General features: G+C 49.5%; 41 protein-coding genes and 1 pseudogene (2 of these 42 only partly in view). 8 read left to right on the top strand and 34 right to left on the bottom strand.

The features are described from left to right. The 9 genes from ABDB98_RS03800 to ABDB98_RS03760 form a co-directional block, all read right to left on the bottom strand. On the bottom strand, window positions 1-849 hold the 5' portion of the coding sequence (locus ABDB98_RS03800; RefSeq protein ID WP_060963343.1) for a tripartite tricarboxylate transporter substrate binding protein. 114 nt of this gene lie to the left of the window's left edge; the window shows 849 of its 963 coding nt (coding positions 1-849); the start codon lies at window positions 847-849; its stop codon lies off the left edge, out of view. A gap of 12 nt (window positions 850-861) precedes the next feature. Further along, on the bottom strand, window positions 862-1,542 hold the full coding sequence (locus tag ABDB98_RS03795; RefSeq protein ID WP_047476460.1) for a response regulator: 681 nt from the start codon (window positions 1,540-1,542) through the stop codon (window positions 862-864). After that, complete coding sequence (locus tag ABDB98_RS03790) at window positions 1,539-3,143, bottom strand: sensor histidine kinase (RefSeq protein ID WP_049628085.1); 1,605 nt, start codon at window positions 3,141-3,143, stop codon at window positions 1,539-1,541. Before ABDB98_RS03790 ends, ABDB98_RS03795 begins: the two co-directional genes overlap by 4 nt. 181 nt (window positions 3,144-3,324) lie before the next feature. Next, complete coding sequence (locus ABDB98_RS03785) at window positions 3,325-6,765, bottom strand: exosporium glycoprotein BclB-related protein (RefSeq protein WP_438421412.1); 3,441 nt, start codon at window positions 6,763-6,765, stop codon at window positions 3,325-3,327. Window positions 6,766-6,938: 173 nt separating this feature from the next. After that, window positions 6,939-15,788 (bottom strand): NTTRR-F1 domain, encoded by an 8,850-nt coding sequence (locus ABDB98_RS03780; protein WP_438421411.1) that lies wholly within the window; start codon window positions 15,786-15,788, stop codon window positions 6,939-6,941. A gap of 114 nt (window positions 15,789-15,902) precedes the next feature. Next, window positions 15,903-16,610, bottom strand: a complete 708-nt coding sequence (locus ABDB98_RS03775; RefSeq protein ID WP_438421410.1) for a hypothetical protein — start codon at window positions 16,608-16,610, stop codon at window positions 15,903-15,905. A gap of 105 nt (window positions 16,611-16,715) precedes the next feature. After that, window positions 16,716-18,152 carry an anion permease gene (locus ABDB98_RS03770; protein ID WP_438421409.1) on the bottom strand — a complete coding sequence of 479 codons (1,437 nt, stop codon included), beginning with the start codon at window positions 18,150-18,152 and terminating at the stop codon, window positions 16,716-16,718. 117 nt (window positions 18,153-18,269) lie between these two features. Then, window positions 18,270-19,535 (bottom strand): pectate lyase family protein, encoded by a 1,266-nt coding sequence (locus tag ABDB98_RS03765; RefSeq protein ID WP_438421408.1) that lies wholly within the window; start codon window positions 19,533-19,535, stop codon window positions 18,270-18,272. A gap of 162 nt (window positions 19,536-19,697) precedes the next feature. Beyond that, on the bottom strand, window positions 19,698-20,045 hold the full coding sequence (locus ABDB98_RS03760; RefSeq protein ID WP_016936978.1) for a general stress protein: 348 nt from the start codon (window positions 20,043-20,045) through the stop codon (window positions 19,698-19,700). A 191-nt stretch (window positions 20,046-20,236) separates the two neighbouring features. Here ABDB98_RS03760 and ABDB98_RS03755 point away from each other — a divergent pair, with 191 nt between their 5' ends. Both ABDB98_RS03755 and ABDB98_RS03750 read left to right on the top strand, forming a co-directional pair. Beyond that, on the top strand, window positions 20,237-20,587 hold the full coding sequence (locus ABDB98_RS03755) for a DUF3212 family protein (RefSeq protein WP_438421407.1): 351 nt from the start codon (window positions 20,237-20,239) through the stop codon (window positions 20,585-20,587). Window positions 20,588-20,700: 113 nt separating this feature from the next. Beyond that, the gene (locus tag ABDB98_RS03750; protein WP_438421406.1) at window positions 20,701-21,720 is read left to right on the top strand and encodes an NADP-dependent oxidoreductase; all 1,020 of its coding nucleotides are present in this window, start codon (window positions 20,701-20,703) and stop codon (window positions 21,718-21,720) included. 52 nt (window positions 21,721-21,772) lie between these two features. Here the strand turns inward: ABDB98_RS03750 and ABDB98_RS03745 are convergent, their stop codons facing one another. Both ABDB98_RS03745 and ABDB98_RS03740 read right to left on the bottom strand, forming a co-directional pair. After that, complete coding sequence (locus ABDB98_RS03745; protein WP_438421405.1) at window positions 21,773-22,219, bottom strand: GNAT family N-acetyltransferase; 447 nt, start codon at window positions 22,217-22,219, stop codon at window positions 21,773-21,775. A gap of 73 nt (window positions 22,220-22,292) precedes the next feature. Beyond that, window positions 22,293-23,423 (bottom strand): DEAD/DEAH box helicase, encoded by a 1,131-nt coding sequence (locus tag ABDB98_RS03740; RefSeq protein WP_438421404.1) that lies wholly within the window; start codon window positions 23,421-23,423, stop codon window positions 22,293-22,295. A gap of 170 nt (window positions 23,424-23,593) precedes the next feature. Here ABDB98_RS03740 and ABDB98_RS03735 point away from each other — a divergent pair, with 170 nt between their 5' ends. After that, complete coding sequence (locus tag ABDB98_RS03735; protein WP_012117051.1) at window positions 23,594-25,150, top strand: ABC-F family ATP-binding cassette domain-containing protein; 1,557 nt, start codon at window positions 23,594-23,596, stop codon at window positions 25,148-25,150. Window positions 25,151-25,193: 43 nt separating this feature from the next. On the opposite strand, the gene ABDB98_RS03730 is transcribed toward ABDB98_RS03735, so the two are convergent. From ABDB98_RS03730 to ABDB98_RS03720, 3 genes are all read right to left on the bottom strand, one after another. Then, entirely contained in the window at window positions 25,194-26,378 is a 1,185-nt protein-coding gene (locus ABDB98_RS03730) for an MFS transporter (RefSeq protein WP_438421403.1), read from the bottom strand. A 63-nt stretch (window positions 26,379-26,441) separates the two neighbouring features. Next, the gene (locus tag ABDB98_RS03725) at window positions 26,442-26,864 is read right to left on the bottom strand and encodes a MerR family transcriptional regulator (protein WP_016936971.1); all 423 of its coding nucleotides are present in this window, start codon (window positions 26,862-26,864) and stop codon (window positions 26,442-26,444) included. 180 nt (window positions 26,865-27,044) lie between these two features. After that, entirely contained in the window at window positions 27,045-28,934 is a 1,890-nt protein-coding gene (locus tag ABDB98_RS03720; protein WP_438421402.1) for an ABC-F family ATP-binding cassette domain-containing protein, read from the bottom strand. Window positions 28,935-29,092: 158 nt separating this feature from the next. Here ABDB98_RS03720 and ABDB98_RS03715 point away from each other — a divergent pair, with 158 nt between their 5' ends. Beyond that, window positions 29,093-30,160, top strand: coding sequence for a tetratricopeptide repeat-containing glycosyltransferase family 2 protein (locus tag ABDB98_RS03715; RefSeq protein WP_049628074.1), 1,068 nt, complete (start codon window positions 29,093-29,095; stop codon window positions 30,158-30,160). A gap of 46 nt (window positions 30,161-30,206) precedes the next feature. Here the strand turns inward: ABDB98_RS03715 and ABDB98_RS03710 are convergent, their stop codons facing one another. The 3 genes from ABDB98_RS03710 to ABDB98_RS03700 all read right to left on the bottom strand — a co-directional run bounded on the left by ABDB98_RS03710 (window position 30,207) and on the right by ABDB98_RS03700 (window position 33,563). After that, entirely contained in the window at window positions 30,207-31,106 is a 900-nt protein-coding gene (locus ABDB98_RS03710) for an SDR family oxidoreductase (protein WP_438421401.1), read from the bottom strand. Between the two features lie 129 nt (window positions 31,107-31,235). Further along, on the bottom strand, window positions 31,236-31,640 hold the full coding sequence (locus ABDB98_RS03705; RefSeq protein ID WP_411810546.1) for a methyl-accepting chemotaxis protein: 405 nt from the start codon (window positions 31,638-31,640) through the stop codon (window positions 31,236-31,238). Window positions 31,641-32,105: 465 nt separating this feature from the next. Continuing rightward, on the bottom strand, window positions 32,106-33,563 hold the full coding sequence (locus ABDB98_RS03700) for an aldehyde dehydrogenase family protein (RefSeq protein WP_438421400.1): 1,458 nt from the start codon (window positions 33,561-33,563) through the stop codon (window positions 32,106-32,108). A 244-nt stretch (window positions 33,564-33,807) separates the two neighbouring features. Between ABDB98_RS03700 and ABDB98_RS03695 the strand changes: the two genes are divergently transcribed. Next, the gene (locus ABDB98_RS03695; RefSeq protein ID WP_438421399.1) at window positions 33,808-35,193 is read left to right on the top strand and encodes an amino acid permease; all 1,386 of its coding nucleotides are present in this window, start codon (window positions 33,808-33,810) and stop codon (window positions 35,191-35,193) included. 116 nt (window positions 35,194-35,309) lie between these two features. Further along, the gene (locus ABDB98_RS03690; RefSeq protein WP_438421398.1) at window positions 35,310-36,539 is read left to right on the top strand and encodes an MFS transporter; all 1,230 of its coding nucleotides are present in this window, start codon (window positions 35,310-35,312) and stop codon (window positions 36,537-36,539) included. Window positions 36,540-36,567: 28 nt separating this feature from the next. Here ABDB98_RS03690 and ABDB98_RS03685 read toward each other — a convergent pair whose 3' ends face one another. The 7 genes and pseudogenes from ABDB98_RS03685 to ABDB98_RS03655 all read right to left on the bottom strand — a co-directional run bounded on the left by ABDB98_RS03685 (window position 36,568) and on the right by ABDB98_RS03655 (window position 47,145). After that, window positions 36,568-37,506, bottom strand: coding sequence for a putative nucleotide-diphospho-sugar transferase (locus tag ABDB98_RS03685; protein WP_438421396.1), 939 nt, complete (start codon window positions 37,504-37,506; stop codon window positions 36,568-36,570). Continuing rightward, a pseudogene (locus tag ABDB98_RS03680) lies at window positions 37,503-38,682 on the bottom strand (glycosyltransferase). Before ABDB98_RS03680 ends, ABDB98_RS03685 begins: the two are co-directional and overlap by 4 nt. A 27-nt stretch (window positions 38,683-38,709) precedes the next feature. Continuing rightward, window positions 38,710-39,621, bottom strand: coding sequence for a putative nucleotide-diphospho-sugar transferase (locus ABDB98_RS03675; protein WP_438421395.1), 912 nt, complete (start codon window positions 39,619-39,621; stop codon window positions 38,710-38,712). Window positions 39,622-39,643: 22 nt separating this feature from the next. After that, window positions 39,644-40,612 carry a GDP-mannose 4,6-dehydratase gene (locus ABDB98_RS03670; RefSeq protein WP_438421394.1) on the bottom strand — a complete coding sequence of 323 codons (969 nt, stop codon included), beginning with the start codon at window positions 40,610-40,612 and terminating at the stop codon, window positions 39,644-39,646. A gap of 6 nt (window positions 40,613-40,618) precedes the next feature. Then, window positions 40,619-41,383 (bottom strand): glucose-1-phosphate cytidylyltransferase, encoded by a 765-nt coding sequence (gene rfbF, locus ABDB98_RS03665; RefSeq protein WP_438421392.1) that lies wholly within the window; start codon window positions 41,381-41,383, stop codon window positions 40,619-40,621. Between the two features lie 219 nt (window positions 41,384-41,602). Further along, entirely contained in the window at window positions 41,603-43,531 is a 1,929-nt protein-coding gene (locus ABDB98_RS03660; protein WP_438421391.1) for an LTA synthase family protein, read from the bottom strand. 428 nt (window positions 43,532-43,959) lie between these two features. Further along, the gene (locus ABDB98_RS03655) at window positions 43,960-47,145 is read right to left on the bottom strand and encodes a bifunctional cytochrome P450/NADPH--P450 reductase (RefSeq protein ID WP_438421390.1); all 3,186 of its coding nucleotides are present in this window, start codon (window positions 47,143-47,145) and stop codon (window positions 43,960-43,962) included. A 160-nt stretch (window positions 47,146-47,305) separates the two neighbouring features. On the opposite strand from ABDB98_RS03655, the gene ABDB98_RS03650 reads away from it, so the two are divergent. Then, the gene (locus ABDB98_RS03650) at window positions 47,306-48,367 is read left to right on the top strand and encodes a DUF3900 domain-containing protein (protein ID WP_438421389.1); all 1,062 of its coding nucleotides are present in this window, start codon (window positions 47,306-47,308) and stop codon (window positions 48,365-48,367) included. Between the two features lie 67 nt (window positions 48,368-48,434). On the opposite strand, the gene ABDB98_RS03645 is transcribed toward ABDB98_RS03650, so the two are convergent. Next, complete coding sequence (locus ABDB98_RS03645; protein WP_438421388.1) at window positions 48,435-50,012, bottom strand: GmrSD restriction endonuclease domain-containing protein; 1,578 nt, start codon at window positions 50,010-50,012, stop codon at window positions 48,435-48,437. Window positions 50,013-50,233: 221 nt separating this feature from the next. Continuing rightward, window positions 50,234-51,355, bottom strand: coding sequence for an FAD-dependent oxidoreductase (locus tag ABDB98_RS03640; protein WP_438422109.1), 1,122 nt, complete (start codon window positions 51,353-51,355; stop codon window positions 50,234-50,236). Between the two features lie 148 nt (window positions 51,356-51,503). Here ABDB98_RS03640 and ABDB98_RS03635 point away from each other — a divergent pair, with 148 nt between their 5' ends. Further along, the gene (locus tag ABDB98_RS03635) at window positions 51,504-52,016 is read left to right on the top strand and encodes a MarR family transcriptional regulator (protein ID WP_438421387.1); all 513 of its coding nucleotides are present in this window, start codon (window positions 51,504-51,506) and stop codon (window positions 52,014-52,016) included. A gap of 36 nt (window positions 52,017-52,052) precedes the next feature. Here ABDB98_RS03635 and ABDB98_RS03630 read toward each other — a convergent pair whose 3' ends face one another. From ABDB98_RS03630 to ABDB98_RS03595, 8 genes are all read right to left on the bottom strand, one after another. After that, window positions 52,053-52,697, bottom strand: coding sequence for a Bax inhibitor-1/YccA family protein (locus ABDB98_RS03630; RefSeq protein WP_060963372.1), 645 nt, complete (start codon window positions 52,695-52,697; stop codon window positions 52,053-52,055). A gap of 90 nt (window positions 52,698-52,787) precedes the next feature. Then, entirely contained in the window at window positions 52,788-53,090 is a 303-nt protein-coding gene (locus ABDB98_RS03625; protein WP_045927129.1) for a hypothetical protein, read from the bottom strand. 29 nt (window positions 53,091-53,119) lie between these two features. After that, entirely contained in the window at window positions 53,120-53,293 is a 174-nt protein-coding gene (locus tag ABDB98_RS03620) for a YezD family protein (RefSeq protein ID WP_082761615.1), read from the bottom strand. Between the two features lie 117 nt (window positions 53,294-53,410). After that, window positions 53,411-54,481: a sulfate/molybdate ABC transporter ATP-binding protein gene (locus ABDB98_RS03615; protein ID WP_438421386.1), complete on the bottom strand. Its 1,071-nt coding sequence runs from the start codon at window positions 54,479-54,481 to the stop codon at window positions 53,411-53,413. A gap of 13 nt (window positions 54,482-54,494) precedes the next feature. Next, window positions 54,495-55,358 (bottom strand): sulfate ABC transporter permease subunit CysW, encoded by an 864-nt coding sequence (gene cysW / locus ABDB98_RS03610; protein WP_438421385.1) that lies wholly within the window; start codon window positions 55,356-55,358, stop codon window positions 54,495-54,497. 10 nt (window positions 55,359-55,368) lie between these two features. Beyond that, entirely contained in the window at window positions 55,369-56,205 is an 837-nt protein-coding gene (gene cysT / locus ABDB98_RS03605) for a sulfate ABC transporter permease subunit CysT (RefSeq protein WP_049628050.1), read from the bottom strand. A gap of 16 nt (window positions 56,206-56,221) precedes the next feature. Continuing rightward, complete coding sequence (locus ABDB98_RS03600; RefSeq protein ID WP_438421384.1) at window positions 56,222-57,250, bottom strand: sulfate ABC transporter substrate-binding protein; 1,029 nt, start codon at window positions 57,248-57,250, stop codon at window positions 56,222-56,224. Window positions 57,251-57,529: 279 nt separating this feature from the next. Beyond that, window positions 57,530-57,671, bottom strand: partial view of an STAS domain-containing protein gene (locus ABDB98_RS03595; RefSeq protein WP_438421383.1) — the 3' portion only. It continues 725 nt past the right edge of the window; 142 of the gene's 867 nt are visible here — the last part of the coding sequence; its start codon lies off the right edge, out of view — the gene reads right to left on this strand; the stop codon is at window positions 57,530-57,532.

Here is a 57,671-nt window from a genome sequence, read left to right as displayed (position 1 = left end):
TTTCCACTCCGCAGATGAGGTAATCTGTTTCAAAGCCTGATCCCAATAAGCGATTTCGCCTTCGGTCATGTCTTTCGGTCCCATGATGCCTCTCCAATGCGCAAAGACAAACGGCACCCCCTGTTCTTTCCATGTCGGAACATCGCTGAAGCCTGAAAGCCTTTTGTCAGAAGTAACGGCCGCTAATGTGATTTTTCCTTTCTCATAGGTGTCTCTCGCTTCTGAAATGGTCATCGAGGCGGCATCTATATCGTGGTTGATAAGAGCTTCAATGACTTCATTGCTGCTCCCGTATTGAAAAAAGCGGATATCAAACGGCGAAATTCCCGCCATTTCCGCGGCTCTCGCAAAGGAGAGCTGGTCATCATTTCCGAGACCGGGCGCAAATCCGATCTTTATGCCGCCCGGATGTGTTTTAATATCCCCGAGCAGCTGCTTTCCGCTTTTTATCTTTGAATCTTTCGGAAGAGCGACAGTCTGCCACTCTTTTGCGATAATCGCCAAAGGCGTAAAATCATCTGCCTTCAGCCGGCTTTGTCCTAAAATTTCATTGCTTAACAGCAGGCTTGAATTCATACTGATGACATCCGTTTTTCGTTCGTTTACATATTTCCAGCCGCTGTCTCCGCCTCCGCCGGGCTTATAGACAATCTTTACGGGCCGGTCTAATATATGCTTCCGCTCTATTACCGATTGCAAAGCTTTTGCCGTTACATCCCAGCCCCCTTGAGGCGCTGCGGGTACGACGATTTCAATCGGCCCTCCGGCTGAGCGGATGCCCGCCATCTGCCGTCCGTCAAATGAAACCAGCGCCGCCAGCAAAACAAGGAGCACTCCCAACCGCTTCATTTCTCCAATCCCTTATTCATGTGCTAAATAATATTTCCGTTCCGGTCTGCCGATAATGCCGTACTCTAATTCAGCGAGCGCTTCTTCCTGAGAAACGAGAAACTCGGCGTAGCGCCGCGCCGTTGTTCTGGAGGCCCCCATTTTTTCACCCAGTTCTTCAGCCGTCATCCCTTTTTCGGCAGTCCTGAGCGCGTTTTTTATCTTTTGGAGTGTAATAGAATTAATGCCTTTGGGCAGATCATTGAGCTGTTTTTGTTCTTTCTGGCCGCTTCCGAAAAACATATCGATGACGGACTGGCTCAGCTCCGGCTGTGAGTGCAGCCATTCTCTTTTTTCACGGTACTGCAAAAGCACTTCTGTAAATTTATGTGCCGAAACCGGCTTTATGACATAGTGGGAAACGCCTGATCTGAGCGCTTCCTGCAGCAGTCTTGTTTCGGCAGAAGCCGTAATAATGATGATATCAACAGAAGGAAAACGGCAGCGGATGAGCGGAAGCAAATCCGTTCCCAGCTCATCCGGCATATAAATATCCAAAAGCAGCAGATCAGGCTGCCGGTTCTCAAGCAGCGATATGGTGTCTTTGGCATTGATTGCTTTGCCGATGACATTGAATCCATCAAGATGTTCGATGAATTTTTCATGGATTTGCGCGATTCGAAAGTCGTCCTCTGCAATCGCGATGTTAATCACACGGATTCCCCCTTTGGCCTTTCTTTCGGTATAAACACCGTAAATACGGCACCGCCGCTCTTTTGCTGCGAAATCTCTATCCATCCCTGCAATTCACTGACGGCTTCCTTCAGATTGGCTAAGCCGTATCCTCTCCTTGTCCCCTTTGAAGAGTATCCCTTTTCAAATATCGTTTCTGTTTTTTCCTGAGGCACCCCGTCTCCTGAGTCCGCCACTTCTATGACAATATCCCTTCCGATATCGGTCATAAAAAAGGATACCTCTTTTTTCTCTTTTTCGGCGACGGCTTCGAAAGCGTTATCAATAAGATTTCCTATGATTGTAATGAGCTGGGATGAGCCCACATGCGCCGGCAGCGATTCTAAAAAGCTGTTTTCATCTATTGAAAGCTTCACTTTCTTCTCAGATGCCTTTCCCATTTTTCCTAATAGTATGGCCTGAACCCGCTGTGAATGAATGTTTTGAAAGAGGATTTCGTGCTGTTCATTCTGGATGGCGTACTCTTCTTTAATCAGTTCAATGGCTTCATCGTATTCTCCCAGTTCTAACAGACCGAGTATCGCGTAAAGCTTATTCGAGAATTCATGCGTTTGCGCACGGAGATCTTCCGAGTATTTTTTTATTTCAGTCAGCTCGTTAATCAGCTTCTTGAGCTCCGTTTTTTCGCGAAAGCTTATGACCGCTCCGTATACTTGCCCGGCCTGTCTCATCTCTTTCACGTTTAAAATAAACACTTTATCCCCGGCACGCACCTCCACATTCGGCGGTAATTCTCCGCCTGCAAAAACCGGCATGAGCCTTGCGCCCGGCATAATTTCTTTTATATGCCTTCCGATCATCGGTTCCGGAAGATGCAGCATATCAGCCGCAGACAAATTCATCATGGTTACCGCGCCTTCTTTGTTTACGGCGATAATCCCTTCTTTAATCGCAAGGAGCATCGCATTTCGCTCCCGGTACAGCGCCGCAATTTCATGCGGTTCAAGGCCGAGTGTATCTTTACGGATGCTTTTTGCGAGCGCCGCCGCTCCCCCGATGCCGATAAGGAACACCAAACATGCAAAATAGCTTAAGTGCCGCAAATGCGCTTTCATATCTTTTTCTATCTCATCTTGCAGAAACTCGACTGTCACCGTTCCGACGACTTCGTTATGATTTTTTTCCTCCAGAATAACCGGTGCGCTTCCCCGGACAGCCTTCATTCCGTCAGAAACCGGAGCCCCGCCGAACATGACGGCTTTGTTTTTCAGATTTTGATTGTCTTTCGGAATGCTGCTGCGGTCCGAATGAAACACGGCACGCCCTTTTTGATCGGTAATGTAGACGGCGTGCGCACCTGCCTGTTCTTTCATTTGTTCAATGACGTCTAACTTTTTAAAAGCATTTTGATCCGCAAGCCTGAATGCCTCTTTTACAGGCGGCATGTATGATATGGTTTTTGCCGTCTGCACCGCCAGCTGTTCCGCCTGCTTCTGGCCTTCCTTTAATTGCTGAAAGGCAAATATAACAGTAAGCGTTCCGATGACAAGTATTAATAAAGCCGTAATTAATCCGGCAATTTTCATTTGCAGAGAGACATAAAACCGTTTCTCTTCCAACACAGCACCAGCCGTCCTTTCCTCCTAAAATCATACCACTTTTTATATCCTTATTTTTTATTTTTAAGAATTTTCGTGATCTTTTTCTCTTGCCGATTTTCAAAAAGGATGATAGGCATATTTTCACTTTTGAGGATTTATGTAACAAAAAAAAGAACGCTGACCGAAGTCAGCCTTCTTTTTATCAGGAAATCGTAACTCCCGCGCTTGCGTATCCCGCCACTGTATTAATAAGAGAAAGACCCGACGCAGTGGCGGAGAATACCATTAACAGCCGGGTTTGAGGAGTTACCGCAATGTTCAGCCCTGTAGTGATTCCGTTGCTGATGCTGCCGATTGACAATACGCCGGTAAGGGCAGGAGCTAAAGTGACGGATGCTCCGGGAATCGGCGTGAACGTATTATTCGGCACAGCGGAACTGTATAATTGTGCAGTTATCGTAACAGTCGAGCCGACAAGCGACAATGCTGCGGTGGTACTGAAATAGGCGGCAATTGATGTAATGGTTCCGCTTCTCGGAGCAGAAAAAGCAAAGTTCAGCAGAGTCCCTCCGGCTCCGGTAAGATCAATTGCGCCTCCCCCTCCGACATTGACGCCCGTCACAGAACTGCCGAACCCGACAAGGCTCACCGTTCCGATTAATCCGCCGGCAATCGTGGTCACGGCAGTCGGAAGACCTGAAGCATAAGGAATGATCGCGCCTGCTCCGGTTACACCCGTTACTCCGGTGGCTCCGGTTAAACCTGTTGCTCCGGTTATTCCTGTCGCTCCGGTTACTCCGGTGGCTCCCGTTATTCCTGTCGCTCCCGTTACTCCGGTTGCCCCGGTTATCCCTGTTGCTCCCGTTACTCCGGTGGCTCCCGTTATCCCTGTTGCTCCTGTTATCCCAGTTGCTCCGGTTACTCCCGTTATCCCGGTTGCTCCTGTTATCCCAGTGGCTCCCGTTAACCCGATTGGCCCTGTTACTCCCGTTACTCCGGTGGCTCCCGTTAACCCGGTTGCTCCGGTTATCCCTGTTGCTCCCGTTACTCCGGTTGCTCCCGTTATCCCTGTTGCTCCTGTTAACCCGGTTGGCCCTGTTGCTCCTGTTAACCCGGTTGCTCCCGTTACTCCTGTTGCTCCGGTCGATCCTGTCACCCCGGTGGCTCCCGTTATTCCTGTCGCTCCGGTTACTCCGGTGGCTCCTGTTATCCCAGTGGCTCCTGTTAACCCGGTGGCTCCGGTTATCCCGGTTGCTCCTGTTACTCCGGTTGCTCCTGTTACTCCGGTTGACCCGGTTACTCCCGTTATTCCAGTTGCTCCCGTTACCCCGGTTGCTCCCGTTATCCCTGTTGCTCCTGTTATTCCAGTGGCTCCCGTTACCCCGGTTGCTCCCGTTATCCCTGTTGCTCCGGTTACTCCGGTGGCTCCTGTTACTCCAGTCGCGCCCGTTACTCCGGTGGCTCCCGTTACACCAGTTGCTCCGGTTAAACCTGTTGCTCCGGTTGCTCCCGTTACTCCGGTTACGCCTGTTACCCCGGTGGCTCCCGTTATTCCTGTCGCGCCCGTTACTCCGGTGGCTCCTGTTAACCCAGTTGCTCCGGTTATCCCGGTTGCTCCCGTTACTCCCGTTGAGCCGGTTACTCCCGTTATCCCTGTTGCTCCTGTTAACCCAGTTGCTCCCGTTTCTCCTGTCGCGCCCGTTACTCCGGTGGCTCCTGTTATCCCAGTGGCTCCCGTTTCTCCGGTGGCTCCTGTTATCCCAGTGGCTCCTGTTAACCCGGTGGCTCCTGTTATCCCGGTTGCTCCCGTTTCTCCGGTTACTCCTGTTATCCCGGTTGCTCCTGTTAACCCAGTTGCTCCCGTTATCCCGGTGGCTCCTGTTAACCCAGTTGCTCCTGTTATCCCGGTTGCTCCTGTTAACCCGGTTGGCCCTGTCACTCCGGTGGCTCCTGTTATCCCGGTTGCTCCTGTTATCCCGGTTGCTCCTGTTAACCCGGTTGGCCCTGTCACTCCGGTTGCTCCTGTTATCCCGGTTGCTCCGGTTATCCCTGTTGCTCCTGTTATCCCTGTTGCTCCCGTTTCTCCGGTGGCTCCCGTTACTCCTGTCGCTCCGGTTACTCCTGTTGCTCCGGTTGCTCCGGTTGCTCCTGTTACTCCCGTTACTCCGGTTGGCCCGATTGCTCCTGTCACTCCGGTTGCTCCCGTTATCCCGGTGGCTCCTGTTACTCCGGTGGCTCCTGTCACCCCAGTTGCCCCGGTTATCCCAGTTGCTCCTGTCACCCCAGTTGCTCCTGTTATCCCGGTTGCTCCCGTTACTCCGGGGTCGCCTGTTACTCCGGTCGCCCCGGTGAACCCCGTTGCTCCGGTTACCCCGGTTGCTCCCGTTACTCCAGTTAAACCTGTTACTCCGGTTGCTCCCGTTTCTCCAGTTAAACCTGTTACTCCGGTTGCTCCCGTTACCCCTGTTGCCCCCGTTAACCCTGTTGCTCCCGTTACTCCGGTTGAGCCAGTTACTCCCGTTATTCCAGTCGCTCCGGTTATCCCTGTTGCTCCCGTTTCTCCAGTTGCTCCTGTATCTCCAGTTGCTCCGGTTACCCCTGTTGCGCCCGTTACTCCGGTTGCTCCTGTTATCCCGGTTGCTCCTGTTAACCCAGTTGCTCCTGTTAACCCGGTTGGCCCTGTTACTCCCGTTACTCCTGTTATCCCGGTTGCTCCGGTTAACCCGGTTGGCCCTGTTACTCCCGTTACTCCGGTGGCTCCCGTTAACCCGGTTGCTCCGGTTATCCCTGTTGCTCCCGTTACTCCGGTGGCTCCCGTTATCCCTGTTGCTCCCGTTACTCCTGTTAACCCGGTTGCTCCTGTTATCCCGGTTGCTCCTGTTAACCCAGTTGCTCCTGTTAACCCAGTTGCTCCCGTTATCCCGGTGGCTCCTGTTACTCCGGTGGCTCCTGTCACCCCAGTTGCTCCTGTTATCCCGGTTGCTCCCGTTACTCCGGGGTCGCCTGTTACTCCGGTCGCCCCGGTGAACCCCGTTGCTCCAGTTACCCCGGTTGCTCCTGTTAACCCTGTTGCTCCCGTTACTCCGGTTGCTCCTGTTATCCCGGTTGCTCCCGTTACTCCGGGGTCGCCTGTTACTCCGGTCGCCCCGGTGAACCCCGTTGCTCCAGTTACCCCGGTTGCTCCCGTTACTCCGGGGTCGCCTGTTACTCCGGTCGCTCCTGTTAACCCCGTTGCTCCTGTTAACCCGGTTGGCCCTGTTATCCCAGTTGCTCCCGTTATCCCGGTGGCTCCTGTTACTCCGGTTGCTCCTGTCACCCCAGTTGCTCCTGTTATCCCTGTTGCTCCCGTTACTCCGGGGTCGCCTGTTACTCCGGTCGCTCCAGTGAACCCCGTTGCTCCAGTCAGCCCCGTTGCTCCGGTCGCGCCTCTCATATGATAATGATTTGGATGACAGCACGGACACCATCTTTCATGACAACAAGAGTTTTCACAGCAGCATCCTTCACAGCAATGTGCTCGATTATGGTAACTGCGCCTTTGATTTCTTCTTTTATGTTGGGAATGACAGCAACAATCATTACAATACCGGCAGTCATAATCTCCAGAGTCGTATCTGTTATACCAAGTATCTCCTTTTCTCATTACACCACCTCTTCTTGCATAATATTTTTTCAAAAACAAATGGTGTTTCAAAAACCCATTTAAATGATCAACTGGTCTCTAAGAGTGAATGTTGCACAGCGTTTACGGAAAAAAAGACCTAACCGCGTATCAGTCAGGCCTTTCATCTTTAAAATATCAGACTGCTATTTTCATCAGGTTGTCGGAAAACTTATGCTGTTAAAATCGATATTGAGAGCAATTGCTGTCGTTAAATCATTAGCAGTTGTGAAAATAACCCTGAGCTGGTAAGTGTTCGTTCCTGCGGTCGGCGCAGTATCCACTGTTGTATCAGCAATCGAAAAACTATCCGTAGCTGCGGTAGTACTAGTTCGCGCCAGAGTTCTTGTATGAATTTGCACTGCTCCCCTATATAATCTCACTTCATAAACAAAGTTTGAATTTGCTGTAGTTGTTAATGCGACACTGAGTGCATAATCAAGCTTTACATTCTCCAAAGCATTAACTGGAATTGCCAGCGTAGCGATGGGAACTTCTGTATTTAACGGCGGATAAACAGTGAGCGGCCCATTAGTTCTTGTGAAGAGCAAGGTTGGTGTACTGCCTGTGGCGCCGGTTGGACCTGTTGAGCCGGTTACTCCCGTTGGGCCGGTTGCTCCTGTTGCTCCTGTTGCTCCGGTTGCTCCTGTTGCTCCTGTTGCTCCGGTTGCTCCTGTCGAGCCGGTTGCTCCTGTTGCTCCTGTTACACCTGTTGAGCCGGTTCGGCCGGTTACTCCGGTGGCTCCTGTTACTCCGGTTGCTCCCGTTGCTCCTGTTACTCCGGTTGCCCCTGTTGCTCCTGTTACTCCTGTTACTCCTGTTACTCCGGTTAGGCCCGTTACACCCGTTGGGCCAGTCACCCCGGTTGATCCTGTTGATCCTGTTGGACCCGTTACACCCGTTGGGCCAGTCACCCCGGTTACTCCGGTTACTCCGGTTGGGCCGGTTGCTCCCGTTGCACCAGTCACTCCGCTTGCTCCAGTTACTCCTGTCGCACCGGTTGAGCCCGTTGCCCCGGTTACTCCTGTTGCTCCTGTCGCACCGGTTGGGCCCGTTACCCCAGTGGCTCCGGTTACTCCTGTTACTCCGGTTACTCCAGTTGGGCCAGTCACCCCGGTTACTCCGGTTGTTCCTGTTGGACCCGTTACCCCAGTTACACCTGTTGCTCCGGTTGGGCCCGTTACTCCGGTTGATCCTGTTACTCCGGTTGAGCCGGTTGATCCTGTTGCCCCAGTTACTCCTGTTGAGCCGGTTGATCCTGTCGAGCCAGTTGGACCGGTTGGGCCCGTTACACCAGTTGGGCCAGTCACCCCGGTTGGGCCTGTTACTCCGGTGGCTCCGGTTGAGCCGGTTACTCCTGTCGCGCCCGTTACTCCTGTTGCCCCGGTTACTCCTGTCGATCCGGTTGGGCCGGTTACTCCGGTTGACCCTGTTGTTCCTGTTGGACCCGTTGGGCCAGTTGCTCCGGTTAGACCGGTTTCCCCGGTTGCTCCCGTTGGGCCGGTTGAACCCGTTGGACCCGTTACACCAGTGGCTCCGGTTACTCCTGTCGCGCCCGTTACTCCAGTTACTCCGGTTGCTCCGGTTGCTCCCGTTACACCAGTTACTCCAGTTGCTCCACTTGCTCCGGTTAGACCGGTTTCCCCGGTTGGACCTGTTGAGCCCGTTACACCAGTTGGGCCAGTCACCCCGGTCGGGCCGGTTGCACCTGTCGCACCGGTTGGACCCGTTACACCAGTGGCTCCGGTTACTCCTGTCGCGCCCGTTACTCCTGTTGCTCCGGTTACTCCTGTCGCGCCCGTTACTCCAGTTGCCCCTGTTACTCCTGTCGATCCGGTTACTCCGGTTGATCCTGTTGTTCCTGTTGGACCCGTTGGGCCAGTTGCTCCGGTTAGACCGGTTTCCCCGGTTGCTCCCGTTGGGCCGGTTGAACCCGTTGGACCCGTTACTCCAGTTGCCCCTGTTACTCCTGTCGATCCGGTTACTCCGGTTGATCCTGTTGTTCCTGTTGGACCCGTTGGGCCAGTTTCTCCGGTTAGACCGGTTACCCCGGTTGCTCCCGTTACTCCAGTTACTCCTGTTGGGCCAGTTTCTCCTGTTACTCCCGTTACTCCAGTTGGGCCAGTTTCTCCTGTTACTCCCGTTACTCCAGTTGGGCCAGTCACCCCGGTTGGACCTGTTGAGCCGGTTACTCCTGTTACTCCAGTTGCACCGGTCGCTCCGGTTTCTCCTGTTGCTCCGGTTGCTCCCGTTACTCCGGTGGCTCCCGTTGGGCCGGTTGAACCCGTTGGACCAGTCACTCCGGTGGCTCCTGTCGATCCAGTTTCTCCGGTGGCTCCCGTTACACCAGTTACTCCAGTTGCTCCGGTTGAACCTGTTACTCCGGTTACTCCAGTTACTCCGGTTGCCCCTGTTGCTCCCGTTACTCCTGTCACTCCGGTTGCCCCAGTTTCACCTGTTGCCCCGGTCACTCCCGTTGCTCCGGTTGGACCTGTTGTTCCGGTTGAACCCGTTGGACCAGTTTCACCAGTCGATCCGGTTGAACCTGTTGCTCCGGCTGCTCCGGTTGGACCTGTTGCACCTGTTACTCCTGTCGATCCGGTTGAGCCGGTTGCTCCTGTTGCTCCGGTTGCACCAGTTGCTCCTGTTGCTCCGGTTGCTCCCGTTTCTCCAGTTACTCCGGTTGCTCCTGTTACTCCAGTTGAACCTGTTTCTCCGGTCGCTCCGGTTGGGCCTGTTGCTCCTGTTACACCAGTTACTCCGGTTATTCCGGTGGCTCCCGTTACTCCGGTTGGACCTGTTGCCCCTGTTACTCCTGTCGATCCTGTTGGGCCGGTTACTCCGGTTTCCCCGGTTGGGCCGGTTGCTCCTGTTGTTCCTGTTGTTCCTGTTACTCCAGTCGCACCCGTTGCTCCGGTTGAGCCTGTTTCTCCTGTTGGGCCTGTTACCCCAGTTGTTCCTGTTGGACCCGTTGGGCCAGTTTCTCCGGTTGGCCCGGTTGCTCCCGTTGCACCAGTCACTCCCGTTAGGCCAGTCACCCCGGTTGGGCCCGTTACACCAGTTGGGCCAGTCACTCCCGTTAGGCCAGTCACCCCGGTTGGGCCCGTTACACCAGTTGAGCCTGTCGCACCGGTTGGACCCGTTACACCAGTGGCTCCTGTTACTCCAGTCGCGCCCGTTACTCCTGTTGCTCCAGTTGGCCCTGTTACTCCTGTTTCCCCGGTTACTCCTGTGGCTCCGGCTGCTCCGGTTGGACCTGTTGGCCCTGTGGCTCCTGTTACCCCAGTTGCTCCTGTTACTCCTGTTGGGCCGGTTACACCAGTTGGGCCAGTCACCCCGGTTGGGCCCGTTGCTCCTGTCGCACCGGTTGGACCCGTTTCCCCAGTGGCTCCTGTTACCCCAGTTACTCCTGTCACTCCGGTTGAGCCGGTTGCTCCGGTTGCTCCAGTCACCCCGGTGGCTCCTATTGCTCCGGTTTCCCCGGTCGCTCCCGTTTCTCCAGTTACTCCGGTTGCTCCTGTTACTCCAGTTGAACCTGTTTCTCCGGTTACACCAGTCGCACCTGTTACTCCTGTCGCTCCGGTTGGGCCTGTTGCTCCGGTTGAGCCAGTTACACCGGTTGGACCGGTCGACCCTGTTGCTCCCGTTACTCCTGTTACTCCAGTTTCCCCCGTTGCTCCTGTTACTCCGGTTGGACCAGTCACTCCTGTTGACCCTGTTGTTCCTGTTGGACCCGTTGGGCCAGTTTCTCCGGTTGGCCCGGTTTCTCCCGTTGCACCAGTCACTCCTGTTGCACCGGTTGGGCCTGTTACTCCTGTTAAGCCGGTCGATCCGGTTGCTCCTGTTGGGCCGGTTGAACCCGTTGGACCAGTTCCACCAGTCACTCCGGTTGAGCCGGTTGCTCCTGTTATACCAATTACTCCGGTTACTCCTGTTGCACCGGTTGAACCTGTTACTCCAGTCACTCCGGTTGCTCCTGTTGGACCAGTTTCACCAGTCACTCCGGTTGACCCTGTTACACCAGTTACTCCTGTTGCTCCGGTTGCACCTGTTGCTCCAGTCGCTCCGGTTACTCCAGTTGGACCTGTTGACCCGGTGATTCCGGTTGATCCGGTTGCTCCCGTTTCTCCGGTTGGACCTGTGGCTCCTGTTACTCCTGTTACTCCTGTTGCCCCTGTGTTGCCTGTTAAGCCAGTTTCCCCGGTTGCTCCGGTTGCTCCTGTCGATCCAGTTTCTCCGGTTGGACCTGTTGCTCCTGTTATCCCAGTTTCTCCTGTTACTCCTGTTGCCCCGGTTACACCGGTTGCTCCCGTTGGGCCGGTTTCTCCTGTTACCCCTGTTGCTCCTGTTGTTCCGGTTGTTCCTGTTACTCCAGTCGCACCCGTTGCTCCGGTTGAGCCTGTTTCTCCTGTTGGGCCGGTTGCTCCTGTTGGGCCTGTTACCCCAGTTGTTCCTGTTGGACCCGTTGGGCCAGTTTCTCCGGTTGGCCCGGTTGCTCCTGTTGCCCCGGTTGAACCTGTTACTCCAGTCACTCCGGTTGGGCCAGTCACCCCGGTTGGACCCGTTCCCCCAGTTACACCTGTTACTCCTGTCGCTCCGGTTGACCCTGTTACCCCAGTTACCCCAGTTGCCCCGGTTGAACCTGTTGCTCCTGTTACCCCAGTTGCTCCTGTTACCCCAGTTGCTCCGGTTTCCCCAGTTGCTCCGGTTTCCCCTGTTACTCCTGTTACTCCCGTTACTCCTGTTGCCCCTGTTACCCCAGTTACCCCAGTTGCCCCGGTTGAACCTGTTGCTCCTGTTACCCCAGTTGCTCCGGTTTCCCCAGTTGCTCCGGTTTCCCCTGTTACTCCTGTTACTCCCGTTACTCCTGTTGCCCCTGTTACTCCTGTTGCCCCTGTTGAGCCGGTTACTCCGGTTGGCCCGGTTTCTCCCGTTGCACCAGTCACTCCGGTTGGCCCGGTTTCCCCGGTTGCCCCAGTTTCACCTGTAGCTCCCGTTACTCCAGTTACTCCGGTTGAGCCGGTTACTCCAGTTACTCCAGTCGAGCCGGTTGCTCCCGTTACACCAGTTACTCCAGTTGCCCCGGTTGATCCGGTTGCACCGGTTGCTCCTGTTGTTCCGGTTGCTCCTGTCGCTCCAGTTACTCCGGTTACTCCAGTTGCCCCTGTTACTCCGGTCGCTCCGGTTGGGCCTGTTGGACCGGTTGGGCCGGTCGACCCTGTTGCTCCCGTTACTCCAGTCACTCCGGTGGCCCCTGTTTCACCTGTTGCCCCGGTCACTCCCGTTGTTCCGGTTGAACCCGTTGGACCAGTTTCACCAGTCGATCCGGTTGAACCTGTTGCTCCGGTTGGACCTGTTGGCCCTGTGGCTCCTGTTTCCCCAGTTGCTCCGGTTTCCCCGGTGGCTCCCGTTACACCTGTTGCTCCGGTTGAGCCTGTTACTCCGGTTGAGCCTGTTACTCCGGTTGATCCTGTTACTCCGGTTACTCCAGTTGGACCCGTTTCCCCAGTGGCTCCGGTTACCCCGGTTGCTCCTGTTGTTCCTGTTACTCCTGTTGCACCTGTTGCTCCTGTTGTTCCTGTTGTTCCTGTTGTTCCTGTTACTCCAGTCGCACCCGTTGCTCCGGTTGAGCCTGTTTCTCCTGTTGGGCCGGTTGCTCCTGTTGGGCCTGTTACCCCAGTTGTTCCTGTTGGACCCGTTGGGCCAGTTTCTCCGGTTGGCCCGGTTGCTCCTGTTGCCCCGGTTGAACCTGTTACTCCAGTCACTCCGGTTGGGCCAGTCACCCCGGTTGGACCCGTTCCCCCAGTTACACCTGTTACTCCTGTCGCTCCGGTTGACCCTGTTACCCCAGTTACCCCAGTTGCCCCGGTTGAACCTGTTGCTCCTGTTACCCCAGTTGCTCCTGTTACCCCAGTTGCTCCGGTTTCCCCAGTTGCTCCGGTTTCCCCTGTTACTCCTGTTACTCCCGTTACTCCTGTTGCCCCTGTTACCCCAGTTACCCCAGTTGCCCCGGTTGAACCTGTTGCTCCTGTTACCCCAGTTGCTCCGGTTTCCCCAGTTGCTCCGGTTTCCCCTGTTACTCCTGTTACTCCCGTTACTCCTGTTGCCCCTGTTACTCCTGTTGCCCCTGTTGAGCCGGTTACTCCGGTTGGCCCGGTTTCTCCCGTTGCACCAGTCACTCCGGTTGGCCCGGTTTCCCCGGTTGCCCCAGTTTCACCTGTAGCTCCCGTTACTCCAGTTACTCCGGTTGAGCCGGTTACTCCAGTTACTCCAGTCGAGCCGGTTGCTCCCGTTACACCAGTTACTCCAGTTGCCCCGGTTGCTCCCGTTGCACCAGTCACTCCGGTTGGCCCGGTCGTTCCCATTGCTCCGGTTTCTCCTGTTGGGCCGGTTGGACCCGTTGGGCCTGTTGCTCCGGTTACTCCGGTTGCTCCTGTTGCACCAGTTGCTCCGGTTACTCCGGTGGCTCCCGTTATCCCAGTGGCTCCTGCTATTCCCGTTACTCCGGTTACTCCTGTTAAGCCTGTCGCTCCTGTTGGGCCTGTTACCCCAGCTGCTCCGGTTGCTCCGGTTACACCAGTTGAGCCGGTTGGACCCGTTGGACCTGTTTCACCAGTCACTCCTGTTGGGCCGGTTAAGCCTGTCACTCCTGTCACTCCGGTTGAGCCGGTTGGACCAGTCACTCCTGTTGGACCTGTGGCTCCTGTTACTCCAGTTTCCCCTGTTGCTCCCGTTACTCCTGTTGCTCCGGTTGCTCCCGTTATCCCGGTTACTCCTGTTGGGCCGGTTGGACCTGTGGCTCCTGTTACTCCCGTTATACCTGTTGCACCTGTTACTCCTGTCGCTCCGGTTGGGCCGGTTTCTCCGGTTGCTCCCGTTACTCCGGTTGAGCCTGTTGCTCCGGTCGCTCCCGTTTCTCCGGTTGGACCTGTGGCTCCTGTTACTCCCGTTACACCTGTTGCACCTGTTACTCCAGTCACTCCGGTTGGGCCAGCCACCCCGGTTGAGCCGGTTGGACCCGTTCCCCCAGTTACACCTGTTACTCCTGTTACTCCTGTCGCTCCGGTTACACCAGTTGCTCCCGTTTGGCCAGTTGGGCCTGTTGCTCCTGTTAAGCCAGTTGCACCTGTTGGGCCAGTTTCCCCGGTTGCTCCGGTTTCTCCAGTTGGACCAGTCACCCCGGTCGGGCCGGTTACGCCCGTTACTCCGGTTGAGCCTGTCGCTCCTGTCCCACCAGTCGATCCGGTTGGGCCAGTTTCCCCGGTTGCTCCTGTTCCACCAGTCGATCCGGTTACTCCTGTTACTCCTGTTATTCCGGTGGCTCCAGTTGCTCCGGTTACCCCAGTTTCTCCGGTTATCCCTGTTGCTCCTGTTACTCCTGTTAAGCCAGTTGCCCCGGTTGCTCCCGTTACACCAGTTACTCCAGTTGCCCCGGTTGATCCGGTTGCTCCCGTTACTCCTGTTGCCCCTGTTACACCAGTTTCCCCTGTTGCTCCTGTTACACCAGTTACTCCGGTTGATCCTGTTACTCCGGTTACTCCAGTTGGGCCAGTTGCTCCGGTTGATCCTGTTGCTCCTGTTGCTCCTGTTACTCCTGTTACTCCAGTTGGGCCGGTTACTCCTGTCGCTCCTGTTTCTCCAGTTGGGCCGGTTACTCCTGTCGCTCCTGTTTCTCCAGTCGCTCCGTTTACACCTGTTGCTCCGGTTGATCCGGTCGCTCCGGTTGCCCCTGTTGATCCAGTCGATCCGGTTGATCCCGTTGGACCGGTTGATCCGGTCGCTCCGGTTGCCCCTGTTGATCCGGTTGCTCCGGTTGATCCTGTTGTTCCGGTTACTCCAGTCGATCCGGTTGATCCGGTTGCACCCGTTGGACCGGTTGATCCTGTTGCTCCGGTTGATCCTGTTACTCCTGTTACTCCTGTCACTCCGGTTGAGCCGGTTGATCCTGTTACTCCAGTTGAACCGGTGGCTCCGGTTGAACCTGTTACACCTGTTACTCCAGTCGATCCGGTTGCTCCTCTTACTCCAGTTGCTCCTGTTGCTCCTCTTACTCCAGTTGCTCCTGTTGCTCCTCTTACTCCAGTTGCTCCTGTTGCTCCTCTTACTCCAGTTGCTCCTGTTGCTCCTCTTACTCCAGTTGCTCCTGTTGCTCCTGTCGCTCCAATTGGGCCGGTTGCACCTGTTGCTCCCGTTGCACCAGTCACTCCTGTTGACCCGGTTGTTCCCGTTGCTCCGGTTACTCCTGTTGCCCCTGTCGCTCCAGTTGCACCTGTTGCTCCTCTTGCACCAGTTGCCCCGGTTGCTCCTCTTACTCCAGTGGCTCCTGTTGCTCCCGTTACACCTGTTACCCCGGTTGCTCCTCTTACTCCAGTTGCTCCTCTTGCACCTGTTACTCCGGTTGCTCCTGTTGCCCCGATTGGGCCGGTTACACCGGTTGCACCAGTTGCTCCTGTCGCTCCAATTGGGCCGGTTGCACCAGTTGCTCCCGTTACCCCGGTTGCTCCCGTGGGACCCGTCACTCCTGTGGGGCCTGTAATACCCGTTACGCCAGGTTCACCCCCGGTTTGTGCCAATGAAACATCGTCTATTAAAACCGTGCCGGAAGAAACTTTACTTAATACAATGACAGCAGAGGCCGCGCCAGAAGGCACACTGCTTGTTTTATAGATTTCAGACCATGTATGAAAGAGCACATTCGGCAAATTTCCGGGTGTGATATTTTCTTGAACGGAACTGATTTGTTCACCTGCTGCGCTGACATATATGATCTGGAGGGTTACCTGGGGACTTGGCTCATTTCCGAGCGTTGCCAGTGATACGAATAGAGTCAGTGACTGAGCTGAAATGGGGATGATTTGACTGAGGTAAGCATATGGCTGAGTTCCAATAAATTGTGCAGAATATCTCCCTGAATGTGCAAACAAACTGTTAATCTGGGTATTTGCCGAACTCCAACCCTCTAATGTGCCGGTTTCAAAGCTCCCATTTATAATCGGATTATTCATTCAAGCTTTTTCCCTCTCCTTTCTGTTGCGAATAACCTTACTTTTTAAGACAGCATATTAATACGGGCTGTCTTTTGACAACCTAAATAAAAAAGGTGATTTCTATCCATCACCTTAGTCCGATCCTTGAATGGGGAATCCCGTTGCAATGAGGGAACGGTTTGCCGCTGTGACTTGCGTGACATGATTCGAAGACAGTACAGATAAAAAGAGCTGATACGCAGCTGTTTCTCCCGCCGTCATTTCCTCGATGTACGTAAAAGGAATCCCCAAGATTTGCCCGCCTGAAGAAAAGAGGTTCAGCTCTTGTCTTAGTGTTTGAATAGATACCCCATTTCTTTGGAGATCGACAGCTAAGTCTAATGAAAAATTAGAAGCGAGCAGATCTAATTCCACATTTACTTGTATGACGGCATCCGTTTTTACCAATTGATCTGTCGGCGCATCTACCACAGTGCTTAATACATTTATCGGTGTTCCTTCTAACGGAATCGTCATTTGTTCTGTTGTATTTTGAAAAGCTACAGCCGGAACCGCACCGGGCGGACCCTCAGGCCCCGGGGGACCGGGCGGACCGGGCGGACCTGCTTCCCCTTGCGGACCGCGGGAGCCGGCGGGGCCTCTTTTGCCTTCGGGACCCCGCATCTGGGGCACGCACAGGGCAGATCGATTTTCATCTAAAGACGGAAACTGTTTTTCCGTCACTATTTCCGTTTTTTCATTATCATATAGTAATTGTTCATACCAGCGTTTCATATGTCTGCTCATATATTTGTAAGGTTTCTGTTTCAATATCATGTATTGATTACGGCCGCTGCTCATATTATCACCCCGGCTATATTGTATTCACGCTGAAGCCATCATGTGCAGGGCCTTCCCGCCTCTTATCAAACAAAAAAAGGCAGACCTGAGTCTGCCTTTTTTCTTCTACCATAAACCTAATACTTTCCACCATAATCCGCCGATCACAAGCCATGTCACAATATGGACGATTGACAGGATAAAGCCGATGGACCACCATTTGCTTTGCGAAATATAGCCTGCTCCGAAAAAGACCGGAGCCGCTCCTGAGCCGTAATGCGTCGTCGAACCGAAAAGGTTGCTGAAAAACGCCAGGCTGAGCGCCGCCAATAACGGCGGAGCGCCTGCCGCCACGATGACGGCGAGAAATGCCGCATACATGGCGCTGATATGCGCAGTTGCGCTCGCAAAGAAGTAATGGGTGTAATAATACACAACGATCAGAATCATAAATGCCACAATCCATGAAAAACCGGAAACAGAGGATTTCATCATATTACTGAACCAAGACACCATGCCGAGTTCATTCAGGAAATTCGCCAGCATCACAAGCGCCGCGAACCAAGTCAGTGTATCCCACGCACCTTGTTCCTTTTTGATGTCTTCCCATGTTAATACCTGTGACAAAAGCAAAACGGATAATCCGATCAGGGCCGTCGTCGTTGCGTCTATATTTAAGCTTCCTCCGAAAATCCACAGCGCAAGCACCAATAAAAAGACGATGACCATGGAGAGCTCGGATTTTTTAAACGGACCCATTTCTTTCAATTTTTCCGTTGCGATTTTAGCCGCATCCGGTGTTTCTTTAATTTCCGGCGGATACAGCTTATAAATGACGAGCGGTGTAATGATTAAGCTCGCCAATCCCGGGACAATGGCTGCGATTGCCCAGCTTGTCCATGTGATGTCCACCCCTGCGACATCGTGGGCCAGCTTGGCGATCAGCGGGTTCGCCGCCATTGCCGTCAAAAACATCGCAGACGTAATCAAATTTCCTTGGAAACCGGTCTTTAATAAGTAAGCGCCGATTTTCCGCTCTGTTCCGTCTGCCGGCGTTGATCCGAAAGTTTCGGATAATGATCTGATAATAGGAAAAATAATGCCGCCCGCCCGTGCCGTGTTACTCGGAATGGCAGGTGATAAAATTAAATCACTGAACAGCAGTGAATAAGAAAGGCCGAGTGTTTTCTTCCCGAACCGTTGTACGAATACGTAAGAAATCCTGGCGCCGAGCCCGGTTTTGATAAATCCCCGGGAAATAAAAAAGGCGATGACAATCAGCCAGATTGTCTTGTTTCCAAATCCGCTTAACGTATTTTCAATAGAAAGCGTTCCCGTTAACGCGGTGACTGCCAATGCAAAAATTGCAATTGCGCCCATTGGCAAGGGCTTGGAGATAAAGCCGATAATTGTTGCGACAAAAATAGCGAACAAATGCCATGCTTTAGGTTCAAGTCCGGACGGCGCGGGAATAAACCAAATGATTAATCCCACAGCAACAGTAATAAGCAAAGGAATGATTTTTACCGCCTGCTGTTTTTTTGCGTCTTTTTCTGAAGCCATTACAGGTCTCCTCCTATTTTGTTGTCTTCCATCCCCCATCCCATTTTACTACTTAACTAAGTTAATAAACGTTTTTGTTAATTAAAAAACACAAAGGAAAATATTCCTTTGTGTCTCTTATTTTAACGTACCCGAGCCGGCTTTAGATATAACATCCGGTTTTACATTTGCGGATGAGCCGATAGAGCCGTGCAATGCCGGTGTCCAGCCGACAGACTGACTTAATCCGTTGGCGGCTGACGCGTTAATGGCAGCGCCGTTTAAAAGAGTGCCCTCTTCATGAAGCGCTTTTCCGCCGCTGAAGACACTGATGACCTTATCGGCAGCCAGGCCCGGCACTTCAAAAACATTATTCTGTGCATATATTTTTGACGCATGTCCTGCGCCCCATGCATAACTGAACGGGTACGCGGCGCTTTTCGAGCCTGCGTAAAAATTATTATAAATATGAACCTGCCCGTACCGGACCCGCGGTGCGCGCTGGACGATGTTCTGGTAATAGTTATGGTGAAGGGTCACCTTCAGTTTTCCTTCATCCGACGTCTTGCTGTCGCTGTTTCCGATGACGGAGCCTTTATCATGGTCATGATATTTATTATAGGATAATGTAATATAATTCGCCCCGTTGGCTATATCCGTCTGGCCGTCATGGTGCTGATATTTTCTCCCGTAATAGTAGGGAAAACCGCTGTCGGGATTCGATCCGTCATTAAAGGTACAATGGTCGATCCAGATGTGCGTCGCGCCGTTAACGGTGATATTGTCATATTCCGAGTTCCAGTTGCCGCTGCTGCCGTCAGTCGGGTCCCATTGCGGAAAATAGTCGTAAGCGTCTTGAAATTCGATGTTGCGGATGATGACGTTGTCGACGCCGTTCTTGATATTAAAATTTCCGCCTGTCACTTTGGCGTTTGAGCCTGACCCGATGATCGTCGTATTTGAAGGGATATCAATCACGACCCGCGCTTTCTGGTTTTTTTGAGATCGCTGTCTGGCGTCTTCCTGGGTTCCTGACGGTGCTTTTTTCCCCCATTTATCCGGGTCGTACGCCTTCAAATAGGCATTGAGATCATAAGCCGGATCTTTATAATCATGAAAGCCGAGCGTTTTATTGCGGTCGTCGGTATTCATATTGATTGTGCCTTGTATGTAAATAATCTTCGGCGTGCTGTTGGCGCTTCCCCCTAATGCAGAAACGAGCTGCTGTCTGTTTGATACGGTGTATACATTCGATGAAGAGGCTTTCGCGCCGCCGGTTGTCCCGCCGGAAGCGGCTCCCCATCCGTCATTTGCTCCTAACGTCTGCCGGCCAAGGTCAGCGGCATGGACACCCGCAGGAATCATCCATAAACAAACCGCCAGCATCAGTAACATTTTTTTCATAAATGGTGCTCCTCCCGATTTGATATTCCAATTTATTACAACCGAATTGTATCAAATCAATTAAAAAACAGCACCGAAAATGTACTGATTGTGTCTTTCGGTTTTATTGCGGAATCCGCAAAAAAATCCCAAGGGACCGAAACCCCTTGGGACCTGATCGGCTTACGCCCATGATTTTACTTTTTCGTTATCCGTGACAAACAGAAGAACTTTTCCTTCATCTAAGCGCTTTTCAAATTGTGATGCTTCCTCTTCTGAAAAGCCGATTTCATGAATTTTGTTGCGGAGCTCATCGCCCTTTTTATTAAACATATTGCCGACCGCGTGTTTAATGCCCGTTTCTTTTGCTCCGATGGTATTGACATCCGTATTGTCGGCCAGTCGTTCCGTTCTGTCGTCATCATGAGAAAGCACGTATACATCTTCTTTTGCGACACCCATTTGCTGAAGCTCTTTTACGTCCTGCATCAGTTTTTGATCGTTTGTATACTCTCTTACTACCGGTTTCATTGATAAGTCCTCCCTTTTGTTTTTGTATATTGTGTGTTTACCCGCTTCACCAAATGCCAAACAAAAGAAAGAGCGTTCAGTGAAAAATCGGGCAGATTGTCGGTGGATATTTTCTTCCGGGACATGTTACAGTAGGAGAAGCTACTTTTATCAGAAAAATAAAAATTTTCAAGAGCCGATCAAGCAGGGAGGTGGTTCCTATTCATTATTTTTCACCGGAACAGCGATTTAACGCTTGGGTTGTCAGTGATTTAGTGAAACAGGTATTCCGCCGGCATACCCGCTGCCCGGATGGAATAAAAGAGCTTACGGCCTTTGCTGAAGATACCTTTCATATTAATATCGATTTCGTGTTCTCTATTATTATCAATATCGGTGATATCGAATCCGTTCTGCCGAAAGAAATTGAGAATACGCTGGGTTCTTATCTGACCGCGCTTCAGCCCGTCATTACCGCCGACATGCTTCATTCTTCTAAAACAAATGCCTATGAATATTTGGAACATGAGAAAAACACTGAGATGTTCCGGTTGTTCTATTAAAAGAAGGGCCCGGGCCCTTCTTTTTTTGTTGCCGGCGGACGGTTTGATTTTGTATTCGGGAAATGGTTCGTGTTACATTTGGAACAAACACTCATGTTGAAGGAGGATGCATCATGCCGAAAAATCAACAGCAAATTCAATTAGCGAGACGCCCTAAAGGCGTTCCCGTCCATGACGATTTCCGTTTTGAAACGATTGCCGTTCCCGAGCCGCAAGACGGTGAAGTGCTTGTAAAAACGAGTTATGTGTCCGTTGATCCGTACATGCGCGGACGAATGCAGGATACAAAATCATATGTCGAGCCGTTCGCTTTAGAAGAAGCCATAACAGGCGGAGTGATTGCCGAGGTTCTCACAGACGGCAATAAGCTGAAAAAAGGCGATATCGTGATCGGGAATCTCGCATGGCAGGAATACTCAGCAGTGAATGAGTCCGCTCTCCGCAAACTGGACACGGATATCGCACCCGCCTCGGCGTATCTCGGCATTTTAGGGATGACCGGACTGACCGCTTACTTCGGGCTGCTTGATATCGGCCGTCCGAAAAAAGGCGAAACCGTCGTCGTTTCAGGGGCTGCGGGCGCCGTCGGCTCAACGGTCGGGCAGATTGCCAAAATCAAAGGCGCGCGGGTTGTCGGCATCGCCGGTTCTGACGAAAAAATCGCGTATCTGAAAGAGGAGCTTCAATTTGATGAAGCCATTAATTACAAAACGGCGGATGATATTCAAAAAGCGCTTGAACAGGCATGCCCTGACGGCGTCGATGTCTATTTTGACAATGTCGGCGGACCGATTTCAGATGCGGTGATCAACCTGCTGAATGAATTCGCCCGCATTCCGGTATGCGGAGCGATCTCTTCATACAATACCGAAAGTGAAGAGGAAGACATGGGCCCCCGCGTACAGCCGAAACTGATCAAAACAAAAGCGCTGATGCAGGGATTCATCGTCGGTGATTATGCTGACCGCTTTTCCGAAGGCGCGAAACAATTGGCTGAATGGCTCAAGGACGGAAAGCTTCATTATGAAGAAACGATTACGGAAGGATTCAGCCATATCCCTGACGCGTTCCTCGGTTTGTTTAAGGGAGAAAACAAAGGCAAACAGATCATCAAAGTCAGTGATCCAAGTTAACATGATGATGAAAAAAGGAGGGCTTTGTCCCCTCCTTTTCTGCTTTTTCGGATCAGCTGCGAAGAATCAAAGTCAGAAATCTGTCTTCATCCGGCTCCGTATCTTCCAAAGTGAATCCCGCTGCTTGAAAGCAGGCTAAACTCATTTGATTGTCTTTTTCGATGCTTGCCGCCCATTCCCGCACACTGGTAAACCCAGGGTCAGTCAGGAGTTTTTGCAATATCCGTTTTCCGAACCCTTGAAGCTGGCACAAAGGATTGACGATCAATCCGATATACACCCGTTCCTCCACAAACTCTATAGAGACTATGCCTGCCGGCAGCTGCCCGTCATATGCCATAAGGACAGTATCGTCTTCATCTTTATTCAATCGTGCATACCACGCATCTAATGGCAGTATCGCATCCATTCTCCGACTGATATTATCGTCCTTAAACCAGTGTTCAATTATTTTCAGCTCACGTTCCTTCAATATTTGAAATCTGTCTATTGAAACCATCTTCCCATCCCCCGTGCGAACCTTTTCTATTATTTCACAACAAAAAAAAGAAGGGCTTCCCGCCCTCCGTTTCTTATTTCTCAGATAATTTTCCGCCTGAATAAACGGCCTCTTTCAGCTCAATTCCGAGTGATTTGGCCATTTTTTTCAGTTTGGATTCTTCCATCGGCGTGACAAGGCTGAGTACCGTTCCTTCTTTACCGGCCCGCCCCGTCCGGCCTGATCTGTGAATGTACCCGTCTTCATTCGGGATGTCCGCATGAATGACGTACGGAAGATCGTCGATATCGAGTCCGCGCGCCGCTATGTCAGTCGCCAGAAGCAGCGGAAATTCTCCCCGCTCAAACGCTGATAATATCTTTGCCCGCTCCATTTTTTTCGCTTCTCCGTGCAGGATGCCGAGATCCACGTGATGATAGGCGAGTTTTTCCGCATAGACGCTTAAATTTCCGATATCTCTGACGAACACGAGCGCCTGCATGCCGTTCAGCCGTGACAGCTTTTGCAATAGCTTCACTTTATCCCGCTGATCGCAGACGAGATATTGATGCGTGACCCGTGCTTTTTCCGCCGTATTCCGCTCCACCTTCAAAACGGCCGGTTCGTGTGCAATGCCCTTCAGCACCTCTTCTGTCTCCGGCTGCAGCGTAGCGGAAAAGCTTAAAAGCTGACGGTCTTTCAGCGTCGTTTTAATGATTTTTTTCATTGTTTCGCGGTGTTCCTTTGTCACGAGCTGATCCGCTTCATCAAGAACGATCGTCTTGACTTCATGCATTTTCAGCTTTTTCGCCTGAATCAATTCGAGCACCCTGCCCGGTGTGCCTGCAATGATATGCGGTTTATTTTTGAGCTTTTCCACCTGCTTTTTCACGTTTGCTCCGCCGATCAAAGACAGGGCGCGAAGATCGGAGCCTTTTGTCCAATCCTGAATCACCTGAAAAATCTGCATCACAAGCTCGCGGGACGGCGCTAAAATAATCACTTGCGGATGTTTTTGCTCCGGATTGATCCGCTCCAGAACCGGAAGCGTGTACGCCAATGTTTTTCCCGTCCCCGTCGGGGATTCGGCGATGACGTCCTTCCCTTCCATGATCACCTGAGCGGCTTTTTCCTGAATGTCGGTCGGCTTCTGAAAGCCTGACGCCTTCCAGTTTTCGGCGATAAATGGTTGTGTATGCTGTAAAAATGGCCATGTTTGGGTCATGTCGTTCTCCTCAATTCTTAAAATCTACTCCATAGTATCTCAAATGCACGCGGCAAACGCAATTTTCTTTTTCCTTCCAAGCCTTTTAACAAACGGTCTCCTCCTTTATAATCATTAATGAGAAAGACACATAATGAAAAAGCGTGTCTGATAACGATAGAGGTGTAATGATGAGTATTTTATCCGTAAAAGATTTAAGCCACGGCTTCGGTGACCGTGCGCTTTTTAACAATGTATCGTTCCGTCTTTTAAAAGGGGAACACGTCGGCTTAATCGGAGCTAACGGCGAAGGTAAATCAACGTTTATGAATATTATTACCGGAAAGCTTGAGCCTGATGAGGGAAAGGTTGAATGGGCGAAAAACGTGCGCGTCGGCTATCTCGATCAGCATACCGTGCTTGAAAAAGGCAAAACGATCCGCGACGTGCTGAAAGATGCGTTCCATTACTTATTTGCGATGGAAGAAGAAATGAATGAGATTTACAATAAGATGGGCGAAGCGGACCCCGATGAACTTGAGCAGCTGCTTGAAGATGTCGGTGTCATTCAGGACGCCCTGACAAATAATGATTTCTACGTGATTGACAGCAAAGTTGAAGAAATCGCCCGCGGCCTCGGCCTGCAGGATGTCGGCCTTGACCGCGATGTCACTGACTTAAGCGGCGGACAGCGGACGAAAGTGCTGCTCGCCAAGCTGCTTTTGGAAAAACCGGAAATCCTCCTGTTGGACGAACCGACCAACTACCTTGATGAGCAGCATATTGAATGGCTGAAACGCTATTTGCAGGAATATGAAAATGCGTTCATCTTAATTTCTCACGACATTCCGTTTTTAAACAGCGTGATCAATTTGATTTATCATGTGGAAAATCAAGAGCTGACGCGTTATGTCGGCGACTACCATCAGTTTATGGAAGTATACGAAGTGAAAAAACAGCAGCTCGAAGCGGCCTACAAAAAGCAACAGCAGGAAGTCGCAGAGCTGAAAGATTTCGTCGCCCGCAACAAAGCGCGGGTCAGCACGAGAAATATGGCGATGTCCCGCCAAAAGAAACTCGATAAGATGGATATGATTGAACTGGCGGCTGAAAAACCGAAACCGGAATTTCATTTCAAGCCGGCGAGAACGTCAGGCAAGCTGATTTTTGAAACGAAGGACTTAGTCATCGGCTACGATACCCCGCTGTCACGTCCGCTCAACCTCAGAATGGAACGCGGACAGAAAGTCGCCCTGTACGGCGCGAACGGCATCGGGAAAACGACGCTGTTAAAAAGCCTGCTCGGTGAAATTCAGCCGCTGGAAGGCACGGTGGAACGCGGCGAGCATCAATACACAGGCTATTTCGAGCAGGAAGTAAAAGAAACCAATAACAATACGTGCATCGAAGAAGTGTGGAGCGAATTTCCTTCCTTTACCCAGTACGAAATCCGCGCCGCCCTCGCCAAATGCGGCCTGACCACTAAACACATTGAAAGCCGCGTCTCCGTATTAAGCGGAGGAGAAAAAGCGAAGGTCAGACTGTGCAAGCTGATCAATTCAGAAACAAATCTGCTCGTGCTTGACGAGCCGACAAACCACCTGGATGTCGATGCGAAAGAAGAGCTGAAACGCGCGCTGAAAGAATACAAAGGCTCCATTCTGCTCATTTCCCACGAACCGGAGTTCTATATGGATATCGCGACGGAAACATGGAACTGCGAGTCTTGGACGACGAAAGTGCTGTAAACACAAAAAGGAACTCCCGCCTGTGCGGTAGTTCCTTTTTTTCTTAATGTCCGGCTTTTATTCCGGAGAGATGTTTGCGTCCCATGAGAAGGACAAGCATGCCGACAAAAACGACGATCCCGCCTACTGTATATGGTGTGCTTGCGGTAAAGTGTTCTGACAGCATTCCCGCAATCCACGGAGCGAGCGCACCGCCGATAAAGCGGACTGAGCTGTAGGCTGAAGACGCGATTGAACGTTCAACCGGCGCAGAACCCATCACAGCGGTTGTCATGATCGTATTCACCATACCGAGCACGGCACCGGCGACAACGATACATGTAATGATCAACGTCTGATGGTCAGTCCAGATCCCCATGACGATGAGAATGACCGCAAAGGCGATAAAGAGAACGACGAGCGAACGCACTGTTCCCAGCGCTTTGTGCAAGAGCGGCGCCGTAAAGACTGACGTAATTGCCAGCAATAATCCCCAGCCGAAGAAGACGTATCCAAGACCGTGTTCATCTAAATCCAGAACGAACGGAGAATAAGCAAGCAAAATAAAAAATCCGAAGTTGTATAAGAATGCCGATACTGCCATTGTCAAAAGGCCTTTATATTTGAGCGCCTTCATCGCATCAAACACACCGACGCGCTTCGCCGGTTTCGGCAGCTTCGGCAGCATGAGTGAAATCGCGCAAAGCGCTATAAACATCAGGACAGACACCCCGAAGAACGGAGCGCGCCATGAAATGCTGCCAAGCTCTCCGCCAGCAAGCGGCCCGACGGAAATCCCCAAGCCGAGCGCGGCCTCATACAAAATAATCGCTTTGGCACTGCCGCCGACAGATACCCCGACAATGACGGCAAGCGCGGTTGAAATAAAGAGAGCATTCCCAAGCCCCCAGCCGCCGCGATAGCCGACAAGCTGAGCGATTGAACTTGAGCTTCCGCCAAGGGCGGCAAATACGATGATAAAAATAAGTCCGAGAAGCAGCGTCCATTTCGCGCCGATCCGGCTGGAAATCGCGCCGGAGAAAAACATCATAAAACCGGTAACGAGTAAATAACTTGTAAATAACAGAGATACTTCACTAGGTGAAGCATGTAATTGTGCGGCAATCGCCGGAAGTATCGGGTCGACGAGTCCGATTCCCATAAAGGAAATCACACAGGCAAACGCAACCGCCCAAACGGCTTTCGGCTGGCTGAATAAGCCTGTTTTCTGTTGTGATGATGTATCCATTTGATCAGACCTCCTATTTGATCCATTAAAAGAAACGCTATCTTCATAGCGTTTACAGCAAAATCATTCGATTGATTGAATGGCGCGGTCAGCTTTTTCTTTCATTCCGTTAAGGCGCTCTTTAAAATGCAGAAATGTGCTGATCTTCTCATCAATCATCTCAAGCTGGTGGTTCAATGCGTGCTGAATCTCTTCCAGCTTTGCTTTCCGTTCCTTCGGATCCAGTGACAACAAGTACCCCTCTTTGTTTAATTCCAGCTGACGGCTCATCTCCATAAACTGCTGAAGCTCCTGAAGGGAAAAACCGAGCACTTCTTTTGTGCTGGTGACTTTTTCGAGCTCCTCCATATCATCTTCAGAGTAAAGCCGGACGCCGCCTTCTGTCCGTTTAGGTGCAGGAATCAAACCAATCTCCTCGTAAAAACGAATGGTTCGTTTTGTCAATCCGCTTCGTTTGGCAACTTGATCAATCTTCATCCATTCCAAGGTGAATCCCCCTCTTGTCGTTTCTGTTTCTATTATACACCTTTTGAACCTTAACGTAAACGTAAAGTTTTGAAAAGGAATTTTTACTGGATAAACATCCATACCGCATAATGAACATATGCTCATGACAAAAAAAGCCGGTATGACCCGCCATTTTCTCGGGGGCCGTACCGGCTTTTCTTAATTCTCAAGTTCTTCAATCATCAGTGACAATTCGGTCCAGCGCTCCATCGCCGCTTCAAGCTCTTCAGCCGTTTTTGCCTGTTCGGCCATCAGTTCTTGAATCTTTCCGAAATCACTTCCCGCTTCAGCGATTTCCGCTTCCAAACGCTGATGCTTTTCTTCAAGGCCGGCAATTTTGTCTTCGATGCCGTCCCATTCGATCTGATCCTTGTATGAAAGCTTTTTGCGCTTTTTCTTCGGCTCTTCTTCCGCCTTTTTCTCTTCGGCCGGCTGTTTTACCGCAGTCTTCTTCGCTTTTGCGTATTCCATGTATTCACTGTACGAACCTTGGAAACGCGAAATGACGCCTTGTCCTTCAAATACGATCAGGCGGTCCACGACACGGTCAAGAAAATAGCGGTCATGGGATACGGTAATGACGACGCCCGGAAACTGTTCGATGTAATCTTCGAGCACGCTTAATGTTTCTGTGTCCAGATCATTGGTCGGCTCATCTAAAAACAGCACATTCGGCTCCTGCATCAGTACATTCAGCAAGTACAGACGGCGCTTTTCCCCGCCTGACAGCTTTCTGATATATGTCTGCTGCATCGGGCGCGGGAATAGAAAGCGCTCAAGCATTTGTTCCGCGGTGATGACATCACCTTCCGCCGTCTTGACGATTTCAGCCGTCTCTTTTATATATTCAATGACTTTCATATCGCCGTTCATTTCGCTGTGGTCCTGGGTGTAGTACCCGATCCTGACCGTCTGCCCGATGGTGATGCGGCCGCTGTCTGGCTGAATTCTGCCGGCGAGGCTGTTTAAAAGTGTCGTTTTCCCGATTCCGTTCGGCCCGATGATGCCGATTCTTTCACCCGGGATGACAAGCTCGTTAAATTGGCTGATCAGTGCTTGGCCGTCGTAGGTGAGGGTGACGTTTTCCGCTTCTATCACCTGTTTTCCGAGACGGTGGGAACCGATCGCGAAATCGAGCGATCCTGAGACTGCCGGCCCTTTTTGCTCTTTGAGCGCCTCCGCTCTGTCCACTCTCGCTTTTTGTTTCGTCGAGCGTGCTTTCGCTCCTCTTCTGAGCCACGCCAATTCGCGGCGCAGGAGGTTTTGACGTTTCGTTTCTTTCTGCTCTGCCAGCGCCTCCCGTTCGGCCCGTTTTTCCAGGAATACTTCATAGTTTCCCTTATACGTATAAAGGCTGCCTCTCTCAAGCTCGTAAATTCTGTTCGTCACCCTGTTCAGAAAATACCTGTCGTGCGTGACAAGCATGACGGCGCCCGGATATTGCGATAAGTAGCCTTCCAGCCATTCAATCGTTTCATTGTCCAAATGGTTTGTCGGTTCATCCAAAATAAGCAGGTCCGCCGGCTGGATGACGTTTTTCGCAATCGCGACGCGCTTTTTCTGGCCGCCGGACAGCTCGCTGACATCCTTCATCAAGTCGGTGACACCGAGTTTGGTTAAAACCGTTTTGGCTAATGTATTCGCCTCCCACGCGTCATTCGCGTCCATTCTCGCCTGCGCATCAAGCAGGTGCTTTTGGCGCTGTTCATTTTCCGGCTCTTCATTCAGCTCCTGAAGCGCTTTTTCGTACTCCCGCATCGTTCTCATGACGGCTGAGTCGCCGGAATAAATATGCTCAAGGACGGTTTGTCCGGCAGGAAGCTCAGGGTCCTGATGCAAAAACTCAATATGCACGTTTCCTGAAGCCGTTATCTCGCCTTCCTCCGTTGATTCAAGGCCGGCAATGGTTTTCAGAAGCGTAGACTTCCCCGTTCCGTTCGGGCCGATTAAACCGATTCTTTCATTCTCTTCAATATGAAAGGAGATATGGTCGAATAATGTCTTTTCTCCGTATGTTTTATAAAGGTTTTCCGCTTTTATGATGCTCATGGTTCCTATCAATCCTCACGTAAGTTCATGTGTTCATTTTAAATCAGGCGCTGGAATAAAACTAGTAAAAGGGCAGACAAATTTCTTGGAAGCGATCATTTTGTCCGAAGAATGTTTCCGCCTCTCCTTTTATACACTGGAGGTGAAGAGGTGATGACATGATCAGCATCAGTTTATGCGTTATCGTGAAAAATGAAGAGGAAGTGCTTGCAGGCTGTCTTGATTCCGTCAAAGACATTGCGGATGAAATTGTGATTGCTGATACGGGGTCGACCGACCGGACGAAAGAAATCGCGGCCCGTTATACGGATAAGATTTATGATTTTGAATGGGTCGATCATTTTGCGGCCGCCCGTAATTTTGCGTTTTCGAAAGCGGAAATGGAATATATTTTGTGGCTGGACGCCGACGATATGCTGACGGAAAAGGATCGTGAAAAGCTGATTGATCTGAAGGCGTCGCTTTCAAAAGAGGTGGACGCGGTATCCATGTATTATCACGTCGGCTTTGATGATCGGGGAGAGGTCAGCTTCAGATACCGCCGCAACCGTCTCGTCAAGCGGGAAAAAGGGTTCCGCTGGATCGGAGCCGTGCATGAATATCTGGAAGTATACGGAAACATTATAGAAACCGATATCGCCGTCACACACCGCAAATCCGAGAAAAAGCACTCGCCTCCCTCAGACCGCAACCTGAGGATTTACGAGAAAATGGCGGAAAACAGTGAAACGATGACACCGCGCGATTTATTTTATTTCGCGAATGAATTAAAGGATCACGGCCAGTATCAGCGCGCCATTACGTATTATCACCATTTTCTTTCTACTAAACAGTGCTGGATCGAAGACGAGATCAGAACGTGCCAATATCTATTCGATTGCTACAGGGCGGTCGGCCATGAAGAGGCCGCCATGACGTCGCTCTTAAAATCATTTTTGATTGATTGTCCGCGGCCGGAGTTCTGCTGCAGGCTCGGCGACTATTTTGCGGAGAAACGGCAATACCGGCAGGGCGTGTTTTGGTATGAGCTCGCCCTATCCGCCACATACAGCGATTCAGGCTTTACCCAGCTCGAATATTCCACCTGGTATCCTCATCTGCAGCTCTGCGTCTGCCACTGGCAGCTCGGTGACAGAGAAAAAGCGAAGATTCATAACGACAAAGCCGCCTCCTATCACCCGTCACATCCGAGCGTACTGTATAATCAAAACGTGCTCGGCACATAACATCGAAAAAAGAGCTGCCCCTTGTAAGAGGGCAGCTCCTTATTCATTACGCCGTCGGAATACCTCCGCTGACACTGTAGATCTGGGATGTCACATAGCTCGATTCTTCTGAGGCCAAAAAGACATAAATCCCTGCAAGCTCCGCGGGCTGGCCGGCACGCTGTAATGGCACGGCCGGTGTTTCCTTGCCGAATTTCGGAATGTTTTCACCGGGCTGCCCTCCGGAAATCTGAAGCGGCGTCCAGATCGGCCCCGGCGCTACAGAGTTGACTCTGATTCCTTTATTCGCCAGCTGCTTTCCTAAGCCGACGGTAAAGCCGATAATGGCATGTTTCGTCGCGGCATAATCCAACAGCATCGGACTTGGATTGTACCCTTCGACAGAAGTTGTCGTGATAATAGACGCGCCTTCCGGCAGATACGGAAGCGCGGCTTTGACGAGCCAATACAGCGAGAATACGTTGACTTCAAATGTTTGATAGATTTGTTCTGTAGTAAGATCGCTGATATCATCCACTGCCTGCTGTTTGCCGGCGACAAGAGCGAGCGTGTCAAGACCGCCAAGCTCTTGATACGCTTTTTCCGCCAATTCTCCGCAAAACGCTTCATCGCTTAAATCTCCCGGCAGCAGAACGGCTTTTCTTCCTTCTTTTTCAATTAATGCTTTCACTTCTTCCGCATCCGGCTGTTCCTCAGGCAGATAGTTAATGGCCACATCCGCCCCTTCCCGGGCATAAGCAATCGCGGCAGCCCGGCCGATCCCCGAATCGCCGCCGGTGACGAGGGCTTTTCTTCCCTTCAGCTTGCCGGCTCCTTTATAGCTTGTTTCGCCGCAGTCCGGCACAGGCTTCATCTCTTTCTGCAAACCGGGCGGCTCCTGATATTGTTTTGGAAATTCATCATGATCATATTTCGTCTGCGGGTTGTGCAGATTTGCATCAGACATACAAAACTCTCCTTTATCATTGGTGATGTATTCGTATGTGTACCCCTGAGCATAGCGGATCAAACGTATGAAATGCAGTTTCCGAATAATGGAGAGAAAACAAAAAAGGAGCCCGTAAGCTCCCCTTTTTTATGAATCTCCGAGCACGTTTTCAGCCATTTTCGCTAAATGCTGGGCGCTTCCTGAAATCTCCTGCATCGTGGCAGAAATTTGTTCAACCGCCGCCGCTTGGCCGTCTGTGTTCTGGTTGATGGATTCAATAGAGTCCTCCAGCCCTTTCAGCAGGCTGTGGATTTTTTTCGTAATCTGGTCAATTTGTCCGACGTTGTCTTTTGAATGAGTGGCAAGCTTGCGGATCTCATCCGCCACCACGGAAAAGCCCTTTCCGGATTCTCCAGCTCTCGCGGCTTCAATGGCCGCGTTCAAACCGAGCAGATTGCTTTGATCTGAGATGCCCTTGACAGTGACGGAAATGTCGGCGATTTCTCCCGCGCTTTCACTGACCTGTTTCGCCTGAGCGGAAATCCCGGTCATCTGTGCTGAAAAGCCGCTGATGGATTCTGAAATATCCGCGATGGCTGAAGCGGTCTGTTCCACGACGGCGGACAGGCTTTCAGCGACATCATGAAGCTTGGCTGATTTTTCAAGGCTCGTGCCGAGACCGACACCGCCGATGACTTTTCCGTTTTCATCGTGAAGCGGGATCGCTCTGGCGATCAGCGGAAATCCGAACAGCTCTTTCGGCACCATGCTTGTCTTTTTCTGATTCAAACGGATTGCGTCTGTAATGATGTCTCCTTTTTGGAGCGGGTCTCCCGGCTTTACATTAAGAGAAAACGTTTTAGCCGGAATATTCACGATTAATTTTTCTGTATCATAAATCCCGATGGTGATGTCATCTTGGATCAGGCTGTTTAAAAAAGGCGCAACTTTGACAAAAGCGTCAAGCAGGCTGTGCGTTTGCTGTTCCGTCTGTATACTCATTTCTTTCACTCCTTCTTAATATGGGAATTGCCGTTTTTCATGCTGAACCGAAATCCATTTCAGCGTAGTGAATTCTTCCAGGCTCCATTCGCCGTTCAGCCTGCCGAGACCTGATTGCTTCTCGCCTCCGAACGCGACATTCGGTTCATCATTAATGGTCGTATCGTTGACGTGAATCATGCCGGTTTCGATCCGCTTAGCAAACTCAACGCCGCGCTCAACGTTTGCCGTATGCACGGCTCCGCTTAAACCGAACGGTGTCGCGTTTGCGATGCTTACCGCTTCATCCTCCGTTTCAAACGGCATGATGCAGACGGCCGGTCCGAACAGCTCCTCCTTCGCGATGCTCATCTCAGGTTTCACATCTTTTAAAATGACGGGCTCAGCGACCGTTCCGCTGAATCGGCCGGACAGCACCGGAACCGCTCCCTCTTCTATCGCTTTTTCGACAGACCGTCTCAGACCTTCCGCCTGCCTCTCATTGATTAAAGGCCCGATCACCGTGTCAGGGTCCATCGGATCGCCGACTTTCAGCGATGACACTTTCGCTTCGTAAAGCTCTGTAAATTTGTCATATACAGATGTGTGTACGAGCACCCGGTTCGCCGACATGCAGATCTGGCCTTGATGCGTAAACCGGCTGAATACGGCCGCATTGACGGCGTATTCAAGATCAGCATCCTCAAGCACGATCAGCGCGCTGTTTCCGCCAAGCTCCAACAGCGGTTTTTTAAAGTGTTTGATCGCAAGCTGTCCGATATAGCTGCCCACTCCGGTTGAACCCGTAAATGAGATAATCCGCGGCACGGGATGCTCAACAAAACTGTCGCCGATCTCCCCGATATCCGTCACGATGACATTCAGCAGCCCGTCCGGTACGCCGGCCGCTTCAAAAATCTTCGCAATCAGTGTTCCGCCGCAGATCGGTGTTTCTTCATGAGGCTTCAGCACAACGCCGTTGCCCGCTCCGAGTGCCGGCGCAACCGATTTCACCGAAAGGAAAAACGGGAAGTTAAACGGGCTGATGACCCCGACGACGCCGGCCGGTATTCTGTACAGCCTGTTTTCTTTTCCGTCAATCGTGGACGGGAGAATTTTCCCTTCCATCCGCACCGGAAATGTTGCGGCTTCTTTTATCATATTTTTGACAAGTCCGATTTCAAACTCAGCCTTCAGCCTTGTTCCGCCAAGCTCCTCCATAATTAAGTAAATGATCGCTTCTTCGTGCTCTTCGATGAAAGATACGGCTTTTTCCAAAATGGCCCGCTTTTTAAAAGGATTGACTTTGTCCCATTCTTGTTTCGCAAGAGCCGCGGCGCGATACGCCGCATCCACGTCATCAGGCGTCGCTTTTCGGAATGAGGTGATGACTTTCTGAGTATAAGGATTCCTGTTTTCCAATACGTTCCGGCTGCTCCCATCCCTCCATCGGCCGCCGATAAACTGCTTATTTAGTTCTTCATATTGAAACATGTAAACATCTCCCTTTCACCGAAACTTGAAAATAGTTGATGAGTCATTTTTTGTATCGGTCTTAACGTGAGAAAATTGAACTATTTCACAATAAAATTACTGTTCCTTCCGCACATCGACGCTTTTGAGCTTTTTCCTTTTAAAGTGGAAAATTCTTTAATTGACTGTGCGAAATTTCGACAATATAATACAAACGTCAGTGTATATAATGATATGAATATTATGAATTTTCAGGAGGACCCATATGTCTTTATTATTTCGGAAAAAGCCGATCGCCGACTTAAAGGCCCAGAGCAAACAGGCCGGTCTGGCCCGCTCGTTAAGCGCTTTTGACTTGGTTTTACTCGGAATCGGCTGTGTTGTCGGCACGGGGATTTTTGTGATTACCGGGACCGTGGCCGCAACAGGGGCAGGGCCGGCTTTGATTCTGTCGTTTGTGCTCGCGGGCCTTGCCTGCGCGCTCGCAGCGTTTTGTTATGCGGAATTCTCTTCAACCATTCCGATTTCAGGCAGCGTATATACTTACTCCTATGTCACTCTCGGAGAATGTCTCGCGTTTTTGATCGGATGGGACTTAATGCTTGAATATGTCATTGCAATCGCCGCCGTTGCAACCGGCTGGTCATCGTATTTCCAGTCGCTTCTTGCGGGCTTCGGGCTGCATCTTCCGGAGGCGCTGACCGCCGCACCCGGAAGCAAAGCGGGCGCCGTGCTCAATCTGCCGGCCGTTATTATTATTTTGGTGATTACCGCGATTGTTTCAAGAGGCGTGAAAGAAAGCACCCGCTTTAATAATGTCATTGTTTTGATGAAAATTGCCATTATTTCGCTGTTTATCATCGTCGGATTCGGCTACGTGAAACCGGAAAACTGGTCGCCGTTTATGCCGTTCGGAATGAAAGGCGTCATCACGAGCGCCGCGACCGTTTTCTTCGCATATCTCGGATTTGATGCCGTGTCAAACGCATCGGAAGAAGTGAAGAACCCGCAGAAATCAATGCCGATCGGGATTATCGGCGCGCTCGCCATCTGCACCATTCTTTACATTACCGTATCGCTCGTTCTGACGGGAATGCTTTCGTACACTAAATTAAATGTCGGAGATCCGGTATCATTTGCGCTGCAGTTTGTCGGCCAGAACAAAATAGCGGGCATTATTTCCGTCGGCGCGATTATCGGGATTACAACAGTCATGCTTGCTCTGCTGTACGCTCAGGTGCGTCTCACATTTGCGATGAGCAGAGACGGTCTTTTGCCCCGCGTATTTTCCAAGGTGCACCCGCGTTTTAAAACACCGTTTCAAAACACCTGGGTGACGGGGATCGTTGCCGCCGGGATCGCCGGTTTGATTGATCTGGGAACCTTGGCGCATCTCGTCAACATGGGAACCTTGGCGGCCTTTACGGTCATCGCGATCGCCGTCATCGTTTTAAGAAAGAAACATCCGGAGATCAAATCTTCCTTCCGTGTTCCTTTCGTTCCTTTTGTGCCGATCATCAGCGCATGCTTATGCCTCTATCTCGCAAGCAGCCTGCCCGGCGTGACATGGCTTTCCTTTGTCATCTGGATCGCCGCCGGGATCGTCGTTTATATGGTTTATTCGAGAAAACACAGTTTGTTAAACAAATAAAAAGGGAGGCTCTTTTTTCGATTTGAGAAAGAAGAGCCTTTTTTGCTCTTGATCATTCATTCACCTTATGAATAATATGGTGTATGCTTTGCTTACATAAAAGGAGGAGAATCACTTTGGCAATTGCCGCACCGATGAAAGAAAAACCTGTCCATCGTCCCGATACAACCATGTATTCCATTTTATTGATTATCGGGATTTGTCATTTGCTGAACGATTCACTGCAAGCGGTGATTCCGGCGATGTTTCCTATTTTGGAACGTTCCATGAGCCTTACCTTTACACAGCTCGGAATGATCGCCTTTACGCTGAATATGGTGTCTTCCGTGATGCAGCCCGTCATCGGCTGGTATACGGATAAACGCCCGATGCCGTATGCCCTGCCGCTCGGACTCACCGCAAGCATGCTCGGCATTTTAGGTCTCGCGTTCGCCCCGTCTTTTCTGACGATTTTATTCTGTGTATTTTTTATCGGCCTTGGCTCCGCTGTTTTTCATCCTGAAGGATCGCGTGTCGCTTACATGGCCGCCGGCGAAAAGCGCGGCTTGGCGCAATCGATTTACCAAGTCGGCGGAAATACCGGCCAGGCGATGGCGCCCCTGATTACCGCGCTGATTCTCGTTCCGCTCGGTCAATTCGGCTCTGTCTGGTTTACGCTTGTCGCCGCAATCGCTGTGCTGTTTCTCATTTATATCGCCAAATGGTATAAAGGCCGCCTTATTCATTTGCGCGCCGCAAGTAAAAAATCACCGGCTGCCGCTGTGGAGACCGTGATTACAAAGCCGATTATTCTTGCCCTTATCATGATTATTTTCTTGATTTTCGCGCGTTCCTGGTATGTGAGCGCGATCGGCAACTTTTATACATTCTATGCGATGAATGCCTATCATGTCAGCATTCAGCAGGCACAGAGCTACATCTTCGTCTTTTTATTCTTCGGGGCTGTCGGAACGTTTCTCGGCGGGCCGCTGGCAGACCGTTTCGGAAAGCGGAACGTCATTATCGTATCAATGATGGCATCGGCTCCCTTGACGATTTTCCTTCCGTTTGCGGGACCTGTCATCGCCTATGGCGTACTGGCGCTGATCGGCGTTGTCCTGATGTCCAGCTTCTCTGTGACCGTTGTCTACGCACAGGAGCTCGTTCCGGGTAAAATCGGCACGATGTCAGGGCTTACGGTCGGGCTCGCCTTCGGAATGGGCGCGATCGGAGCCGTTGCGCTCGGCGCCCTCATTGATTCCGCGGGATTGACGCCGACCATGACAGCCGTCGCCTTTCTGCCCGTTTTAGGACTGCTCGCGTTTGTCCTGCCGAGCGACAAAACATTAAAAGAATGGCATTCATAAAAAAATCCCTGCCTTTTCGGCAGGGATTTTATGTTTCAACCGTATAAAAATGAGTGTCAGGAACCGCATATCGCGGAATAAACCCGTCTCTGAAATCGGGAAACGCCTTTTGAATTTCATCAATCCATTTTTTTACGTTTTTGATGTACGGCACGTAAATCATATTGACTGTCGCCTCGTCATCAATGTGATAGTACCAGCACAGATTGAATTCGTTCTCCGTGACAAGCGTAAAGCCTGAAAAATGATAAAAAATCAGCGGGGTGTCATTGACATATACAGCCCCGTCACGCAGGCTGACTTCGTATTGCTCAATATTCCACAGCGCGGCATTTGCGCCGATCGACTCCGTGACATGAACGTTCTCAAACTGCGCGGGCCACTTTTCAACATACCTTTGGTCACCGTATGTCTTTTTTTCTTCATTCATCTCCACCGTACAATAGGAGATGCAATCCTGTCTCCACTGCCAGACCGCCCGATACGCTTCCTCGGTATTCCGCGCGCCGACAAACCCGGTGTTGTACTGCCCGGTCAGCTTGTAATAAGACGCAAACCGTTCTGAATTGCGGTGATCCGTCAGGAAAAGAGAAGCATCCGGCTTTTCGGCGAACAGCTTATCTGCATCTGAGAAGAAAAAGAGATCAGTGTCCAAATGGGCAAAATATTCGGCTTCATCATACTCCGTCATCACATGGAACAAAAATGCCGGCTTCAGCGTCCAGCAATATTCATGAAACGTCCGCCCGCCCTTTGCTTCAAGCAGCTCCGGGTCCTCCATTTCATGGAGCTGAACCGCCGTGACATGCTCCCACGGCACCTGCTGAAGCAGTTCATACGCCTTCTTGTCGACACACAGCACATACAGATGAAAATCACGGCAATGCTCATGGAGAGAATGAATCATCGGCATCAGTTTAAAGATATGCGTTCTTGAAACAATGGTTGAAAAATGATATTTACTCACCATATCACATCCAATTTATTTAAAATCCACATGCAGTAAATCAGCAAACAGCGCTTTGAACGCTCTTGCAAAGTGCGTAACGCCCAGCTTTTTTTCCGCTTTTGACAAAAGCTTTTGGACCTCCGGCAGATGAAAGCTGTTCGCCGTGATACGCGGGCTTTTCGTCCTCCAGTCCGGATCGAGGTTGCGGTCTTTAACCGCGTGCATCAGCTCAAGAAAGATGTACAGCAGGCTTTCATATTTCTCATAATCAAGCAGCACTTCGATGTCTGCCATAATGCTGTTGGTTAACTCCGCATCAAACGGGCCGTTAAACGCGAGGTGCACGTCAAGCGAATGGATGTCATTGTACTTGTCGCACATGTACGCGATATTCGCCCTGATGTCATCAACGGAAGCACAGTTGCTCGGATGCTCCTGATGGACGCTCATGATATCGCGCCGCAGCTGAAACGACAAGCCCGACTGGTGAAGCCTGATGCCGAGATCATAATCTTCAAAACCGTATCTGACAATGCCTTCATCAAACAGACCGAGATCTGCCACATGCTGCCGTTTGACTGAGGAATTGTTCGTAATGAAAAAACGCCACGGCAGACGGTAGCCTTTCAAGTCGTCTCCGTATTTTTCCAAAATGCTTTTCAGCACACGTATAAAATCGGTATCTAAGTCAAAGCATCGGTCGAGAAAGCTTCCGTCTCTGATGGCACTTTCATCAAGAAGCGGCTCTTTATCGCCCGGCAGCTCTTCATACAGTTCGGCGAGCTTTTCCTTATGCTCTTTTTCAAAACGGTCATAATAAAAGCTGTACAGCCGCTTCCAGAACATACCGCATACGACAAGATCGTCCCGGTCCTCATGAGCCTTGATATGCTTCGCCACCAAATCCTTTTCGGCAAGCATGTCACTGTCATGGAAAATCAAAATATCCCCTCTGGCATTGCGGACCGCCTGATTCCGGCCGTAAGCGATTCCTCTGTTTTCTTTAATTCTCACAAAAATCAGCGGAAAATTCGCGCTGAATGATTCGAGCATGGATAAGGTTCCGTCTTCCGAACCGTTGTCAGCCACAATCACTTCGAACGGCTCTGTGCATTCCTGTTCATTCAGGGACAGCAGGCTGTTATAAAGCCGCTCCCTGGAATTATATGCGGGAACTATGACGCTTGCCTTCACTTTTGTTCACTTCCTGTATATAATCATTTATTTGTTATCGTCCTCAGATGCGAAGCCGCTGAACTCCGGACAGACGGCGCTGACCGTCCCGATCACCTGCTTCAGAATGTCTTTGTAAAGCTGATGGACAAACGGCAGGTCGGTCCGGGTCTTCTCGTGAATCTGCCGAATGTCGCCGGCTGTGATGATCCGGTATCCGCTGAAATGATAGAAAATCAGCGGACTCCCGTCTTCGAGCACAAGACGCCCGTCCTTCCATGAAAATGTGTGCCGGCCGTAATTCCAATGGCCGATATTCACACCGGGCGTTGTAATGTCACACACATTCGGGAATAGATCAGACATGTAATCCAAGTAGCCCTGATCTCCGAATTTTCCTTCACCCGGCGCATTTTTGCATTCTTCAAGACAGCGTTCTTTCCACCATCTGAGACAATCTGTGCCGGCCCGGTCGTTTTTGAAGCTGAGAAATCCGGAGTTATACCGGCCTAAAAGGCGCTGCAGCATGTCAATTTCCTGTTTTTCAAATGAGGGGATGACGATATCGCCCCGTGACAGAAGCACCGAACAATCCGGCTGATTTTCAAAAATCGGGCGCGGATCAGCGAAAAAAAACAAATCGGCATCAATGTACGTGACACGCTCTAAGTCCGGATGTCCGTCCAGCACGAATTCGAGAAATACCGGCTTCACCGTCCAGCAGTATTCGCTCTGGTCTCTCGTCCGCTTCAGTTCAAGGAGCTCCTCATTTTCCATTGCAGACACCGGAATCAGGGTGACATTATCCGGCTGCATTGCCTGAAGCACGTCATAGGTGTCTTGATCCATACACAAAGTAAAAATGGGGGCGTCCGCCTGAACCTCTTTCAATGAGCCGAATAAAGCGATGGCCTGATACAGCCTTCCTTTTGATAAAACTGTGCAATATGCGCTTGTCACGTCTTTATCACCTCTGTTTCTGTTACTTTTGAAAAAAGGCTTTATACCATTCGATCGTTTTTTCCAACCCTTCATCAATGGTATGCGCGGGTGTCCAGTTCAGAAGCTTTCTCGCCTTTTCCGCCGACAAATATTGATGCTTAATTTCGTGGCTCCCCTGGTTGAGCACTTTCGGCTTCAAGTCACTGTCCATGGCCTTAAGAATTTTTTCTACAAGTTCCAGCACCGTCAGCTGAATCTCATTGCTGAAGTTGAACGCTTCTCCCGCAAGATTGAGCTCCTCCATCTTTTCCCCCAGCAAAAGGTACGCCTCGACCGCATCCTCAATGTAAAAATAATCACGAATAAATGTGCCGTCGCTGCGGATTTCCGGCGCTTCACCGTTCAGCACGAGCTGAATCGTCTGCGGGATAATCCGGTTGAAATTCAAATCCCCGCCGCCGTACAAGTTGCCGCAGCGCGTAATACAAACCGGAAGGCCGTACGTATTAAAATATGTGTGGCTTATCAAATCGGCACAGCTTTTTGACACATCATACGGATGTTTGCCCTGAAGAGGCATGTTTTCATTGTACGGCAGTGCCGGCTGGTCGCCGTACGCTTTATCACTGGAGGCGACGATCACCCGCTTGATGAGCGGATGCCGGCGGCACGCTTCAAGGATGTTCCATGTGCCGAGAATATTGGCTTCAAATGTAGAAATCGGATTGCGGTTTGCGACGCCGACGATCGCCTGTGCTGCTAAATGAAAGACCGTGTCGATTTCATATTCGCCCAGCGCCCGCTCAATCACATCCAGATCTTCAAGAGCGCCCTGCACGATATTCATTTGCTTCACTTGCTCTCCCTGATACAGATTAGATTTGGGCACAGTGTCACGGACAAGTCCCGTCACATTGGCCCCCTGATCGATCAGTTCCTTTACCAAGCAGCTTCCTAAAAGACCTGTACATCCCGTCACAAACACATTTTTATTTTTCCAGAAACTCAAACTTGATCACCATACCTTCCATACATGTTGTCCCCTGTCCCACATCTTGTTGATTTCCAGCAGGTTTTTATACGTATCGATCGCCGTCCAGAAACCGTAATGCCGATATACCGCCAATTCGCCGTCCTTCGCCAGCTCCTTCAGCGGTTCTTCTTCAAACATGACATCGCTGTCTTTCGGCAGATAATCGAATACCTTCGGGCTGAGCACGAAGAATCCGCCGTTGATGATGCCGTCACTCGAGGTTTTTTCAGAAAAGCTTTTCGCCATGCCGTCTTCGACCGTCAGCGTCCCGAATTGCGAGGTCTTTTCAATACCGGTGACGGTTGCAGCAGCCCCTTTTGATTGATGATAGCTGATCAGGTGAAACAGGTTGATGTTGGCCAGTCCGTCTCCGTATGTCATGAGAAAGGTTTCATCACCGATGAGGTCCTTTGCCTGTAAAAGCCGCCCCGCTGTCTGCGTGTGTTCCCCCGTGTCTAAAAAAGTGATTTTCCACGGCTCGGATTTTCCCAATATCCGCACTTCTCCGGTAGAGCTGTCGAGCGTCATACTATGATTCTTCCAGTCATAATCTAAGAAATATTCCTTAATCATCTCTCCTTTGAAACCAAGAAGCAGGATAAATTCGTTCACGCCATAGTATTGATAGAGTTTCATAATATGCCATAGAATCGGTTTTCCGCCTATCATGGCGAGCGGTTTGGGACGTTCATTGGTGACTTCGCTCATTCTCGTTCCTTTTCCGCCGCAGAGAATGACTGCTTTCATCTCTACCCCTCTTCTCTGTGAATATTGGATTCGAAACCGCCCGTACAAGAGAAACCAACCGGATAATTTGTCCGATTCTCTATCACCGGTTTCAAAATCTACAAGTAAGATATGAGAGATTGGCGCCCTTTGTGACCGAAAGCTCTCTCTTTTTTCAGATTGGTGAAGATACACACAAAAAAAGAGCCTCACGGAAAACCATCCGTAAGGCTCTTTCTATTATTTATTATCCTCATTAAGCTTTTCTTTGCCGTAATGATATTTAGACGGATCAACCGGCGTAAAGTCGCTCAATTTGTGGAATCTGAGCAAGTCTTTGTACATCACGCTGTCAGACAGCTTCAGCTGCTCTGTGACTCTGGCTTTCAGGTTTTTCGTTTCCTGATTGCCTTTCAGTTCTTTTCCTGTCTTCGTATCGTATACGACATTGGAGATAGAAGTATATTTCGGCGTGACGTAGTCTCCGTTACGGAACGTCACCGTATCATCATGGTCTTTCGAGAAGAGATCGGTTCCGAAATTAATATATTTCTTAGAATCAATGCCTTCCAAGTGAAGGATCGTCGGCACAACGTCCATTTCACCGCCGAATGTATGGTTCACTCCGCCTTTTTTGCCGGGGATGTGAAGCATAAGCGGCACACGCTGGTTCTGCGCGTTTTGATAAGGCGTAATTTCTTTGCCGAGAATTTCTTTCATCGCGCGGTTATGGTTTTCAGAGATTCCGTAATGGTCTCCGTAAATCATAATCACCGAGTTGTCATATAAACCGGATGACTTCAGATCTTTAAAGAACTGTTCAAGCGCTTCGTCGAGATAACGAGCCGTCTGGAAATAGTCATCTACAGTTGCATCGCCTGTTTTCGCTTTTTCAATCGTTGCATCTTTTTCATCAAGCGTAAACGGATAATGGTTCGTCAGCGTGAGCAAATGCGCATAGAACGGCTGTTTCAGCGATTTAAGCTTCGGAATGGATTCTTTGAAGAACGGTTTATCCTTCAGTCCCATATTGACAAGGTTGTCATCAGACATATCGTATGTGCTGGCGTCAAAGAATTTGTCATAGCCGATATGTTTGTAAATCTGGTCACGGTTCCAGAATGATTTGTAGTCACCGTGTAAAACGGCGCTTGTATAGCCTTCACTTTGGTCAAGGATGGCAGGAAGCGATTGATACGTGTTTTCCCCTTTTGTCACGAAGGCTGACCCTTCAGGCAGTCCGAACAGGCTGTTATCCATCATCAGCTCGGCGTCAGATGTTTTACCTTGGCCTGTTTGGTGGAAAAAGTTATCAAAGTACGTCATGTCCTCACCGCCGCGGGCGAGTTTATTCAGGAACGGCGTGACTTCTTTTCCGTCAAGTTTGTAGTTGATTAAAAACGATTGGAAACTTTCCAAGTGAATCTTAATGATGTTTTTGCCTTTGGCCTTGCCGAAATACTCGGCGTTCGGCTTCGCATAATGCGACGATGTGTAGTTCTCAACGCTCGTCAGGTCATCGCTGCTTGCATATGCCCGCTGCGTTTCCGTCTGCGCCGTCTGCACGCCGTCATAAATCGTGTAATTATAAAGACCTAAGTATTTTACAATGTAATTGCGGTCAAACGTTCTTGTCAGCAGCTCCGGGCGGTCCTCTTCGGCAATCGCCAAGTTAACAAAGAACAAAACAATACCCGTCACGATAATTAAAGACGTATACCGTTTTTTCAGCTTGAATTCCTTCAGCTCACGTCTCCACACCAGAAGTGCGATTAAAATAATAATGTCAACAAAGTACAAAATATCATGGCCGGACATAATGCTGAAGATGCCGTCTCCCATATTTCCGACATTACCGGATTGCTTTAAGTTAGGGAATGTCAAGAAATCATCGAAGAATCGATAGAATAGGATATTTGCATACAAAATAAACGTCATGATGAAATCAATAACCACCATGATAATCGCTGATTTGCGGCCTTTCGCAAACAATGCCAGTCCTAAAAAGAAAATGGCGCTTGAGAACGGATTGATCGCTAGCAGAAACTGCTGCGTCGGCCCCTTCACCCCAAGGTTGAATTCAGCATGATAGGCTAAATACGTTTTGGCCCAAAACAAAATAATAGCCAGTACAAAAAAACTAAGTCTGTAAGAAAATAATTTCTTCATGGCAACCTCTACTTTCCTAAACACTTTAAATCTGTATTCTTACTTTTTGCTTCAATTCCTGCTTTCCGAGCAAAACGAAAGCATCACACAGCCCCATAAACACACCATTTTAATAAACGATATATTTATCATTCGTGTCATGCCCATTGAACATCTTATCCCGCCAGCCATTAGACGCAGGATATCCGTTCTTCGTTTCACATTTTTTTCTGGCATTAAAAGGTACCGTTTCAGACCCAGTCTGAAACTAGGAGATACCAAATATAAGAATACCACAAACTACTTAAAAACGAAAAATGAATATCAAAGGCAGCCGCCCCACAGGCGGGCTGAAGTTATTGTATGCAAAGGGATTGAAAAACTTGAATATTTTTTTCGGCCGATGCAAAAAAAGGACTGGAGTCATCCAGTCCTTTTCATCAAATCGGTCAAATGCCGGCCCAGACATCTTTTGCGTAAATGCCCTTTGTTTGGAGATCCAAAAGCCATTCTTGCGCTTGCTGTGCATCTGTTTCGTGAACCGACTGATACGCTTTTTGCAGTGCTGCCTCTACATCAGGCGCCATTTTGCTTCCATCGCCGCATACGTAGAGGTGCCCTCCCCGGTCAAGGATTGAAATTAAAGCTTCGGCATCCTCCGTCATGACGTGCTGCACATACGTTTTCGGCACGCCTTCTTTGCGTGAAAACGCCGTATGAAGCGTCACGACTCCGTCTTTTTCATAACCTTCAAGCTCATCACGGTAAATAAAATCATGATCGTTTCTGCATCCGAAATACAGATGAGCTTCCCCCAGCTCTTTCCCTTCTTCTTTTAACGCCGCGCGTGCCTGCAGAAAACCGCGGAAGGGGGCGACTCCTGTGCCGGGACCGACCATAATAATCGGTTTTCCCGGGTCTTCGGGCAGCCGGAACCTTGTTTCCGGAGTGCGGACAAACATCACGATACCATCCTCAGGTCTGCGTTCCGCCAAATAATTCGAAGCGACTCCGCGATACTCCCCCAAACCGCTCCGGGCGGGGCCGCGAACGACACCGACGGTAATTGAAGCCTGCCCGGGATGTTTCCGCGGTGAGCTGGAAATCGAATAATAACGCGGCTTCAGCGGACGCAAAAGCTCCAGAAATCGCTCAAACGGCAGTTCACACGCTTCATATTTTTCAAGGAGATCGAGCATTGAGACGCGTAATGTTAAGATTTGCTCCTGATAGACGCCCTCTCCGAGTAAATCTTCCAATTCCCGTTTGTGCGGCGGGCAGACCGTATAAGCGGCCATTTCCCGGATTTGCGCCCTTGATGCTGCTTCCTGCAATTCGACACAGCTGCTCAGAAGATCGTGCAGCCTGACCGGCCGATCGAGCGGGAGATGAGCCGCGCTCTGTCCGCTGGCCGTCAGCAGCACTTGGTCGTTCCCGTTCAGATTATACCGGCGGAGAACACGGCCGACCTGCTCTTTGCTGTTTACAGGCAGCACGCCGAGATGATCCCCCTCGTTGTAAGCAGCCTCTTTCGGCAGAATGATTTCAATATGCCTTGTGCTCCGGCCGCTTTCCGGCGCCTGAAGCTCCCTGTTTACCGCAACGGATGCGTAAACCGCTTCATACGTCTGTGCCAAAGGGGAGCCGCCAAGCCCGCTCACAAATTGAAGGCCCAGCGTACTCCGCTCTTTTTCGGCATTTTCATTCAGCTTGAGATCGAACGCTTTCATGGCGTCCGCCCACATCCTTTTTTTCCATTCATCAAGCTTTCCTTCAAAATCGCCGCTGACATCCCCTTCGCCGCGGGCAGAAAAGCGTTCCGCCCCTTTTTCGGCAAGTTTTTCATCAATCAGTCTCGGAACGGCCTGATATGTCGCCGCCCAGTTATGGTCACCGCAGCCGAAGACGGCATATCGGACGCCTTTCAGTTCCCCGGTTTTGACTTCTTCAAGCCATTGCACGAATTGCCCCGCGTTGCTCGGAGGCTTTCCGTTATAAGAGGATGTAATGATCAAGAGCGCTCCTTCTTTCGGCAGTTTTCCGATCCGGTCATTCAAGGGCGCTGTTTCAGTCCGGACGCCGTGCATCCCGGCAGTATCGGCAAGCTCCCGCGCCACGCCTTCTGCAGTTCCCGTATCTGAGCCGTACAGAATCAGAAGCGGACGGTTATCAAGTCCGATGATGGAAGCGCCTTTTGTCTCCTGTTTTTCTTTTTTGACACCTTCCCCCGGTTTTTCAGCCGCCGGGAGAGCAGCCGAAACGGCTTCTTTGTTTCGCGGCCGCACCCGAATATGAAAATCGCCGGGCTTGAGCGTTAATGTTTGTTTAATATCGAGCTCATAATCGGTGTGGTCTGTAAAGGTAAAATGCTGAAGAATCATCCCCAGAACAAGAGTTGCTTCGTGCAGGGCGAACTGCATACCGATACACGCCCTCTGACCGTTTCCGAACGGCTTGTACGCATGGTGGGGCACTTGATCCGGATCTTCAAACCGCTCCGGATAAAATTCCTCCGCATTGTCTCCCCACGCCTCTTTATCACGATGAAGCTGAGGAATTAAGACGGAAATTCTGTCTTTTGCCGTGATCGGATATTTCCCGCCAATCACCGTATCCTCTTTCGCATAAAGACTGAACGCAGGCGCGGTCGGCCATAAGCGCAATGACTCCTGCAAAATCATCCGGATATAAGTAAGATCCAGCACTTGTTTATATGAAGGAACGGGATCGGTCAATACCCGATCGGCTTCCTCATAGGCTTTTTCCAAAACACGGGGATGCTTCAGCAGAAAGTAGATGGCAAAAGAAAGCAGGCCGCTTGTCGTTTCATGGCCGGCAATTAAAAACGTGATGATTTGAAACCGGATATTTTCATCGTCAAGTTTGTCGCCTGTTTCCGGGTCTTCCACATTCAGCATTCTGGCCAGCAGATCCTTTTCATCCCGGCCGCCGTCTGACTTACGCTCTGCGATAATACTGTCTACTAACGAAAACATCGCCTGAATGTCATGATGAAATTGGCGCTTCGTTCTGATCATGAGCTTATCCTGAACATCAAGGCGCTGCATTTGGTGCATCGCTTCATCAAGGGCGCGCACCATGCTGTTGATAAACGGATGAGGCGTTTCCCTGTAATAGCTGTTAAACCGATAGTTAAAACCGCACAGCCCGATCGTATCGAGCGTCAGCCGGGTCATATCGGCAGGCACATCAACGGCCTCATCCGGGTTCAGCCTTGCCCATTTTTGAATCAGCTGCACCGCGATATCCGTCATCATTGCATGATAATCTTTCATCGCGCGCTGGCTGAAGGTCGGCATCAGAATATGATGCGCCTTTCGCCAGTTAGGCTCATGCGTCCAGCTTGTAAACAGCCCGTCACCGGCAAACGCGCGGACTTTCTCCAAAGCCCCTTCAATGCTTTTATCGAACCGTTCTTCATCACACACCTCTTTCACCAGTTCATGGCCGGACACGACGATAATCGTGCCCGCCGGCGTATGCAGCTGAAAAATAGGCCCCTGCTCATTTGCCAGTTTGAGAAGCGACATGGTGGGCTTGTCTTTATCAAGCAAAGGAAGATTTCCGAGCGGGCCGAACGTCTTTGGCTGCGGAATCGGACTTGTTTCCTTCATGAATAACACCCTTTCTTAAACGGAATGCGTTTCTTCCAACTACAGTGCCCTTTTCACCCGCCGATTATCCGCCAGAGCGGGCAATCCTCATTGACGATCATTAACGGTTTTTTCTATACTGGAGAGGCTTGTCAAATACAGAAATAAGGTGAGTTCATATATGGATTTTGAAATCAAGTTTTTATCGTTTTATGTCATTCAAGTGGAAGGAAAAGACGAACAGGCAAACAAACAGTTCAAACATTTCCAGACGCTTGATACGGAAGAATTTGAAGAAAGCGAGCTGAAGGATTTTCTTGACGGGGAATTGAAGAAAATCGTCAAACGGAAAGCCGAACGGCATCCGCAATCCGAGCAAGTCCCCACAAAAATCGGCCATTTTATCACGGAGCCGGGTCATGAGCTTGATTCAAATCCGAATTACAACCTTTTCAACCGTGCCAGACTTGCGGACACGAAGGACGCATTTATCGAAGCAAGCGAGCAGTTCGTCCGCACTTATCTGGACACGAGCGCCGTTCGCGGCGGTGTTTTTATCGTGGCATCGGCCGTGCCGCGTAAATATTTTGAGGACAAGTTCGTCTTTATGATGAAATGCGATTTCGAGCCGAAAGTCGCCCGGATCTCAGACGCTTCATCTCTCATTAAAAAGGTCGAAATGGCCATCACAACAAAAAACATGAAAAGCATTCAATATCCGTATATGCCGGAAGAAGGCATGACGGAAGAGCACGAGCTGAAAATCCACCAAGCCTCGCATGCCCGTTATTTTGAGGACTTTCTCAAATTTGTCGAATACGGCGAATCGATGCCGGAAATCATGAAAAACCAAGTCATGAACATGGTGCAGGAGCACGTGTATGAAACTTTTGAAGAAAACAGCGAAGAGCTTCAGCAGTTTGAGCACGACATTGAAATTTGGGAAGCGAGTGAAAAGCGGGAAATTCAGGAGCGCCTCGACACCCATCAAGTCATCGAGGCATCTGCGCAGATCATTGAACACACGCCGGAAGCCGAGCTGAAAATGAAAGTCGGAGAAACAGAGATTAAAGGATTGCTGGCCGATTTCGGCGAAACCATCCATCTCGCAAAAATAAACGGGCGCTATGTCGCGCTCATTGAGGCGGAAACAATCTCGTTTGAAAAAGGCAGTTCGCCGGTGGAGTTTCACAAGCCTGAGGGGCTGCATGAGGTGATTGAACGGATAACAAAAGACTCTTGAAAACAGAGACTTTAAAAAATAAAAAGTAGAGTGCTATATTAAGCATTCTACTTTTATAAATTGATATTTATCTGGTTAATTCTTTGACATAATCCGTTAAAATTTTAGCACGTAGTCTTATGAATTGGTCATAATCTAAATCAAACATATTCTTTGGACATAAATGGGACGTTAAAATATCTTGAAGGCGATCCGATGGTAATAAATCCTTGTATGAATTAGGTGACTTATCTTTAATTTTTTGATTATCTGCATTGTTAAGAAAACAAAGGTTTGCTAAAACATTAATTTCTTTATTATTCTTACCTGAATTTTTTAAGAAATTTTTAGGGAATATATGATGAAACTCGGTTCTACTAGTATTTTTCAATACTCTTCTTAAATCAACTTTTGCTCCAGATATAAATGATGAAGGTTTTTTACTTGCTAACGCAATTATGTAAGTTTTTGTGTTTACAGAGCCTAAATTAAATTGATTTTCGTTAAAAAAGCTTTCATACACTTCACATTCAAACCCTGATATTTTTCTATTCTCATCTTTTCTTAATTCATCCATTGCTAATAGATCCTGTTTGTGTTTCTGTGTGACACCACTTGAATATCGACGGGAGAAACACGATCTCCAGAACCACCTTAACAATTCACGTCTTTGCTTATCACTGTATAGATTACCATTTTTTTTATCCGACGCAAAGAACCTTGTTAGACTAACAATCATTGAAGTATATGGCATTATTTTTATTGATTCTATATTTAATTCCCTTTGTAGAAAATCGATTGTACCTTTTATTCCATTTTTTATTTTTTCGAAATTCTTTCTAACTTCTTCCCCATTTAAAGACATTATAGAAAGTGGTGAAGCTTCTCCTAAGATCACTCCACTACAACACCTTAACAGAAGGTCTTTGTCTTCCGAAATCTCTCCAAATCCAAATTCATCGAGATCATCGACTAACTTTTCTATCTCTTCTTGCAGATCAAACTCTGAACTCCATGTCCACGCCGTTAATAATTGGAATGTATTTAACTCCGTTCCTGCTCTATTTATTCTTTCGAATACAATAGCTACCTTACCTTTGTCCTCAGTTTCAATCTCTTGAACAGGAAGCATAACCTCTTTAAATTTTTCTTGAACTTTGTCAATCACTTCCAAAAAATCTAAGTTTATTTCTGCTGTGGCCTTTCGGTATTTGACAGAATCGAACATTGCATTCATTGGAAAATGTTTATTTAGATCAACTTCTTCTGGTGCAAGGGGGATAAAAAGACTTTCCTGAATGTTTTCATCCGCTGTGTAATCAAAATAAATATCAGACCAATTATGATTCTGTTTTGTAGGTTCAATCAAACTTTGAAAAACTGTAAATAGTGATGTTAAACGTTGCTGTCCATCTAACACATATTTAATTGGATAATCTTTTTCAGGTTCTGGAAGAATAAAGTTCCCAAAATCCTTCTCAATCTTTAATTTTTCACTCGTTTTCCAAAGAAATATATTACCAATAGGAATACCTTTATATAAACTGTCTAATAGAAAAGCCACTTGTTCCGACGTCCAAACATAGTCCCGTTGAAAAGAGGGAATTCTTATTTCTCCTGATACTACTTTATTTATTACATTTCTAATAGAGATAGGTTCAGCCATTTTATCCTCTCATTCCCATAAATACTCATTAAAGAGCATTTAATATATAATAATTCCCATATAAATCATTTCCATTTACACTTAAATTATTATAAATTAAATACTAAGGGTGTTTCAAGACTTTATTAACATTAACAAAGTCATAAATATATTAAAGATACGGAATAAATCTGAACAAGACTGACAAAAAGTCCAGACGCCATGTTCTGGACTTTCTCTATTTAATAAGGCTCTTTGAGCAATCGATAGCATTCACCGATGATGTCTTGGACGCCGGGCGTTCCCTTTATCTCGCGGCGGACGATTTCAGATGAGAGATTCTGCACCCGTAAAGCCCGCTCCGCCCGTCGTTCGAAGTATGCCTGACATGCAGTTTCATGGTTTTTGTGCTTTTGCAGTTCTTCACTAAGCACGATCGCGTCTTCAATCGCCATCGCCGCGCCCTGCGCCAATGTCGGCGCTCCTGCATGGACGGCATCCCCGCCCAGAACGACGCGGCCTCTGTGCCACGGCTCTTTGACCGCCATCTGCTCAACCTTATGAAACAAAACGGGATATTCCTTTGACATATTTTCTGTCACAAACTTCACTCCCGGAAATCCGCGCAGCAAGTCTTTCACCCGTTCAAAACGCGTGTCCTCATCATCCCTGAAGCCAGCGTCATACGGCCGGATGATAAATACGTATCCTGTTTTTTCGGACAGCGGCACGACCCCGACCTGCGTCTGCCCTTTTTTATACATCAGTGTTGAATCATGAAATATCGGCTCGGGAAAAGAGATGTAAAATCTGTGCGCCCCCATGCCGAGATACTCCGTTTTCACTTCTCTTTGCAGCATTTGATCACGGACAGCAGAGCGGATGCCGTCAAAACCGGCGAGAATGTCAGCCGTCATCGCGGTTCCTTCTGCGAAATGCACCGTTATTTCATCTGCTGTTTCTTCGTAAGATACGACTTTTTTACCGAGCAGAATCGTAACCCCCGCCGCTTCAGCATGCTTTCTGAGGACATCATTTAAGGCTTGCCGAAGTATATTATTCCTCCCAGGCAATGAATCATCTAAAAACGCCTCACTTACTTTAAACAGCAGCGTTCCGTTTTCATCATGCTGCTTCAGCCATCCCGTTTGAAAGCCGTGTTGGCAGCATTCTTCATACACACCGATTTCCCTCAGCACCCGCAGCGCATTTTGAGGCTGGAGAATGCCCGCTCCGCTTTTTCGCATATCGGACGCCGCCTCGCAAAGGGTCACTTCAAAACCCGCTCTCCCGAGAGAAATCGCTGCAGACAAGCCGCCGATCCCTCCGCCCGCTATGATGATCTTCTTCACTTCATGGTTCATCACGATACCGCCTTCTCTATTTGTTTACTATCCATTAACTATTAGCCACCTTACTATATAGGCTGAAAAACTGTCAATCTTTATAAGTTGCCTTTTGAATCCGGCAAGCTTATACTTTGAATCACAAAAATGTACGGAGGCTTACAAAATGGAATTGAGAGATTTGCCGGATTACTCGCAGATTGCCGGACACGCTGAGATTTACGCCGATATGGACGCTGACTCATTGAAAACATTTTTGACTTTATTTGATATGGCGAAAAAAATGAATCATGTCATGGAGCATTATTTCTCAAGTCACGGATTGTCAGAAGGCAAATTCAAAATTTTAATGTTTCTGTTTGACGCACCCGGCCGCAGCCTGAGTCCGACGGAGCTGGCAAAAAAATCCAACGTCACCAAAGCGACCATCACCGGATTGATCGACGGACTCGCACGGGACGGCTTTGTAAACCGCAGCCGGCATACCGGCGACAGACGAAAAATCAGCATCGAGCTCACAAAGGAAGGAAAAGAAAAGCTGATGCTGTTCCTCCCCGGCCACTTTTCTAAAATTTCAGGTGTCATGGAAAACTTCACCGCTGAAGAAAAAGTGGCCTTCACAAAAATGCTTGAAGTATTATTTGATAAGATTCTGCTGTTTTCCGGCGGCAGAACATAAAAGGCGCCCCTTTAGAAGGGCGCCTTTTTCGCGCGGTTAATCATCACTGTTTAAAATCCCGAAAAATCGAAGCAGGTTGATAAACAGGTTGATAAAGTCGATATAAAGCGTCAATGCCATCAAAGGGATCAGATCCGCCGTGATGTCACGGTGTTTGATCTGGTTCAGGTCGTATAAGATGTACATTGAAAACACAATCGTTCCGATGACGGAATACGCCATCATGGCGGCGGAATTCAGCGGGCTGAAAATATTAAAGATCCCCACCGCGAGAAGCGCGATAACAGCGACAAGCAAGAAGGACCATAAAAACGACAAGTCCTTTTTCGTCTTAGCGCCGATCGTGCCGAGCACCGCAAAAATCACAAACGAAGAGCCGAATGCCTCCAATACGACATAGGCGCCCGCTGCGGACGCATAATGGCTGATAATCGGAAACAGCGTCACTCCGGAAATAAAAGCGAATGAAAACACAAACGCATATCCGACGGCTTTTTTTCGGCGCAGCCAAAACGCCGCGAAGATCATGACGACCTCTAAGATCGACAGCGGCAGCATCAATGCCGGCGGAATGAACTGGCCGGTATACAGGCCGATTGTCGCAACTAACAGCGTAAACACAAATACCGTTATAATGCGCTGCATAATAGATTGTTTGCTCTCATAAGCAGCAGTTTGCATGTCAAAAGTCCTCCCAAAAAATGATTGTGATAGGTCTATTATAAATAAAATGGGAGAAATTTGCATGATTTTAAGAAGATTTTAAGGATATCAGGCCTGGCGTTTTGCTGCACACTCCTGCATATTCATGAAATCATGCAGTTTTTTCGTCAATCCGCCGTGCCCGAATCGGATATTCCCCTTCTGTCCCGGCGTTTTCGCATAATCGAGAAACGCCAGCACATAAAGGCGCCTGACGGGAATGGGAATGATGCCCGCATCATAAAACCATCCGTCAATTGTATTCAGCACGCCTTTATTTATGCCGTACTGCTTCGTGCACCAATGCAGAAAGCGCACTTCGGGCAGGTGCAGATACCGGCTCTCCCGGAAAGGAACAGTTGAATGCTTCATATGTACCGCCTCCTGTCATTGGCCGTTTTTTAAGATTGTTTTACTTCTTTGCTCTTCAGGGAAAATCGATATTTCTCCACCTTATCAATTTGTGTCACTTGGGAATTATGAACCGTAATCTGAACAGTCCCGAAATCGATCGTTTCCAGCGCACTGATAATCTTTTCAACCACATGCGGATCTACGTTTCCTTTGGACGTCATCATGCTCCCCCTTTATGTCTGGCCGTTCGTCTTGAAGACAATGGTTTTTAATTCATACTATTCTGATAAGAAATATATAATTATACTATTATGTTTCCCTCCAAAAATCAATAACATTTACACGATTTTTGGATATGATTTCGTTGCGAATACTTTCACTTCCTTCGCTTTGACATAAACTGTGTCACCGACACCGGCCCCCAAGTCGTCATATTGCTCCTTTGAAAGCTCAATCTCCAAATGCTGGCCTGTGTCAGTACGGACGGCTTCCACTCTGACGGACGGCCCGATGGCGCGGATATGCGCCGCCTTTACTTCAAACGAATTCAGACCGGACGGATTTTTTTCTACGGTAAAATGATGGGGCCTCACATAAGCGATCCCCCTGTCCTGATCAGCATGCCCGACAGGTAATACCGCATTTCCGGTGATCAGCTTTCCGCCTTCCACTTTTCCTTCAAATACATTGACACTGCCAAGAAAGTCGTACACAAAAGGGTTTGCGGGGTAATCATAGACCTCCTGCGGCGTTCCGATCTGTTCAATCACGCCTTCATTCATGATGATGATCCGGTCAGCCACATCAAGTGCTTCTTCCTGGTCGTGAGTGACGAAAATACTTGTCATGCTGAATTCATCATGAAGCCGCCTGAGCCATTGTCTTAATTCTTTTCTTACTTTTGCGTCGAGCGCGCCGAACGGTTCATCCAAAAGCAAAATTTTCGGTTCTACGGCCAAGGCGCGTGCGAGGGCAGCTCTCTGCCTTTGTCCGCCTGACAGCTGCGAAGGGTAGCGCTTTTCATAAGGTTCCAGTTTTACAAGAGCGAGAAGCTCTCTGACCTTTTCGGCAATTTCTTTTTTTGCAGGGCGCTGCTTTCGCGGACGGACTTTTAATCCGTAGGCGACATTTTCAAAGATTGTCATCTTGCTGAATAACGCATAGTGCTGAAACACAAAACCGACACGTCTGCTTTTCACATGCGTATTTGTCACATCTTGTCTTCCGAACAGGACACGCCCCCCATCCGCCTGCTCAAGGCCGGCAATAACTCTCAGCAATGACGTTTTGCCTGAGCCTGACGGGCCGAGAAGTGCGACCAGCTCGCCATTATTGACGTGAAGATTAATATCCCGCAATGCCTGATAGTTTCCGTAATGCTTAGAAATACTGTCGATCGTAATCTCCATAATGACTCCTTCCTCACCCGGCTTTGGCAGAGCGATAACCGGCTTTCCATTCAATGATGTTTTTCAAAAACAGTGTCACAATCGCAAAAACCGACATGACAGAAGCCACCGCAAAAGCGGCCGTAAACTGATATTCGTTGTACAAAATTTCGATATGAAGCGGGAGCGTGTTAGTAACACCCCTGATATGGCCGGAAACGACTGAAACGGCGCCGAATTCGCCGATTGTCCGGGCCGTGCTTAAAATCACCCCGTAGATTAGCCCCCATTTGATATTAGGAAGCGTGACATGCCAAAACGTTCTCCAGCCTCCAGCACCAAGGGTGACGGACGCTTCTTCTTCAGCATTTCCCAAGCTTTGCATAAGCGGTATTAATTCCCGGGCGATGAAAGGGAGCGTCACAAACAAGGATGCAAGCACGATTCCCGGGACGGCGAATACGATTTTTATCTGGTGATCAAGTAAAAATGGACCAAGCCAGCCGTGAAGCCCGAACAAAAGAACAAAGATTAAGCCCGCGATTACCGGAGACACGGCAAACGGCAGATCAATCAGTGTCATAAACAGACTTTTCCCCCTGAATTCATATTTGGTCACAGCCCACGCCGCGGCGACGCCGAACAGCGTATTCAGCGGAACCGTGATGAAAACGACGAGGAGCGTCAATTTCATCGCGGCAAGGGAATCCGGATGCGTGACAAAGAGGATATAGGCCTCCGCCCCCTTTTTAAAAGCTTCAATAAATATAAATGCAAGCGGCATGATTAAAAATATGGACAAAAAGAGCAGAACCGCTGAGATCAGCACCCATTTCACAACGGGTGATTCCCGTATCTCCCGCTTTGGCGCGGCTGTTTTGGCTGTTTCCAGCTGCATGGCATATCCCCTACCTTCCTGCATATTTTCTCGCGGTGAGCCATTGCAATCCATTGATGATGAATAAAATGAAAAATGTGATGACAAGCATGACTGCCGCAACAGCCGTTGCCCCGGCATAATCGTACTGCTCTAGTTTCGTCATAATGATCAGCGGGGAAATCTCGGTTTTAAACGGCATATTGCCCGCGATAAAAACAACAGAACCATACTCCCCGAGAGCGCGGGCAAAGGATAATGCAAAACCCGATAGAATAGAAGGAAACAGCTCCGGCAGAATGACCCTTCGAAAGGTTTTCCATTTTGAAGCTCCGAGTGAGGCAGATGCTTCTTCCGTTTCTTTTTGGAGACTTTCTAAGACGGGCTGAACCATCCTGACGACAAAAGGCAGCCCGATAAACGTTAATGCGATGACAATGCCGATCGGCGTAAACGAGATACGGAAAGGAACCAGCTGTCCGATCCAGCCGTCCGGCGCATACATTGCCGTCAATGTGATGCCTGCGACGGCGGTCGGCAGTGCAAAAGGCAGATCAACCAGGCCGTCAGCCAGCCTCTTCCCCGGAAAGTCATATCTCGTCAGCACCCAGGCGATGACTACGCCGAAAACCGCATTGATCAAAGCGGCGCATCCCGCCGTCATGAAGCTCAGACGATAGGAAGCTGCGGCTCTCGGCTCAGAAATGATACGCCAGACGTCCCCGGGGCCCATTGACATGGTTTGAAAAAACACCATTGAGAGCGGCACGATAACCAAAACGGCCATATATAAAAATGTAAATCCCATCGTTAATCCGAAACCCGGAATCACGGACGGTTTTGTTTTTTTGAAAAGCAGCGTTCTCATAAATCGTTCCCTCTTTCTATTTCCCATAGATGCTGTCAAAGGTTCCGCCGTCATTGAAATGGGTTTCCTGCGCTTTTTTCCAGCCGCCGAATTCCTTTTCGACCGTCACTGTTTTGATATGCGGGAATTGTTTTTCATACTTTTTCAGAACCTCTTTATCGCGTGGCCGGTAAAAATTCTTCGCGGCGATCTCCTGTCCTTTTTTGCTGTAGAGATAGGATAAATATGCTTCAGCCGCTTTTTTTGTTCCTTTTTTATCCGCCGTTTTGTCGACGACAGAGACAGGAGGCTCAGCAAGAATGCTGATTGACGGATTGACAATCTCAAACTTTTCCTTGCCGAATTCCTTCAGTGTGAGATAGGCCTCATTTTCCCAAGCGATCAATACATCCCCCATCCCTCTTTCTGTAAAACTGGTCGTTGCCCCCCGCGCCCCTGAATCAAGTACTTCCACATTGCCGTAGAGGTCTTTCATAAACTGTTTGATTTTCGTTTCGTCATGATGATACGTTTCATCCGCATATGCCCAGGCCGCTAAATAGTTCCATCTGGCTCCGCCGGATGTTTTCGGATTGGGCGTAATGACAGAAACACCCTTTTTCGCTAAGTCAGCCCAATCAGTGATATGTTTCGGATTTCCTTTTCTGACTAAGAACACAATGGTTGACGTGTAAGGAGTTGATTGATCCGGCAGACGGGACTGCCAGTTTTGATCAATGAGATGGGCTTTTTCTGCTATCGAATCAATGTCATAGCCCAAAGCAAGTGTTACGACATCAGCGTCAAGTCCGTCTATAACGGATCTGGCCTGTTTCCCCGAACCTCCGTGCGATTGCTTTACGGTTACCTCTTGACCCGTTTTCTTTTTCCAATAAGAAGAAAAGGCCTGATTATACTCTTTATACAGCTCCCGCGTCGGATCATACGATACATTCAGCAGCTGAACGGTTTTTCCGTCTGATGAAGCGCTCCCGGACTCAGACTGACAGGCTGACAGCGCCCCTGCCAGTAATAGTAATACTAAAAATGCCGTTATTTTTTTCATTTTCCTGATTTCTCCTCTCTCTGCATAAAAAAAGGCATATTATCTCCTTTTTAAAAAAAGAAAATAATATGCCTTCAGTTGACTGATGGGCCATTATACCGGTATTAGATATGGGCAATACGGCCAGCTTTCGTTTGTGTACGATCAGCTATTGGTGCCGGTTCGATGTGTATAAGAATAATTCAAACTATCCCTAGCTGTCAACTAAGTTTTTGAATATTTAAATTGTTTCCCGCTGACAAAAAAAGCGCCCCGCCTCTGGCCGGAGCACTTTTTTTCTCACACTTTTGTTTCCTCAATAGTACATGTGACACCCATGCTGGCGAGCGCCTGCTCCAGAGAGCCGTAGGTTTGATACGCTGAAAAATCAAGCCCCAATTGGATAGAAGTCTGTGCCACATCAGGACGAATGCCGGAAAAC

The organism is Bacillus siamensis (genome assembly GCF_051628075.1).
Lineage (GTDB): Bacteria > Bacillota > Bacilli > Bacillales > Bacillaceae > Bacillus > Bacillus siamensis.
Note: the sequence above shows the minus strand (reverse complement) of the source record. Positions and strands in the feature narration are given on the sequence as shown.

Excerpts from the sequence above, each read along its gene's own strand:
- ABDB98_RS03785 (WP_438421412.1), bottom strand. The coding sequence starts at position 6,765 with ATGAGAAAAGGAGATACTTGGTATAACAGATACGACTCTGGAGATTAT.
- ABDB98_RS03780 (WP_438421411.1), bottom strand. The coding sequence starts at position 15,788 with ATGAATAATCCGATTATAAATGGGAGCTTTGAAACCGGCACATTAGAG.
- ABDB98_RS03775 (WP_438421410.1), bottom strand. The coding sequence starts at position 16,610 with ATGAGCAGCGGCCGTAATCAATACATGATATTGAAACAGAAACCTTAC.
- ABDB98_RS03770 (WP_438421409.1), bottom strand. The coding sequence starts at position 18,152 with ATGGCTTCAGAAAAAGACGCAAAAAAACAGCAGGCGGTAAAAATCATT.
- ABDB98_RS03765 (WP_438421408.1), bottom strand. The coding sequence starts at position 19,535 with ATGAAAAAAATGTTACTGATGCTGGCGGTTTGTTTATGGATGATTCCT.
- ABDB98_RS03760 (WP_016936978.1), bottom strand. The coding sequence starts at position 20,045 with ATGAAACCGGTAGTAAGAGAGTATACAAACGATCAAAAACTGATGCAG.
- ABDB98_RS03750 (WP_438421406.1), top strand. The coding sequence starts at position 20,701 with ATGCCGAAAAATCAACAGCAAATTCAATTAGCGAGACGCCCTAAAGGC.
- ABDB98_RS03745 (WP_438421405.1), bottom strand. The coding sequence starts at position 22,219 with ATGGTTTCAATAGACAGATTTCAAATATTGAAGGAACGTGAGCTGAAA.
- ABDB98_RS03740 (WP_438421404.1), bottom strand. The coding sequence starts at position 23,423 with ATGACCCAAACATGGCCATTTTTACAGCATACACAACCATTTATCGCC.
- ABDB98_RS03735 (WP_012117051.1), top strand. The coding sequence starts at position 23,594 with ATGAGTATTTTATCCGTAAAAGATTTAAGCCACGGCTTCGGTGACCGT.
- ABDB98_RS03730 (WP_438421403.1), bottom strand. The coding sequence starts at position 26,378 with ATGGATACATCATCACAACAGAAAACAGGCTTATTCAGCCAGCCGAAA.
- ABDB98_RS03720 (WP_438421402.1), bottom strand. The coding sequence starts at position 28,934 with ATGAGCATCATAAAAGCGGAAAACCTTTATAAAACATACGGAGAAAAG.
- ABDB98_RS03715 (WP_049628074.1), top strand. The coding sequence starts at position 29,093 with ATGATCAGCATCAGTTTATGCGTTATCGTGAAAAATGAAGAGGAAGTG.
- ABDB98_RS03710 (WP_438421401.1), bottom strand. The coding sequence starts at position 31,106 with ATGTCTGATGCAAATCTGCACAACCCGCAGACGAAATATGATCATGAT.
- ABDB98_RS03705 (WP_411810546.1), bottom strand. The coding sequence starts at position 31,640 with ATGACCGGGATTTCCGCTCAGGCGAAACAGGTCAGTGAAAGCGCGGGA.
- ABDB98_RS03700 (WP_438421400.1), bottom strand. The coding sequence starts at position 33,563 with ATGTTTCAATATGAAGAACTAAATAAGCAGTTTATCGGCGGCCGATGG.
- ABDB98_RS03695 (WP_438421399.1), top strand. The coding sequence starts at position 33,808 with ATGTCTTTATTATTTCGGAAAAAGCCGATCGCCGACTTAAAGGCCCAG.
- rfbF (WP_438421392.1), bottom strand. The coding sequence starts at position 41,383 with ATGAAAGCAGTCATTCTCTGCGGCGGAAAAGGAACGAGAATGAGCGAA.
- ABDB98_RS03660 (WP_438421391.1), bottom strand. The coding sequence starts at position 43,531 with ATGAAGAAATTATTTTCTTACAGACTTAGTTTTTTTGTACTGGCTATT.
- ABDB98_RS03655 (WP_438421390.1), bottom strand. The coding sequence starts at position 47,145 with ATGAAGGAAACAAGTCCGATTCCGCAGCCAAAGACGTTCGGCCCGCTC.
- ABDB98_RS03650 (WP_438421389.1), top strand. The coding sequence starts at position 47,306 with ATGGATTTTGAAATCAAGTTTTTATCGTTTTATGTCATTCAAGTGGAA.
- ABDB98_RS03645 (WP_438421388.1), bottom strand. The coding sequence starts at position 50,012 with ATGGCTGAACCTATCTCTATTAGAAATGTAATAAATAAAGTAGTATCA.
- ABDB98_RS03640 (WP_438422109.1), bottom strand. The coding sequence starts at position 51,355 with ATGAACCATGAAGTGAAGAAGATCATCATAGCGGGCGGAGGGATCGGC.
- ABDB98_RS03635 (WP_438421387.1), top strand. The coding sequence starts at position 51,504 with ATGGAATTGAGAGATTTGCCGGATTACTCGCAGATTGCCGGACACGCT.
- ABDB98_RS03630 (WP_060963372.1), bottom strand. The coding sequence starts at position 52,697 with ATGCAAACTGCTGCTTATGAGAGCAAACAATCTATTATGCAGCGCATT.
- ABDB98_RS03625 (WP_045927129.1), bottom strand. The coding sequence starts at position 53,090 with ATGAAGCATTCAACTGTTCCTTTCCGGGAGAGCCGGTATCTGCACCTG.
- ABDB98_RS03620 (WP_082761615.1), bottom strand. The coding sequence starts at position 53,293 with ATGACGTCCAAAGGAAACGTAGATCCGCATGTGGTTGAAAAGATTATC.
- ABDB98_RS03615 (WP_438421386.1), bottom strand. The coding sequence starts at position 54,481 with ATGGAGATTACGATCGACAGTATTTCTAAGCATTACGGAAACTATCAG.
- cysW (WP_438421385.1), bottom strand. The coding sequence starts at position 55,358 with ATGCAGCTGGAAACAGCCAAAACAGCCGCGCCAAAGCGGGAGATACGG.
- cysT (WP_049628050.1), bottom strand. The coding sequence starts at position 56,205 with ATGAGAACGCTGCTTTTCAAAAAAACAAAACCGTCCGTGATTCCGGGT.
- ABDB98_RS03600 (WP_438421384.1), bottom strand. The coding sequence starts at position 57,250 with ATGAAAAAAATAACGGCATTTTTAGTATTACTATTACTGGCAGGGGCG.